The sequence below is a fragment of the Streptomyces smyrnaeus genome (genome assembly GCF_017676345.1).
Classification (GTDB): Bacteria; Actinomycetota; Actinomycetes; order Streptomycetales; family Streptomycetaceae; genus Streptomyces; species Streptomyces smyrnaeus.
On record NZ_JAFFZM010000010.1, the window covers coordinates 114,632 to 171,603 of the forward strand.

Annotated in this window: 54 protein-coding genes (2 of these 54 running past the window's edge); 38 read left to right on the plus strand and 16 right to left on the minus strand. The window is 71.6% G+C overall.

What is annotated here, in order from left to right; genetic code table 11:
- Positions 1–50, plus strand: the 3' portion of a protein-coding gene (locus JW613_RS18005) for an XdhC family protein (RefSeq protein ID WP_209211842.1). Its footprint begins 1,114 nt before the window's first position; only the last 50 of its 1,164 coding nucleotides appear in the window; the start codon falls outside the window, past its left edge; the stop codon is at positions 48–50.
- Here JW613_RS18005 and JW613_RS18010 read toward each other — a convergent pair.
- Positions 2–1,036 (minus strand): ArsR/SmtB family transcription factor, encoded by a 1,035-nt coding sequence (locus JW613_RS18010; RefSeq protein WP_209211843.1) that lies wholly within the window; start codon positions 1,034–1,036, stop codon positions 2–4. The genes JW613_RS18005 and JW613_RS18010 overlap by 49 nt on opposite strands.
- 181 nt (positions 1,037–1,217) lie before the next feature.
- Between JW613_RS18010 and JW613_RS18015 the strand changes: the two genes are divergently transcribed.
- Together JW613_RS18015 and JW613_RS18020 are read left to right on the plus strand one after the other, a co-directional pair.
- The gene (locus JW613_RS18015) at positions 1,218–2,963 is read left to right on the plus strand and encodes a helix-turn-helix domain-containing protein (protein WP_209211844.1); all 1,746 of its coding nucleotides are present in this window, start codon (positions 1,218–1,220) and stop codon (positions 2,961–2,963) included.
- An 88-nt stretch (positions 2,964–3,051) separates the two neighbouring features.
- Positions 3,052–3,612, plus strand: coding sequence for a hypothetical protein (locus JW613_RS18020; protein ID WP_209211845.1), 561 nt, complete (start codon positions 3,052–3,054; stop codon positions 3,610–3,612).
- A gap of 90 nt (positions 3,613–3,702) precedes the next feature.
- Here JW613_RS18020 and JW613_RS18025 read toward each other — a convergent pair whose 3' ends face one another.
- Positions 3,703–4,728, minus strand: a complete 1,026-nt coding sequence (locus JW613_RS18025; RefSeq protein ID WP_209211846.1) for an endonuclease/exonuclease/phosphatase family protein — start codon at positions 4,726–4,728, stop codon at positions 3,703–3,705.
- A gap of 124 nt (positions 4,729–4,852) precedes the next feature.
- Between JW613_RS18025 and JW613_RS18030 the strand changes: the two genes are divergently transcribed.
- Positions 4,853–6,553, plus strand: coding sequence for an AMP-binding protein (locus JW613_RS18030; protein WP_209211847.1), 1,701 nt, complete (start codon positions 4,853–4,855; stop codon positions 6,551–6,553).
- A gap of 85 nt (positions 6,554–6,638) precedes the next feature.
- Here JW613_RS18030 and JW613_RS18035 read toward each other — a convergent pair whose 3' ends face one another.
- From JW613_RS18035 to JW613_RS18055, 5 genes are all read right to left on the minus strand, one after another.
- Positions 6,639–7,370, minus strand: coding sequence for a hypothetical protein (locus tag JW613_RS18035; RefSeq protein WP_209211848.1), 732 nt, complete (start codon positions 7,368–7,370; stop codon positions 6,639–6,641).
- Between the two features lie 278 nt (positions 7,371–7,648).
- Entirely contained in the window at positions 7,649–9,115 is a 1,467-nt protein-coding gene (locus JW613_RS18040; protein WP_209211849.1) for a catalase, read from the minus strand.
- Positions 9,116–9,383: 268 nt separating this feature from the next.
- Positions 9,384–11,162: a glyoxylate carboligase gene (gcl, locus tag JW613_RS18045; protein WP_185018396.1), complete on the minus strand. Its 1,779-nt coding sequence runs from the start codon at positions 11,160–11,162 to the stop codon at positions 9,384–9,386.
- Positions 11,163–11,265: 103 nt separating this feature from the next.
- Positions 11,266–12,174, minus strand: coding sequence for a 2-hydroxy-3-oxopropionate reductase (locus tag JW613_RS18050; protein ID WP_209211850.1), 909 nt, complete (start codon positions 12,172–12,174; stop codon positions 11,266–11,268).
- A 23-nt stretch (positions 12,175–12,197) separates the two neighbouring features.
- Entirely contained in the window at positions 12,198–13,013 is an 816-nt protein-coding gene (locus tag JW613_RS18055) for a TIM barrel protein (protein WP_209211851.1), read from the minus strand.
- Between the two features lie 623 nt (positions 13,014–13,636).
- Between JW613_RS18055 and JW613_RS18060 the strand changes: the two genes are divergently transcribed.
- The 8 genes from JW613_RS18060 (at position 13,637) to JW613_RS18095 (ending at position 20,508) form a co-directional block, all read left to right on the plus strand.
- Complete coding sequence (locus tag JW613_RS18060) at positions 13,637–14,542, plus strand: Sco1979 family transcriptional regulator (RefSeq protein ID WP_209211852.1); 906 nt, start codon at positions 13,637–13,639, stop codon at positions 14,540–14,542.
- A gap of 38 nt (positions 14,543–14,580) precedes the next feature.
- On the plus strand, positions 14,581–14,835 hold the full coding sequence (locus JW613_RS18065; RefSeq protein WP_099884999.1) for a YkoF family thiamine-binding protein: 255 nt from the start codon (positions 14,581–14,583) through the stop codon (positions 14,833–14,835).
- Positions 14,835–15,218, plus strand: coding sequence for a helix-turn-helix domain-containing protein (locus JW613_RS18070; RefSeq protein WP_209211853.1), 384 nt, complete (start codon positions 14,835–14,837; stop codon positions 15,216–15,218). Before JW613_RS18065 ends, JW613_RS18070 begins: the two co-directional genes overlap by 1 nt.
- Before the next feature lie 156 nt (positions 15,219–15,374).
- Positions 15,375–15,893, plus strand: coding sequence for a 2-oxo-4-hydroxy-4-carboxy-5-ureidoimidazoline decarboxylase (uraD, locus tag JW613_RS18075; protein WP_209211854.1), 519 nt, complete (start codon positions 15,375–15,377; stop codon positions 15,891–15,893).
- Positions 15,890–16,360: a hydroxyisourate hydrolase gene (locus JW613_RS18080; RefSeq protein ID WP_209211855.1), complete on the plus strand. Its 471-nt coding sequence runs from the start codon at positions 15,890–15,892 to the stop codon at positions 16,358–16,360. The genes uraD and JW613_RS18080 overlap by 4 nt, the downstream gene beginning before the upstream one ends.
- Positions 16,361–16,364: 4 nt before the next feature.
- Positions 16,365–17,300 (plus strand): factor-independent urate hydroxylase, encoded by a 936-nt coding sequence (gene pucL, locus JW613_RS18085; RefSeq protein ID WP_185018398.1) that lies wholly within the window; start codon positions 16,365–16,367, stop codon positions 17,298–17,300.
- An 86-nt stretch (positions 17,301–17,386) separates the two neighbouring features.
- The gene (locus tag JW613_RS18090; protein ID WP_209211856.1) at positions 17,387–18,790 is read left to right on the plus strand and encodes an 8-oxoguanine deaminase; all 1,404 of its coding nucleotides are present in this window, start codon (positions 17,387–17,389) and stop codon (positions 18,788–18,790) included.
- A 230-nt stretch (positions 18,791–19,020) separates the two neighbouring features.
- Entirely contained in the window at positions 19,021–20,508 is a 1,488-nt protein-coding gene (locus JW613_RS18095; RefSeq protein ID WP_185018400.1) for a nucleobase:cation symporter-2 family protein, read from the plus strand.
- 224 nt (positions 20,509–20,732) lie between these two features.
- Here the strand turns inward: JW613_RS18095 and JW613_RS18100 are convergent, their stop codons facing one another.
- The 3 genes from JW613_RS18100 to JW613_RS18110 all read right to left on the minus strand — a co-directional run bounded on the left by JW613_RS18100 (position 20,733) and on the right by JW613_RS18110 (position 23,097).
- Complete coding sequence (locus JW613_RS18100; RefSeq protein ID WP_209211857.1) at positions 20,733–21,428, minus strand: helix-turn-helix domain-containing protein; 696 nt, start codon at positions 21,426–21,428, stop codon at positions 20,733–20,735.
- 96 nt (positions 21,429–21,524) lie between these two features.
- Complete coding sequence (gene pepE, locus JW613_RS18105) at positions 21,525–22,259, minus strand: dipeptidase PepE (RefSeq protein WP_209211858.1); 735 nt, start codon at positions 22,257–22,259, stop codon at positions 21,525–21,527.
- Positions 22,260–22,293: 34 nt separating this feature from the next.
- Positions 22,294–23,097 (minus strand): IclR family transcriptional regulator, encoded by an 804-nt coding sequence (locus JW613_RS18110; RefSeq protein ID WP_209211859.1) that lies wholly within the window; start codon positions 23,095–23,097, stop codon positions 22,294–22,296.
- A 170-nt stretch (positions 23,098–23,267) separates the two neighbouring features.
- On the opposite strand from JW613_RS18110, the gene JW613_RS18115 reads away from it, so the two are divergent.
- The 3 genes from JW613_RS18115 (at position 23,268) to JW613_RS18125 (ending at position 26,896) form a co-directional block, all read left to right on the plus strand.
- Positions 23,268–24,260 (plus strand): DUF1177 domain-containing protein, encoded by a 993-nt coding sequence (locus JW613_RS18115; RefSeq protein WP_209211860.1) that lies wholly within the window; start codon positions 23,268–23,270, stop codon positions 24,258–24,260.
- Between the two features lie 93 nt (positions 24,261–24,353).
- Positions 24,354–26,075, plus strand: a complete 1,722-nt coding sequence (locus JW613_RS18120; RefSeq protein ID WP_209211861.1) for an OPT/YSL family transporter — start codon at positions 24,354–24,356, stop codon at positions 26,073–26,075.
- Between the two features lie 62 nt (positions 26,076–26,137).
- Complete coding sequence (locus tag JW613_RS18125) at positions 26,138–26,896, plus strand: AroM family protein (RefSeq protein ID WP_209211862.1); 759 nt, start codon at positions 26,138–26,140, stop codon at positions 26,894–26,896.
- Here JW613_RS18125 and JW613_RS18130 read toward each other — a convergent pair.
- Positions 26,893–27,363, minus strand: a complete 471-nt coding sequence (locus JW613_RS18130; protein ID WP_209211863.1) for a GNAT family N-acetyltransferase — start codon at positions 27,361–27,363, stop codon at positions 26,893–26,895. The genes JW613_RS18125 and JW613_RS18130 overlap by 4 nt on opposite strands.
- A 118-nt stretch (positions 27,364–27,481) precedes the next feature.
- Here JW613_RS18130 and JW613_RS18135 point away from each other — a divergent pair, with 118 nt between their 5' ends.
- Complete coding sequence (locus JW613_RS18135) at positions 27,482–29,095, plus strand: YfcC family protein (RefSeq protein ID WP_209211864.1); 1,614 nt, start codon at positions 27,482–27,484, stop codon at positions 29,093–29,095.
- Positions 29,096–29,173: 78 nt separating this feature from the next.
- Positions 29,174–29,845, plus strand: coding sequence for a GOLPH3/VPS74 family protein (locus JW613_RS18140; RefSeq protein WP_209211865.1), 672 nt, complete (start codon positions 29,174–29,176; stop codon positions 29,843–29,845).
- 141 nt (positions 29,846–29,986) lie between these two features.
- On the opposite strand, the gene aceB is transcribed toward JW613_RS18140, so the two are convergent.
- Both aceB and JW613_RS18150 read right to left on the minus strand, forming a co-directional pair.
- Positions 29,987–31,615: a malate synthase A gene (gene aceB / locus JW613_RS18145; protein WP_209211866.1), complete on the minus strand. Its 1,629-nt coding sequence runs from the start codon at positions 31,613–31,615 to the stop codon at positions 29,987–29,989.
- Positions 31,616–31,973: 358 nt separating this feature from the next.
- Positions 31,974–32,618, minus strand: a complete 645-nt coding sequence (locus tag JW613_RS18150) for a nucleotidyltransferase family protein (protein ID WP_209211867.1) — start codon at positions 32,616–32,618, stop codon at positions 31,974–31,976.
- 215 nt (positions 32,619–32,833) lie between these two features.
- On the opposite strand from JW613_RS18150, the gene JW613_RS18155 reads away from it, so the two are divergent.
- Both JW613_RS18155 and JW613_RS18160 read left to right on the plus strand, forming a co-directional pair.
- Entirely contained in the window at positions 32,834–33,169 is a 336-nt protein-coding gene (locus tag JW613_RS18155) for a DUF5955 family protein (RefSeq protein ID WP_372447957.1), read from the plus strand.
- A 63-nt stretch (positions 33,170–33,232) separates the two neighbouring features.
- Complete coding sequence (locus tag JW613_RS18160) at positions 33,233–35,071, plus strand: serine/threonine-protein kinase (protein WP_209211868.1); 1,839 nt, start codon at positions 33,233–33,235, stop codon at positions 35,069–35,071.
- A gap of 47 nt (positions 35,072–35,118) precedes the next feature.
- Here JW613_RS18160 and JW613_RS18165 read toward each other — a convergent pair whose 3' ends face one another.
- Positions 35,119–35,928 (minus strand): IclR family transcriptional regulator, encoded by an 810-nt coding sequence (locus JW613_RS18165; RefSeq protein ID WP_209211869.1) that lies wholly within the window; start codon positions 35,926–35,928, stop codon positions 35,119–35,121.
- Between the two features lie 325 nt (positions 35,929–36,253).
- On the opposite strand from JW613_RS18165, the gene allB reads away from it, so the two are divergent.
- The 10 genes from allB to JW613_RS18210 all read left to right on the plus strand — a co-directional run bounded on the left by allB (position 36,254) and on the right by JW613_RS18210 (position 45,425).
- On the plus strand, positions 36,254–37,597 hold the full coding sequence (gene allB, locus JW613_RS18170) for an allantoinase AllB (protein WP_209211870.1): 1,344 nt from the start codon (positions 36,254–36,256) through the stop codon (positions 37,595–37,597).
- Positions 37,594–38,736 carry an allantoicase gene (gene alc / locus JW613_RS18175; protein WP_209211871.1) on the plus strand — a complete coding sequence of 381 codons (1,143 nt, stop codon included), beginning with the start codon at positions 37,594–37,596 and terminating at the stop codon, positions 38,734–38,736. Before allB ends, alc begins: the two co-directional genes overlap by 4 nt.
- Before the next feature lie 144 nt (positions 38,737–38,880).
- Positions 38,881–39,312, plus strand: coding sequence for a guanyl-specific ribonuclease (locus JW613_RS18180; RefSeq protein WP_209211872.1), 432 nt, complete (start codon positions 38,881–38,883; stop codon positions 39,310–39,312).
- Positions 39,313–39,494: 182 nt separating this feature from the next.
- Entirely contained in the window at positions 39,495–40,052 is a 558-nt protein-coding gene (locus JW613_RS18185; protein ID WP_209211873.1) for a GNAT family N-acetyltransferase, read from the plus strand.
- Positions 40,053–40,179: 127 nt separating this feature from the next.
- Positions 40,180–40,314, plus strand: coding sequence for a hypothetical protein (locus JW613_RS36410; RefSeq protein ID WP_280635191.1), 135 nt, complete (start codon positions 40,180–40,182; stop codon positions 40,312–40,314).
- 89 nt (positions 40,315–40,403) lie between these two features.
- A complete protein-coding gene (locus tag JW613_RS18190; RefSeq protein ID WP_209211874.1) occupies positions 40,404–41,699 on the plus strand; it encodes a cytochrome P450 in 1,296 nt (431 codons plus the stop codon).
- A gap of 207 nt (positions 41,700–41,906) precedes the next feature.
- Positions 41,907–42,836: a sugar kinase gene (locus tag JW613_RS18195; protein ID WP_209211953.1), complete on the plus strand. Its 930-nt coding sequence runs from the start codon at positions 41,907–41,909 to the stop codon at positions 42,834–42,836.
- Positions 42,837–42,916: 80 nt separating this feature from the next.
- Positions 42,917–43,570, plus strand: coding sequence for a bifunctional 4-hydroxy-2-oxoglutarate aldolase/2-dehydro-3-deoxy-phosphogluconate aldolase (locus JW613_RS18200; protein ID WP_209211875.1), 654 nt, complete (start codon positions 42,917–42,919; stop codon positions 43,568–43,570).
- 63 nt (positions 43,571–43,633) lie between these two features.
- Positions 43,634–44,863: a cytochrome P450 family protein gene (locus JW613_RS18205; RefSeq protein WP_209211876.1), complete on the plus strand. Its 1,230-nt coding sequence runs from the start codon at positions 43,634–43,636 to the stop codon at positions 44,861–44,863.
- A 67-nt stretch (positions 44,864–44,930) separates the two neighbouring features.
- On the plus strand, positions 44,931–45,425 hold the full coding sequence (locus JW613_RS18210; protein WP_209211877.1) for a GNAT family N-acetyltransferase: 495 nt from the start codon (positions 44,931–44,933) through the stop codon (positions 45,423–45,425).
- A 72-nt stretch (positions 45,426–45,497) separates the two neighbouring features.
- Here the strand turns inward: JW613_RS18210 and JW613_RS18215 are convergent, their stop codons facing one another.
- Positions 45,498–46,523, minus strand: coding sequence for a Gfo/Idh/MocA family protein (locus JW613_RS18215; RefSeq protein ID WP_209211878.1), 1,026 nt, complete (start codon positions 46,521–46,523; stop codon positions 45,498–45,500).
- 144 nt (positions 46,524–46,667) lie between these two features.
- On the opposite strand from JW613_RS18215, the gene JW613_RS18220 reads away from it, so the two are divergent.
- The 9 genes from JW613_RS18220 (at position 46,668) to JW613_RS18260 (ending at position 55,584) form a co-directional block, all read left to right on the plus strand.
- Positions 46,668–47,387 (plus strand): GntR family transcriptional regulator, encoded by a 720-nt coding sequence (locus JW613_RS18220; protein WP_307865942.1) that lies wholly within the window; start codon positions 46,668–46,670, stop codon positions 47,385–47,387.
- A 259-nt stretch (positions 47,388–47,646) separates the two neighbouring features.
- Positions 47,647–48,642 (plus strand): sugar ABC transporter substrate-binding protein, encoded by a 996-nt coding sequence (locus tag JW613_RS18225; protein WP_209211955.1) that lies wholly within the window; start codon positions 47,647–47,649, stop codon positions 48,640–48,642.
- The gene (locus JW613_RS18230; protein ID WP_245225888.1) at positions 48,639–49,730 is read left to right on the plus strand and encodes an ABC transporter permease; all 1,092 of its coding nucleotides are present in this window, start codon (positions 48,639–48,641) and stop codon (positions 49,728–49,730) included. The genes JW613_RS18225 and JW613_RS18230 overlap by 4 nt, the downstream gene beginning before the upstream one ends.
- Before the next feature lie 14 nt (positions 49,731–49,744).
- Positions 49,745–50,548 carry an ATP-binding cassette domain-containing protein gene (locus tag JW613_RS18235; protein ID WP_209211957.1) on the plus strand — a complete coding sequence of 268 codons (804 nt, stop codon included), beginning with the start codon at positions 49,745–49,747 and terminating at the stop codon, positions 50,546–50,548.
- 272 nt (positions 50,549–50,820) lie between these two features.
- Entirely contained in the window at positions 50,821–51,915 is a 1,095-nt protein-coding gene (locus JW613_RS18240) for an ROK family glucokinase (protein WP_099885026.1), read from the plus strand.
- Positions 51,916–51,975: 60 nt separating this feature from the next.
- The gene (locus JW613_RS18245) at positions 51,976–52,617 is read left to right on the plus strand and encodes a hypothetical protein (RefSeq protein WP_245225889.1); all 642 of its coding nucleotides are present in this window, start codon (positions 51,976–51,978) and stop codon (positions 52,615–52,617) included.
- Between the two features lie 173 nt (positions 52,618–52,790).
- The gene (gene pcaDC, locus JW613_RS18250) at positions 52,791–54,089 is read left to right on the plus strand and encodes a bifunctional 3-oxoadipate enol-lactonase/4-carboxymuconolactone decarboxylase PcaDC (RefSeq protein ID WP_209211879.1); all 1,299 of its coding nucleotides are present in this window, start codon (positions 52,791–52,793) and stop codon (positions 54,087–54,089) included.
- Positions 54,079–54,756, plus strand: a complete 678-nt coding sequence (locus JW613_RS18255) for an MBL fold metallo-hydrolase (protein ID WP_099885027.1) — start codon at positions 54,079–54,081, stop codon at positions 54,754–54,756. Before pcaDC ends, JW613_RS18255 begins: the two co-directional genes overlap by 11 nt.
- A 48-nt stretch (positions 54,757–54,804) precedes the next feature.
- Complete coding sequence (locus JW613_RS18260) at positions 54,805–55,584, plus strand: exodeoxyribonuclease III (RefSeq protein WP_209211880.1); 780 nt, start codon at positions 54,805–54,807, stop codon at positions 55,582–55,584.
- A gap of 117 nt (positions 55,585–55,701) precedes the next feature.
- Here JW613_RS18260 and JW613_RS18265 read toward each other — a convergent pair whose 3' ends face one another.
- Positions 55,702–56,972, minus strand: partial view of an SGNH/GDSL hydrolase family protein gene (locus tag JW613_RS18265; RefSeq protein ID WP_209211881.1) — the 3' portion only. Its footprint extends 577 nt past the window's final position; 1,271 of the gene's 1,848 nt are visible here — the last part of the coding sequence; the start codon falls outside the window, past its right edge; its stop codon occupies positions 55,702–55,704.

A 56,972-nucleotide genomic window follows, 5' to 3' on the forward strand; every position in this document is an offset into this window, starting at 1 on the left:
CTCAGCCGGCCGCGTCCAGCACCCGCGCCGTACGCAGGGCCGCCGGCTGACCCGACCCACCGGACCGGCGCCCACCCCCGCCCGTACGCTGCTCCTCCAGCAACGCCATCCCCATGGAAGTCAGCGCGTGCCGCACCGAGTTGCGGTGCCTGCTGGTGGAGATCAGCCCGGCGTCCCGCAGCACCGCCGCGTGCTCGCTGGCGGAGGAGACGGACACCCCCGCGCGGTGTGCCAGTTCGCTGGTGCTGCAGCCGCCGCGCAGGGACTGCAGCACAGCCGCTCTGGTGTGCCCCAGCAGCCGTGCGAGATGCTCCGGTGAGACCGGCCGGCTGTCGGGCAGCCGTGCCGGATACACCAGGACCGGCGGCAGCTTCGGGTCGGCGAGCGCGACCGGTGCCCGGCGGCAGAAGTAGGAGGGGACCAGCAGCAGCCCGCGCCCTTCGAGGTGCACCTCGACCTGGACCGGATAGTCGGCCTCCAGCACCGGAGGCCGCCACCGGACGGCCGGGCGCAGCGTGCGGAGCATCTCCTCGGTGCCGTGCAGCAACTGCGTCCGGCACCGCCACCTGCGGTCGGCGTCCACCCGGGCGACGATCCGCGGCCACCAGGGGTCCAGCGCGAGGCGCCGGTAATCCCGTAGCGCCGTCCCGAGCCTGCCCATCGTCTGTGCGCCGCCCTCGCCGACGGCACCCGCCCAGTCGGTGAGCGGCCGGGACCGTGCCAGTACACCGATCTCCTCGCGCAACCGGGCCCGGGGCGTCGTCAGCACGGCTTCCAGCCCCTCCTCGAAACCCGCCGTACCGGCGGCCGGAGTGAGGAAGTCCGGAAAGTAGCCCCGCGCGGGCACCAGCGGCAGCAGCCGACGCAGCGGCTCGGCGCCGTCGCACCGTACGCGCTCGCCCCACCGCGCCAGGACGGGGTCCGTCCGCGCGTCCCTCAGCCGGTGCAGGCTCAGTACCGACTCCCACAGCGGGTCAGGCCCGTCGGCGAGCCGGGTGCGGGCCAGGTCTCCCGCGGTGAAGTGCAGGCGCAGCATGTGTCCCCCCGATGACCAGCACGTGTGTCCGTGGCGACCTTGGCGGGTCGTTGACACGGGGAGCAAGAGCTGGCGGAAAAGTGGGACAACGGGACAGGAATGCCGCCTTCACCTGCAAGGATTCGGCATGGTGGGACGGCTTGTCCCACGCGGAGCGGCCGGGGGGTCGGGAGGGGGAGCGATGACGGTGGGGCGGGACGGGACCGAACTCGCGGAGTTGCTGGAGGAGCTGAAACAGCGCAGTGGTCGCAGTTACGCGGCCCTCGCACACCGCACCGGGCTGGGCCGCTCGACGCTGCACCGCTACTGCCTCGGCACGACCGTGCCCCCGGCCTTCGGTGCCGTCGAGAAGGTGGCCCGCGTCTGCGGCGCCGACCGCGCGGAACTGGACCGCCTCTACCGCGCCTGGTGCCGGGCCGCCGACGCGGAACGCGGGGCAGGCGCGGTGGAGGAGGGGGAGGAGCAGTCGGCGACCGCGGGAGCGGGCGGGCGTTCCGATCGGACTCAGGCTCCGGAGCCGTCGGACCTCTCGCTGCCGATGGACGGCCCGGCTCCGGACGACGCGGCCGGAGCCGCTGCGCCGGGCACGTACTTCTGGCTGCGCGTGCTGGCCGTGCTGCTCGGACTGGTGATGCCCACGGCAGCCCTGACCGTCCCCTACCGCGACGGAGCGGGCGGCGGCAGCCCGCACGGTGCCCCGGGCCGGAGCCGGAGCGGCCAGGACCGGCAGAAGGTCGAGGGGCCGGCGTGGACCAACGCGCCCCGACCCGTACCCGGCGCCTTCTACGGTATGAACCTCGCCTCCGACACCGGTGAGATGCCCGGCTTCCGCGTAGGGTCCGTGCGGCTGTGGCACTCCGGCACCCGGTGGTCCCAACTGGAGCCGCAGCGCGGCAAGTACCGGTGGAAGACCCTGGACCGGCTGGTGAAGGCCGCCGGGCGCGAGCGGCTGCCCGTACTGCTGACCCTGGGCGGCACTCCGCTCTGGGCCGCACCGAACGGCCACCGGTCGCTGTTCGACGATGCGAGTGCCTCGCCCCCGGACGATCTCGCCGACTGGGACCGATTCGTCCGTGCGCTCGTCACCCGCTACCGGGGCAGGATCGAGGCGTACGAACTGTGGGACTACCCCAGCAGCCGGGGCGTATGGACCGGCTCGACGAAGAGGCTCGCCGAGATGGTCGAGCGTGCCTCGCGGATCATCCGCGAGGTGGACCCGGAGGCCGAGCGCGTCTGCCCCTCGTTCGGATCCCTGTGGCAGAAGCGGGGCCGCGACCTGCTGCGGAAGTTCGTCCGTACGGGTGCCTACCGGCACTGCGACGTCGCCGCCCTCAAACTGCCCCCGCGCAGGGCCGACGGTCCGCCGGAGGAGACGATCACCCTCGTCAAACGGGTGCAGCGGCTCTTCTACAGCGAGGGCCTGGGCCGCGTCGCGCTGTGGAACACCGGCCCCGATCAGGACGTGGCCCTCAGAGAGCACCTGGACGCGCGGCGGGCCGACAACTACGCGGTGCGCTTCTACCTGGTCGGTCTCTACCTCAAGGACCAGGAGCTGCGCCGGATGTACTTCTACAGCTGGGGCAGCTCCGAGGTGCCCCTCGTGGTGGAGCTCGCGGGCGGCCCGCCCACCCGCGCGGGCCGCCGCATCGGCCGGTTGCAGCAGTGGCTGGAGGACGCCCGCATCACCTCGTGCGGGAGCGGCCCCGGAGTGGGTCTGGCGCCGGGCGCCTACACCTGCCGCTTCGTGCGGAAGGGCACCGTACTGCGGGTGTACTGGACCACGCGGGGCACGGACCGGGTCCGGCTGGGTGCGGACGCCCGGCTGCTGCGCCGGCTGGACGGCTCCGAGTCCGCCCTGCGCCCCGGCCACCGGCTGCTGATCGGCGAGGAACCCGTCCTGGTCGAACACCGCCCCACGGACGGCTGATTCGGGCAGCCCCGAAAGCCATGTTCTCCGCCTGCAGTGCCGCGCAGCATCGAGAGCACCGCAGACGGCGGAGACCACTGGAGGACGGATGAACCGACGTATTCCCCTCGCGGTATCGGCGCTCACCGCGACGGCCATGCTGATGGGCACGGGGGCCTCGGGCGCGTCCTCCGCACAGAGCGAGCGGTCCGTGTCCGCCGCGGCTCCCGCACCGCGGGGCGGCAAGTGCATCTACAAGGGCTACGGCGGCTGGGGTTTCCCGGAGCTCGTCACCCGCAAGGGAGCGGGCACGCCCAAGTACAAGTACGGCTACACCAAGCGTTACCGCAGGAGCCTGCAGCTCAACACCGGCAAGCTCCACGACCGGTCGGCCGCCACGCTGAAGTACACCAGGAAGGGGGACAAGGTCTGGGTCACCATCAGCCACTCCAAGGGCAAGAACTGGGCGAGCTGCGGCCACAAGACGGCCAAGAGGACTGGTGACGTGATCACTTCAACGAAGTACCTGCACAGTGGCAGCGACGTCAAGAACCGCTACATGCGGGCCTGCGCCAAGACGGACGGCAAGGTGTGGTGCGCCGACATCGGCAACAAGAAGAACACCAACCACTCGGACAACAAGAAGCGCTACTGGTGGACCGACAGCTGACCCGGCGCCGCAGGGGGAACGTGCACCGGCCCTCGCCGCCCGACCGGCGGTGAGGGCCGGTGCGCCGTCGCCGGGAACGGTCCGCGCGTCTCAGATCAGTTTGACGTTCACCAGCAAGGCGCGGTGGTCGGTGCCGCGCAGGTCCAGGAACTGGCCGTCCACCGGCAGCAGCGACCCGCTCAGCAGCACGTGGTCGATCTGCGCGCCGAGCACCGGGGTGGTGCGCGTGGGCCAGGTGGGGGTGCGGGAGTTGCCCAGCATACGGGCGGCGTCGTGCATCCCGGTCCTGAGGATGGCGCGGAAGGCGGCGTGGTCCTGCGAGGAGTTGAAGTCCCCGGCGATCAGCGTGGGCAGCTTGCCGCGTGCTGCCGCCATGGCCCGCAACCGGTCCAGCTCCACCCGCCAGGCCGCCGTCTCGCCCGGCTCCGGTGGCATGGGGTGCGCCACCTGGAGGGCGATGCGCTCACCGCGCACGTCCGCGATGGCCCCGGGCATCGACAGCCGGCCGCGCACCTCGCTGCGCCGGTGCAGCGGATAGATGCTCAGCAGCGCCGAGCCCCGGGCGCCCCCGTCGCCGGTGATGATGCGGTACGGGTACTCCTCGCGCAGGGCCGGGGCGCGCAGCGCCGCCGCGCAGCGCGCGTCGCACTCCTGCAACGAGACGATCTGCGGCCGCTCCCGGCGCACGGTCCTCACCAGGTCGGGAGTGGCGTTGCCGTACTTGAGATTGGCCGTCAGCACCCGGAACTGGGCCTTCGCCGGTCTGGCCGCCGTATCGCTCGGCGCGGGCGGTCCGTACGGGCGCAGGAACCATCCGGTGCCCGCCAGCACCGCCAGCGCCCACAGCAGCACCAGCCATCTGCGGGAGAGCGCGGCGCCCAGCGCCGCCAGCCAGGCCGGGGCGAGGAACCAGGGCAGGAAAGCCAGCAGCTGCGGCACGGGTGTCGGACCGTCCTCGTCGCCGGCCCGGAACGCCAGCGGCACCGTGAGGACGAGCAGGGTCAGCACGGACAGTGCGGCGATGACGGGATGGCGCGGTCCGCGCCGCCGCCCGCCCGCGGACCCACCGCTGTCTGCCGCGCCCCGGTCCTGGCGCGTGCCGGCCCCCGTATACACCTCTCCGATGATGCCGTACCTCCCGTCACATGCGCGTAAGCCCCCGGCCGGGGGTGGTGCGCACGCGGGTGGACGTACACGATGGCTCCCAGCGCCCGCAGCACCCCGCTGAGCAGGAGGAAACATGGTCCCGTCCACGCCCACAGATCAGTTCCGAGCCGCCCGCGACACGCTGCTGCGGCACCGGACGGACTACGAGGCCGCACGCGCCGCCTTCAGCTGGCCGCGTCCCGAGCACTTCAACTGGGCCCTGGACTGGTTCGACCACATCGCCGAGGACGCCGGGAACAAGGACCGGCTCGCGCTGCACATCGTCGAGGAGGACGGTGACGAGCGGCGCGTCACCTTCGACCAGATGCGCACCCGCTCCAACCAGGTCGCCAACTGGCTGCGCGGCCGTGGCGTCGCACCGGGGGACCGGGTCATCGTCATGCTCGGCAACCAGGTCGAGCTGTGGGAGACCTTGCTGGCCCTGATGAAGCTGCGTGCCGTGGTCATCCCCGCCACCCCGCAGCTGGGCCCGAGCGATCTGACCGACCGCGTGACCCGGGGCGAGGCCCGGCACGTGGTGGTCCGCTCGGCGGACACCGACAAGTTCGCCGGCTCCCAGGTGCCGGGCGACTACACGCGGATCGCCGTCGGCAGCGGCGGTGATCCCGCGCCCGGCTGGCTGGCGTACGAGGACGCCTACGAGGCCGAGCTCGCCTTCGACCCCCGGGGTGTCACCCGGGCCGACGACACCCTGCTGCTGTACTTCACCTCCGGTACGACGGCGCTGCCCAAGCTGGTCGAGCACACCCACGTCTCGTATCCGGTCGGGCACCTGGCGACCATGTACTGGATCGGGCTGCGGCCCGGCGACGTGCACCTCAACATCTCCTCGCCCGGCTGGGCCAAGCACGCCTGGTCCAACTTCTTCGCGCCCTGGAACGCCGAGGCGACCATCTTCATCCACAACTACACCCGCTTCGACGCGGGCCGCCTCATGGCGGAGATGGAGCGGGGCGGCGTCACCAGCTTCTGCGCGCCGCCCACCGTCTGGCGCATGCTCATCCAGGCCGACCTCAGCCGGCTGTCCGCCGTCCCCCGCGAGGTGGTCGCCGCCGGGGAGCCGCTCAACCCGGAGGTCATCGAGCATGTGCGCCGAGTGTGGGGAGTGACCATCCGGGACGGCTTCGGCCAGACCGAGACCGCCGTCCAGGTCGCCAACACCCCCGGCCAGCCCCTCAAGCCCGGTTCCATGGGCCGCCCCACGCCCGGCTTCGACGTCACCCTCGTCGATCCCGTCACCGGCGAGGCGGATGTGGCGGAGGGCGAGATCTGCCTCGATCTGGCCACCCGGCCCGTCGGCCTGATGGTCGGCTACCGGGGCGACGCCGAGCGCACCGCCGAGGCGATGGCCGACGGCTACTACCGGACCGGCGACATAGGAGCGCGGGACAAGGAGGGATATCTGACGTACGTGGGCCGCGCCGACGACGTCTTCAAGGCCAGCGACTACAAGATCTCGCCGTTCGAGGTGGAGAGCGTCCTGCTGGAGCACGAGGCCGTCGCGGAGGCCGCCGTCGTGCCGTCTCCGGACCCGGTACGGCTCGCCGTTCCCAAGGCGTATGTCGTCCTGGCGGACGGCTTCCGCGCTGACGCGGAGACCGCCGCGTTGTTGTTCGCGCACTCGCGAGAGCGGCTCGCGCCCTACAAGCGGGTGCGGGTCGTCGAGTTCGCGGAGCTGCCGAAGACCATCTCGGGGAAGATCCGCCGTGTGGAGCTCCGCGCCCATGCGGCCGGCGAGTCCGGCACCCCCGGTACGGAGTACCGGGACCGGTAGGGGTGCCCCTGGGTGCGCGTCGCGGACCGCGGGTGTGTTGCTGGTTGCTCGCGCAGTTCCCCGCGCCCCTGAAAGGGGGCCCGCATCAACGTGGTGTACGGATCAAGTGCTCCGCGGCGTCGTTGACGGCACGCGGCGTCCCCGTCAGGTCGAGGACGAAGAGGGGGACCCGCAACTCGTCGGCGCGGGCCCGCGCCTCGCGCAGATAGCCGGCGAGGGCGAAGCACACGGCGGCGACCGAGTCGTTCAGCCCGTTGAGCCACAGCGTCTCCACGTCCCGCACCCCGGCCGGGGAGGTGGACGGGTCGACGTGCGCGACGACGGACGGGCCCCGCACATCGACACCCGAGGCGGGCGTCCGCTCGGCGACGCGGATGCCCTCGAACCCGAGCCACCGCAGGTACTGCGCCGCGGCCAGCTTCGCGTCGTAGGCCGTGCGGATGGTGACGGGCCGGAAGGGCGGCCGCGGCACGGGGGCACGCGTGGCGGAGGCGGGCTCCGGGCCGGTGGGCGCCGGGGCCGGCTCCTCGGCGGGCGGCGCGGCCACTCCGGTGCGGCCCCGGGCGACGGGCACCCGCAGTGTCGTACCGCAGCCGCAGCCCAGTTCGGGCTGCGGCCACTCGTCCACCCGGCCGCATGTCGGGCACCGCACGGAGATCCAGGAGCCCGCCCAGGTGCGGTGCCGTACCTGGATGGCGGCGGCGGAGGACAGCAGCGGCAGAGCGACCGGTGCACCGCAGCCGCAGGGGTAGACGGGCGCTGTGTAGCTGTGCTCGCGCCGGCACACGGGGCAGCGCACAAGCACTCTCTCAGCCATCGTTCGGCTCCTGGCACGGGTGGTCCGGTGGGCACGGCTGCACACGCGTGCCCGATCGCCTCCCAATCGTCGCCGATGCGGCGGCTTTTACGAAGGGGCGGGGCGCCAGGTCGACCAAGAGGCGGGGGAGGATGGTATGGGTATGCCCCCGCGCGGGACGGCCACCCCTCATCTGTCGGACCGTCCCGCACGGGGGCGCGCGCCGGGTCGACCTCCCAATCAGCCCGGTACGCCGCTCACCGCGCGCCCGGAACGGGCGCGCTCGCGGAAGGAGGGGTTCAGCCCTCCTGCAGTTCGCGCACCGCAGCCTCCACCCGGCGCCCGTAGTCGGGGTCGGCGGCGCTGAAGTGGGCGATGTTCTTCTCGATGACGTCCTCGCGGGTGACCTGCGAGAGCCCGCCTGCGATGTTGGCGACCAGGCGCCCCTTCTCCTCCTCGGACATCAGCCGGAACAGCTCGCCGGCCTGGAAGAAGTCGTCGTCCTTGGTGTGCTGCGGGGCCTCGTGGGTGCCCCAGTACCCGGTCACCGGGCGCGGCGCGGACAGCGGGACACCGGTCTCGGTGGGGCCGCCGTAGGAGTTGGGCTCGTAGTTCTTGGCGTGCCGGTCGTAGGCGTTGGTGGCCATCAGGCCGTCCCGGCCGTAGTTGTTCGCGGCGGTGGCCTTGGGCGCGTTGACCGGGAGCTGGGTGTGGTTGACACCGAGCCGGTAGCGGTGCGCGTCGGCATAGGCGAACAGCCGGCCCTGCAGCATCTTGTCGGGCGAGGGGCCGATGCCGGGCACGAAGTTGTTGGGCGAGAACGCGGACTGCTCGACCTCGGCGAAGACGTTGTCCGGGTTGCGGTTCAGCACCAGCCGGCCCACGCGCTGCAGCGGGTAGTCCTTGTGCGGCCACACCTTGGTGAGGTCGAACGGGTTGAAGCGGTAGTCGGCCGCCTCGTCGGCGGGCATGATCTGCACATACAGCGTCCAGGAGGGGAAGACCCCGCGCTCGATGGACTGCAGCAGGTCGGTCTGGTGGCTGTTGGGATCGGTGCCGGACAGCTCGGCGCCCTGCTCGCTGGACAGGCAGCGGATGCCCTGGTTGGTCTTGAAGTGGTACTTGACGTAGCAGACCTCGCCCTCGGCGTTCGTCCACTGGTAGGTGTGCGAGCCGTAGCCGTTCATGTGCCGGTACGAGGCGGGGATGCCGCGGTCCCCCATCAGCCAGGTGACCTGGTGGGTGGCCTCGGGGGAGTGGGCCCAGAAGTCCCACACGTTGTCCGGCTCCTGCTTGCCGGTGAACGGGTCGCGCTTCTGCGAGTGGATGAAGTCGGGGAACTTCAGCGGGTCCTTGATGAAGAAGACCGGGGTGTTGTTGCCGACGAGGTCGTAGTTGCCCTCTTCCGTGTAGAACTTGAGGGCGAAGCCGCGCGGGTCGCGCGCCGCGTCGGGGCCGCCGAGGTTGTCGGCGACGGTGGAGAAGCGGATGAACGTCTCGGTGCGGCGGCCGACCTCGCCGAGGAAGTGGGCGCGGGTGTGGTCGGTGACGTCGTCGGTCACCTCGAAGTAGCCGTAGGCGCCGGAGCCGCGGGCGTGCACCACGCGCTCCGGGATGCGCTCCCGGTTGAACCGCGCCAGCTTCTCCAGCAGATGCTGGTCCTGGAGGAGGAGCGGGCCACCGATGCCGGCGGAGGTGGAGTTCTGATTGTCGGCGACGGGCGCGCCCGCCTCGGTGGTCAGCGTGGGCTTCGACGACTGCGACATGGACGACCTTCCTGGGGCGTGATTCACGGAAAGCAGTTTCCGCATGTTGGAGCGTAAGGACGCCCCCGTGGGGCGTCAACAGTTTGTTGAAACTTCGGTTCCCCCGACTCCGGCGCAGTTCCCGGCGCCCCGTAAGGGGCGCGGGGAACTGCGCGACCAGCCACAACGGCGCCGCACACAGTGCACGACGGGCAGGGGCACCCCCGTCACTCGCAGGCGCCGGGCACACATAGGACACCGGGCAACCCTTGGCAGCGGCGCCGAGGCGTCAGCCGAGCGGCACCGTGGCCGTCGGCGCATGCGCCGCCTCCGTGGCCAGCTCCTCGAACTCGTTGACCGAGGCGATGTCGGAGCCGCTCATCGAGATGTTGGTGACCCGCTCCAGGATCGCCTCCACCACGACGGGCACCCGGTACTCCGCGGCGAGCTTCTTGGCCTCCTCGAACGCCGGCAGCAGCTGATCCGGCTCGGTGACCCGCAGCGCCTTGCAGCCCAACCCCTCGACGACCTTGACGTGATCGACGCCGTAGCCGCCCAGCTCGGGTGCGTTGATGTTCTCGAACTCCAGATTGACCTGGAAGTCCATCTCGAAGTTGCGCTGCGCCTGCCGGATCAGACCCAGATAGGAGTTGTTGACCAGCACATGCACATACGGGATGCGGTGCTGTGCGCCGACGGCCAGCTCCTCGATCATGAACTGGAAGTCGTAATCCCCCGACAGCGCCACGACGCTCGCCTCCGGGTCCGCCTTGGCGACACCCAGCGCGGCCGGCACGGTCCAGCCCAGCGGACCCGCCTGGCCGCAGTTGATCCAGTGCCGCGGCCGGTAGACGTGCAGGAACTGCGCGCCCGCGATCTGCGAGAGGCCGATGGTCGACACATACCGGGTCTCCGGACCGAAGGCCCGGTTCATCTCCTCGTACACCCGCTGCGGCTTGAGCGGCACGTTGTCGAAGTGCGTACGGCGCTGCAGCTCGCCCTTGCGCAGCCGGGCGGCGTCCGCCCACTTCGACAGGTCCTTCAGCTTCCCGGCCCGTGCCCGCTCCCTGGCGACCTCCACGAAGAGGCTCAGCGCCGCGTGCGCGTCCGAGACGATGCCGTAGTCGGGCGCGAAGATCTTGCCGATCTGCGTCGGCTCGATGTCCACGTGCACGAAGGTGCGGCCCTCGGTGTAGGTGGACAGCGCGCCGGTGTGCCGGTTGGCCCAGCGGTTGCCGATCCCCAGGACGAAGTCGGACTCCAGGAACGTGGCGTTGCCGTAGCGGTGCGAGGTCTGCAGACCGACCATGCCCGCGTGCAGCGGATGGTCGTCACCGATCGTCCCCCAGCCCATCAGGGTGGGCACGACGGGGATACCGGTCAGCTCGGCGAACTCCACCAGCAGCTCGGAGGCGTCCGCGTTGACGATGCCGCCGCCCGCCACGAGCAGCGGACGCTCGGCGGCAGCCAGCATGTCCATGGCCTTCTCGACCTGCCTGCGGCTCGCGGCCGGCTTGTGCGGCACCAGCGGCTCGTAGGTGTCCGGGTCGAACTCGATCTCCGTCATCTGGACATCGATGGGCAGGTCGATCAGTACCGGGCCCGGCCGGCCCGAGCGCATCAGATGGAAGGCCTCCTGGAAGACGCCTGGGACCTGCGCGGCCTCCTTGACGGTGGTGGCCTTCTTGGTGACCGGCTTGGCGATGGAGGCGATGTCGACGGCCTGGAAGTCCTCCTTCTCGATCACGGCGACCGGTGCCTGTCCCGTGATGCACAGGATCGGGGTCGAGTCGCCGATCGCCGAGTAGAGGCCGGTGATCATGTCGGTGCCCGCGGGCCCCGACGTGCCGATGCACACCCCGATGTTGCCGGGCGCCGCACGGGTGTAGCCCTCGGCCATGTGCGAGGCACCCTCGACGTGGCGGGCGAGCGTGTGCTCGACGCCGCCCGCGGCGCGCAGCGCCGCGTAGAAGGGGTTGATCGCCGCACCCGGCACGCCGAAAGCGGTGTCCACACCCTCGCGCTTGAGGATCTCAACTGCCGCGCGGGCAGCGGTCATACGAGCCATCGAACTCTCCTGGTTCGGTGCGGGTGGTGTCCGGGCGGCGGCGCCTGGGCGCGACAGGACAGTGTCGACGCCACCGCCCGGAGTCTTCGGGGAGGGCGGACCCTCAGCCGGCGTCGGGGTTCTCGCCCGACAGCCGCTTGACGCCGCGCACCAGCGCGGAGTGGTCGAGCCCGCCGTCGCCCTGCGCACGCAGCGCCGCGACGAGCTGGGCGACCAGCGCACCGGCCGGGACGGCGGCGCCGACCGAGCGGGCCGCGTCGGTCACGATGCCCATGTCCTTGTGGTGCAGATCGATCTTGAAGCCGGGCTTGTAGTCGCCCGCCAGGATGCTGTCCTTCTTACGGGTCAGCACCGTGGAGCCGGCCAGACCGCCGTTGAGCACCTCCAGGCCGGCCTTCAGGTCGACGCCGGACTTCTGGAGGAAGACCACGGCCTCGGCCACGGCCTGGATGTTGACCGCGACGATGAGCTGGTTGGCGGCCTTCACCGTCTGGCCGGAGCCGGCCGGGCCGCACAGCACGATCGTCTTGCCGAGCGCCTCGAAGATCGGCTTGGCCGCTTCGAAGGTCTCCTGCTCGCCGCCGACCATGATGGACAGCACGGCCTCGATCGCACCGGCCTCGCCGCCCGAGACGGGGGCGTCCAGCGTCTTGATCCCCTTGGCCTCGGCGGCCCGGGCGACCTCGATGGAGGTCTGCGGGGTGATCGAGGACATGTCGATGAGGGTGCCGCCCTCGCGGAGGTTGTCCAGGACGCCGCCCTCCTGCAGGACGACCGCCTCCACCTGGGGGGAGGCCGGGACCATCGTGATGACGACGTCCGCGCCCTGTGCGGCCTGTGCGACGGAGGTCGCGCCCTTGCCGCCGTCCTTGACGAACTCCTCGACCTTCTCGGTCTCGAGGGTGTACGCCGTGACGTCGTAGCCCGCCTTCAGCAGGTTGCGGGCCATGGGGGCGCCCATGATGCCCAGACCGATGAAGCCGATCTTCGTGTTGCCGGGCGTGTGAGCCATTCTCTTGCCTTTCGCAGATCCAGTTACTTCAGCCAGCCGAAGGAGGCGGCGCTGCCGTTGTCGCCGGGCTTGTACTCGAGGCCGACGAGCCCGTCGTAACCGGCCTTGTCCAAGCGCTCGAAGAGGTCCTTGAAGTCCAGGGAGCCGGTCCCGGGCGCCCCCCGCCCGGGGTTGTCCGCGATCTGTACGTGCGCGGTCCTGCCGGAGTACGCCTCGATGGCCGCGGCCAGGTCCTCACCGTTCATGGACAGGTGGTAGAGGTCCATCAGGAAGCGCGCGTTGTCCAGCCCGGTGGCCGCGTTCACCGCGTCCACCACCTCGACGGCCCGAGGGGCGCTCACCAGCGGGCACTTGGGCGACTCGGGAGCGTTGAGCGCCTCGACCAGGAGCACGGCTCCCACCCGGTCGGCCGCCCGCGCCGCCAGCGCGAGGTTCTCCAGGGCGAGGGCGTCCTGCTCGGCCTCCGAGGCACCGTCGACGCGGTTGCCGTACAGGGCGTTGAGCGCCTTGCAGCCCACGGACCGGGCGAACTCGGCGGTGACCTCGATGTTGGCGCGGAACTTCTCCGACTCCTCGCCGGGAACGGACAGGGCGCCGCGGTCGGGCCCCGGCAACTGCCCGGCGTAGAAGTTCAACCCGGTGAGCTGGACCTGTGCGTCCTCCAGCGCGCTGCGCAGCGCGTCCAGTTCGGAGCGCTCGGGCACGGGGGCGTCGACCCAGGGCCACCACAGCTCGATCTTGTCGAAGCCCGCGGCGGCGGCTGCTGCCGGGCGCTCCAGCAAGGGCAGCTCGGTGAAGAGGATCGAGGCGTTGACGGTGAACCGGTCCGAGGAGACCACTGTGACCGCCCTCCCTTCCTTCGGAGATCGGCTGTGAATTTCGTATTGTGAAAGTTGTATTCTGCTCACTGGAAGATTGCTCTGCGGGCCACGTTCCTGTCAAGGGCCACCCGCAAAAGCCGGCCGTCGGGCGCCGGGCACCGGCCTGGCGCGCGGCGCCTCGCGCGCGGGAGGGCACTGTGCGGGCATGCGAAAACCCCGGACTCCATCTCGCTGACGGAGCCGGGGCTCGGGTGCGGCGGATGCGGCAGATGCTCCGGGCGCGGCGGATGTGGCGGCAGCGGCGAGGAAGGGGCGCCGGAGGCGCGGGAGGCGCTCCTTAATGCTTCAATCCGACCCCTGCCCACGCACTCACTGCCGCGCGGCGCCGGCCCCTCGAAGGCCCCTCGCGCTCCCGCAGCTGGTGCGCGGAGCGGACGGTTGCCCTCCGTGGGCGGGGCCTTTACATTCTGCGTCTTCAACTTCCGTGCCCGGAAGGCTGGTTACCGGGTTGTCCCTGGGGGAGTATGGAGGGCTCCGGGCGGGACCACCGCCCGGTCGCCGCGTATTCTCTCGGTGCCTGTACCGGACCGGTGCACCGGTGCCACACTGTTGTGACCCCCCAATCACCCTTGGGAGTCGGAATGCCCGCCATGATGCAGCCATCTGGTGAACCGTCCCTTCGGGCTGCCCAGGAGCAGTCCAACGGGCCCACCGCGCTGCGGATCATTCTGGGCGTCAAGCTGCGCAGGCTGCGCCAGTCGCTCGACATCTCGCGGGAGGACGCGGGCCGGGCCATCCGCGGCTCGCACGCGAAGATCACGCGGCTGGAGCGCGGACAGGTCGGTGCCAAGGAGCGCGATCTGCGGGACCTGCTGACGCTCTACGGGGTCCACGATTCGCAGGAGCGCGAGGAGTTCTTCGACCTGGCCCGGCAGGCCAACTCGCCCGGCTGGTGGTGCCAGTACTCCGACGTGCTGGAGGACTGGTTCGAGCTGCACCTCGGACTGGAGGACGCGGCGTCACTGATCAGGACGTACGAGGTCCAGTTCCTGCCCGGCCTGCTCCAGACCGAGGACTACGCGTTCGCCGTCAGCAAGCTCGGCTACCCGACCACCGAGCCGCGCAAGGTCGCCCGGATCGTGGATCTGCGGATGGCCAGGCAGAAGCTGCTGCACAGGGCGGATCCGCCGCGGCTGTGGGCCGTCGTGGACGAGGCGGTGCTCCGGCGCCCCTTCGGCGGCGTCGAGGTGATGCGCGAGCAGATCGAACATCTGCTGAAGATGATCGAACTGCCGCATGTGACGCTCCAGGTGGCGCCGTTCGAGGTGACGGCCGCCGCGGCCGGCACGCCCGTGACCCTGCTGCGGTTCGCCGCCCCGGACCTGGGCGACAAGGTGTATCTGGAGCATCTGACCAACGCGGTCTACCTCGACAAGCCCTCGGAGGTCGACCAGTACACGCTGATCATGGACCGGCTGTGTACGGAGGCGCGGCAGCCGGCGGAGACGGCCGACTTCCTCCGGCGCATGCTCGACGAGCTCCGCTGACCTGGGGCGCCTTGCGGCGTTCTCGGTACTGTGGCCCCATGAGGCGATTGCGAGTGGAGTTCACCACGGAGCCGTTCGATCTGGACGAGGCCCCTCAGCACGCGGTCGTGGCCCGGGAGGTCGTCCAGTCGGCGGCACTGGATGCCGTGGACGTCGGCCCGTTCGGCAACACCGCCGAGGGCTCGGCCGACCAGGTGCTGGACGCCGTCGCCGCGCTGCTGCGCAGCTCGCTGGAGGCCGGGGCGACCCGGGTCTCCCTCCAGGTGAACGTGCTCGGGGAGGGCGAGGGCTGATGGGGCAGGACGCGCACGCCCCGGGCCACCCGTTCGTCGTCGCGATCAAGCCGCTGGTGGACGCGATGGGCGGGGCGATGGTGGCCCCGGACCAGGCGCAGGGGGACGATGTGGTGCTCGCCTGGGAGGGCGAGGACGTGGTGGCGGTGCGGCTGCCGCATCTGTCCGACTCCCTCGACCACATCCTGGCGGAGCTGGAGCGACGGCACGGGGTGCCGCTCGCGGAGCTCGACCGCAAGACCAAGCAGTCGGTGGTGCGGATCCTGGAGACGCGGGGGGCGTTCTCCGTGCGGCACGGGGTCGAGACGGTGGCCGGTGCCCTGGGCGTCAGTCGATTCACGGTTTACAACTACTTGAACCGTGAGAACGGGCGCAGCGGCTGACCGGTTCCGCCCCTGCTCCGCGGGTCCGTGCGGGGCTTCCGCATGGCGGGCTTCGTTTTCCGGGATGTCGAAAAGGCTTCAACAAACTGTTGACGTGGTGTGGCACGGGGACTTAGCTATTCCCAGCCCGAACAGCACCACGGCCACGGAGGTCCCGTGACTTCGCGCTCGACGCCAGGTCTGACCTGGTTCAACTCCGCAGCGGACGCCGATGTGCGTACCGCGCTCCACGAGGTGTGCGCCGCCGGGAGCTGGGGGAGCGCCCTGCTCGCCCGGCGCCCGTACGACAGCGTCGAGGCCCTCTTCGCCGCGAGTGACGAGGCCACAGCGGCCCTGACCGACGAGGGGCTGGCCGAGGCCATGGCCGGGCACCCACCCATCGGCCGCCCGAAGCCCGGCGACCCGACCTCCGCCCGCGAACAGCGGGGCATGGCGGGCGCCGACGAGGAGCTGAAGGCCGAAATGCTCGCACTGAACCTGGCCTACCAGGACAAGTTCGGGCATGTCTTTCTCATCTGTGCCACCGGCAGAAGTGCCGCGGAGATGAGGGACGCCGTTCGTCACCGGATCGACAACACTCCGCAACAGGAGCGGGAGATCGTGCGGCAGGAGCTGGCGAAGATCAACCGGCTCCGGCTCACCCGCCTCGCGGAGGAAGGGGCCCCTACACCATGAGCGACGCGACGAGCACATCGGTGTCCACGCACATCCTGGACACCAGCCGCGGCCGCCCGGCCGCCGGGGTCGGTGTACGGCTGTCCGTGCGCCAGGGTGACGAGCAGGCCGCATGGGTCGCGCACGGGGCGTCGAAGACCGACGCCGACGGGCGCTGCAAGGACTTTCCGGCCCTGCCGGAAGGCACCACCCACGTTCAGCTGTGGTTCGAGACGGAGCCGTACTTCCTCGACGGGCACGGCTCCACCGAGCACGGCTCGGACCAGCACGACGTGGCAGAGCACAGTTCGAATCCGCGCAGCCAGCGCGAAGCCGCGGAACAGCAGGACGCCCCCCGCGTAAGGGACAGCGCACCAGGCAGCTTCTTTCCCGAGGTGACCATCGTCTTCGCGGTGCACCCGGGCGAGCACTACCACGTGCCGCTGCTGCTCAACCCGTTCGGCTACTCCGTGTACCGAGGGAGCTGACACCATGCCCACGATTCTCGGCCAGAACCAGTACGGCAAGGCGGAGAACCGCGTCGTCAAGATCACGCGGGACGGCGACACCCACCACATCAAGGACCTCAATGTCTCGGTCGCCCTCAGCGGCGACCTGGACGACGTCCACTACTCCGGCTCCAACGCCCACGTGCTGCCGACCGACACCACCAAGAACACCGTCTTCGCCTTTGCCAAGGAGCACGGCATCGAGTCGGCCGAGGCGTTCGGCGTGCTGCTCGCCCGGCACTTCGTGGAGAACACCGAGCCGATCGGCAAGGCCCGTATCCGCATCGAGGAGTACGACTGGGAGCGCATCGAGACCTCCGACGCCAACTCCAAGTTCATCGGGGCCGACGAGGTCAAGCACTCCTTCGTACGCAAGGGCCAGGAGATACGCACCGCGCAGATCACCTTCGACGGTGAGAGCGTCGAGGTGCTGTCCGGGCTGAAGGGGCTGACGGTCCTCAACTCCACCAACTCGGAGTTCTGGGGCTACATCAAGGACCGCTACACCACCCTGAAGGAAGACTACGACCGCATCCTGGCCACCGAGGTGGCCGCCGTGTGGCGGCACAACTGGACCGGCGCGCAGGAGGAGCGGACGCCCGCCTGGGACAAGTCCTACGCCCAGACGAAGAAGCACATGCTGCACGCCTTCGCGGAGACGTACTCGCTCTCGCTCCAGCAGACGCTGTACCAGATGGGCTCGCGCGTCATCAACAGCCGGCCGGAGATCGACGAGATCCGGTTCTCCATGCCGAACAAGCACCACTTCAAGGTGGATCTGTCGCCGTTCGACATCAAGAACGAGGCGGCCGACGGTGCCGTCTACTACGCCGCGGACAGGCCGTACGGCCTGATCGAGGCCACTGTCCTGCGCGACGGGGCCACCCCTCGCATACCCGTCGACATGACGAACCTCTAGTTCCATCCCCCAGCTCCGCCCCCTGCCGGCAACGCAGGGGCCGCGCCCGGGGCGGGGCGGGGGCCGATATCCCGAGCGAGGACCCCATGGCCGACACCGAACACCAGCAGCCACCGACAGGCCGCGTCGTCATCGAGAAGTGCGCCATCGCGACCGTCGATCCGGAGGACACCGAGTACGCGACCGGCCATCTGGTCATCAACGGCAACCGGATCGAGTCCGTCGGTCCGGGCGACGCACCCGAGGGCCTGGGGAACGTCACCCGCCGGATCGACGGCAGCGGCCATCTCCTCACCCCGGGGCTGATCAACACCCACCACCACTTCTACCAGTGGATCACCCGGGGTCTGGCCACGGACTCCAACCTCTTCGACTGGCTCGTCGCCCTCTACCCCACCTGGGCGCGGATCGACGAGGAGATGGTCCACGCGGCGGCCCGCGGCTCCCTCGGGATGATGGTGCGCGGCGGTGTCACCACCGCGATGGACCACCACTACGTCTTCCCGCGCGGCGCCGGCGACCTCCTGGGCGCCGAGATCCGCGCCGCCGCCGAGATCGGCGTCCGCTTCACCGCGGCCCGCGGCTCCATGGACCGCGGCGTCTCGGACGGCGGCCTTCCGCCGGACTTCGCGGTGGAGACGCTGGAGGGCGCCCTCGCGGAGACCGAACGCGCCGTCGACACCCACCACGACGCCTCGTTCGGCTCGATGCTGCACATCGCGGTCGCGCCCTGCTCCCCGTTCTCCGTCTCCACCGAACTGATGCGCCAAGGCGCCGAGCTGGCCCGCCGCAAGGGCGTACGGCTGCACACCCATGGCTCGGAGACGGCGGAGGAGGAGAAGTTCTGCCACGAGCTGTTCGGCATGGGCCCCACCGACTACTTCGAGTCGGTCGGCTGGCTCGGCGAGGACGTGTGGATGGCGCACTGCGTCCATATGACCGACGCGGACATCGCCGCCTTCGCCCGCACCAGGACCGGAGCGGCACACTGCCCCTCGTCCAACGCGCGGCTGGGCGCCGGGATCGCCCGCGTGCCGGACATGCTGGAGGCGGGCGTGCCGGTCGGCCTCGGCGTCGACGGAACCGCGTCCAACGAGTCGGGCGAGCTGCACACCGAACTGCGCAACGCGCTGCTCGTCAACCGCCTCGGCCCGCACAAGGAGAGCGCGCTGACCGTGCGCAAGGCCCTGCGGCTGGGGACCTACGGCGGCGCCGAGGTGCTGGGCCGCGCCCAGGAGACGGGCTCCTTGGAGGCCGGCAAGCTCGCCGACGTCGTGCTGTGGAAGTTGGACGGGATCGGGCACTCCTCCATCGCCGACCCGGTCGCCGCGCTCGTCCTGGGCGCCCCGGCTCCGGTCACCCTCTCCCTGGTCAACGGCCGGCCGGTCGTCGAGGACGGACATCTGGTCCGGGCCGACGAGGAGGAGATCGCACGCGACGCCCGGGACGAGGCGCGCCGCCTCGCCCGGATCGCGGCCGACGCGGACTGACGGTCCGACCCCGCGGGCCGGAGTGGTGCTTCGGCCGGCCCCTCAGACACCGGCCGGGAGGGACGGCTCCCGGCCGGTTCGACCCCCACCCGTATCCGGACTCCTGTCATGTTCCGGACACTCCGCATGGGCGCACACCGCACACCACCGCACCAACAGCACCACCTTGCACACCGCAACACCTCCGGAAACCGCGTGCCACAAGGCGCCGATAACGACAGGAGGACCCCGTGGCCAAGACGCCCAGGTTCACCAGGCAAGGAAAGACGGCGGACGGCAGTGGGGACGAGTCGGGCGACGGCTCGCGCGGCTCCGTCCAGCAGCAGCCCCCGGAGCACGGCAAGCACCCGGTCGATCAGGGCATGCCGCCGCTGAAGTTGTTCACCAGCGGCCTCCAGCACGTGGCCGCGATGTACGCGGGAGTGGTCGCGCCGCCGCTCGTCATCGGCGCGGCCGTGGGCCTCTCTCCGACCGAACTGACGTTCCTGACCGGCGCCAGCCTCTTCATGGCCGGCATCGCCACCCTGCTGCAGACCCTCGGCATCTGGAAGATCGGCGCCCGGCTGCCGTTCGTCAACGGGGTCACCTTCGCCACCGTCGCGCCCATGCTGGCCATCAACAAGTCCGAGGGGCCCGCCGACGCGCTGCCCGTCATCTTCGGCGCGACGATGGTCGCCGCCGCGCTCGGCTTCCTCATCGCCCCGTTCTTCAGCAAGCTGGTCCGCTTCTTCCCCCCGGTCGTCACCGGCAGCGTCATCACCCTCATCGGCGTCTCCCTGATGCCCGTCGCCTTCAACTGGGCGCAGGGCGGCAACGCCGAGGACCCGCACTACGGCGACTTCAGCAACATCGGCATGGCCGGGCTCACCCTGTTGATCGTGCTGCTGCTGCGCCGGTTCACCACCGGCTTCCTCAAGCAGATAGCCGTGCTGATCGGCCTCGTCGTGGGCACGCTGATAGCGATACCCGTCGGCATCACGGACTTCACCGCGGTGCGGGAAGCCGACATCGTCGGCTTCCCCACCCCCTTCCACTTCGGCGCCCCGCAGTTCGCCATAGCCGCGATCATCTCGATGTGTGTGGTGATGCTGGTCTCGATGACCGAGTCCACCGCCGACATGCTGGCGCTGGGCGAGGTCGTCGACCGCCCCTCCGACGAGCCGACCATCGCGGCCGGCCTGCGCGCCGACACGCTCGGCTCCTTCGTCAGCCCCTTCTTCAACGGCTTCCTGTGCAGCGCCTTCGCCCAGAACATCGGGCTCGTGGCGATGACCCGCATCCGCAGCCGGTTCGTCGTCGCCACCGGAGGCGGCATCCTCATCGTCATGGGCCTGTGTCCGCTCGCCGCCAGCCTGATCGCGGCCGTACCGCAGCCGGTGCTGGGCGGGGCCGGAGTCGTACTGTTCGGCTCCGTGGCCGCCAGCGGCATCCAGACGCTGCTCAAGGCGGACCTCGGCAAGGACAACAACGTGCTGATCGTCGGCACCGCGCTGGCCGTCGGCATGATCCCGATCGCCGCGCCGGACTTCTACCACGCGTTCCCCGAGAGCGCGAAGATCCTGCTCGACTCCGGCATCTCGACCGGGTGCGTCACGGCCGTCGTCCTCAACCTGGTCTTCAACCACCTCGGTCGCTCCCGCCGCGACGAGGAAGTGGTGGCCCACCCCATGGAACCGGGCGAAGGCATCCCGCACCCCAGGGAGAGCACCCCCGCGTAGCGCGGGGCACCGCTCCCTCAGCGGCTCCCTCTCCGCCGCTTCCGCCCTCCCCGCCGCAGTGGCGCTCCGCCACGACGCAGGAGTCCGGCGGTGTCGAACCCACCCGCTGGTCCGGGTCCGGCACCGCCGGTTGCTGTCGTGTCGGGTCCTCGCCGTCGCGGCGCGGAGCGGGAGCGTGGCACTCAGCGGGCGCGCGGTGGAAGGGGAGCGCCGCGGGGAGGACGTCAGCCCTCCACGGCCTGCCAGAAATGGGCGAGGATCTCCGCGAGGAACTCCCGCCCCGCGTCACGGGAGGACGCCGACGCCGGCTGGCCCCAGCCCAGCGACGCCGCAGTCGTCGAGTGGTACGCCGCATGCAGACCACGCAGCCCCTCGGCGACGTACTCGCGCGGCAGCGGCACCAGTTCGCAGACGGCCGCCACATGCGCCTGCCACCGGGTGGTGGCGGCCTTCCGCAACAGGCGCGCCAACTCCTCGTCGCGACCTGTGAACTCGATCAGCGCGGGCACCGGTAGCCGCAGCACTCCGGCCAGGGCGTCGGCCTGCCGCGCGTCCCCCGCCCAGACACCGGTCTCCTCGACCTCGGCGTACTCCTCGGGCGCCATCCCGATCTCCCGTGCCACATCGGTCGGGGAGACCCCCAGCGCCAGCCGGTACTCGCGCAGCGTGCCGGGGCTGCCCATCAGATCGGCCGCCGAGCACCACAGCGCGCCCGCGAGCGCGGACAGCTGCTGTTCGTCGGGGGCGGCCACCCCGGCCTCCCATGCGGCGACCGTGCGCGCGTCGATCTCCATGCCGTACGCGGCGCGCATCCCGTACGCGACATCCTCCGGCGACAGCCGCAGCCCTTCGCGCAGCCGTCGCGCGGCCGCGCTGTCGAACGACCTTCCTGCCTGCCCCCGTGACGTGCCGTAGTGCATCGGCTCACCGTAGGGAGCCGGGTGTCCGGCTGCCTACCGTGTGTTCGCCCGAAGACCGAGCTCGTAGAAAGCTCCACGAATCGGCTGCCGGCCCCCTCAGTCCGGGCGGCAGTCGAACCGGGCCTCGGCGGCGAGCAGCGGGCTCAGATCGGCGCCCGGCGCGTGCTCGACCGGCTCCGCGCCCGAGGTGAACAGCCGCGCGCCCGCCGCCAGACCGCCGAGCTCCAGGGCGTCGTGACTGCGCCGCAGCCAGGTGCCCTCCCGCAGCCCGAGCACGGGAACGTCGTTCTCCTCCAGCAACTGCCGCAGCCGCTCCTCGCGGGTCTCTCCCATATGGGCGCTGCCGGGCACCGGGTCGAGATAGTGCGGATTGATCTGGAAGGGGACCAGGCCCAGCGTGTCGAAGGACACCGGCTGCACGATGGGCATGTCATTGGTCGTCCGCAGGGTGGGGCAGGCCATGTTGGTGCCCGCGCTCGACCCCATGTAGGGCACCCCGTCCGCGCGGATCCGCCGTGCGACGGCATCCACCAGGCCGTGCCGCTGGAGCGACTTGAGCAGCCGGAAGCTGTTGCCCCCGCCGATGAAGACCGCCTGCGCCGAGGCGACAAGTTCGCGGGGCTCGCGGGCCGTGTGCGCGCCGCGCACCCGGATACCGAGCGTGTCCATGAACGCGGCGACCTTCGCGGTGTAGCCGTCGTGGTCGGCCAGCGCGTACGGGACGAACAGCAACTCGGTCACCCCGTCGAGATGCTCGGCGATCACCTCCCGGGCATGGTCGAGGTAACTGCGGCCGGGGGCGGCCGAGTTGGACAGCAGCAACAGCTTCATGGGCAGTCCTTCCGTTGCGGGGCGGGTGGTCGAATCAGGTGCGGGATGTGCCGGGGCGGCGGTCCCGTGCCCGGCGCGGGGTGAGCAGCTCGCCCAGGCTCTCGGCCGCGGCGCGCAGCGGGACCAGCAACTCCTGCTGCTTCCCGTCCAGATGCTCGTGCGGCCCGACCAGGGTGAGCGAGCCGACCGGTTGCGAGCGCACCAGCACGGGCACGGCCAGACCGGCCGTGGCCGGGTCGTACTCGCCCTTCGAGTAGGCGAAACCGTCCGCCGGCACCCGGCACATCAGCTCCTCCAGCTCCGCCGGATCGGTGACGGTCAGTTCGCTGAAGCGGGCCATGGGGCGCCCGTAGAGCAGCGCGGCGCGCGCTCCCGGGGTGAGCATGCCGAAGTAGGCGCGGGAGGTGGCGCCCGCGTGGCCCGGGTACAGCTCGTCCGCCAGCCGGTAGGCGCGCAGCGGGCCGAGCGTGCCGTCCGCCGAGTCGACGCAGCGCAGATGGGCGCCGTCGGGCACGGCGAACAGCGCGGTCACCCCGCTGACGGCGGCCAGCTCACGCAGCGCGGGCCGGACGAGCCCGGCCATCCCGCCGTGCCGCTCCCAGGCCGTGGCCATGTGCCAGACGGCGGGACCCAGCCGGTAGCGCCTGGTGACGGCGTCGGACACCAGGAAGCCCCGGTGTGCGAGGGAGGCCAGGAGCCGCTGGGTGACCGACTTGTCCCAGCCGAACTCCGCCGCCAGGTCCGTCACGCCCCACTCGTCCCGGTCGTGGGTGAAGGCGAGCAGGACCTGCAGGGCGCGGTCCGCGGTCTGGAGCGGTGCTCCTCGATCGGTAGTCACAGCTCGACCCTATCGCTAGTCGGGGCGCTGTCCCGCATATAGGGAAAAGGTTGCTCTCAGGGAGTCGTAGGAGCAATGTTTCGGCCACAACCGCTCCGCCCGGCGCCGTCGACCTGCTCGGTACCGGGCACCGACGGCACAGTCGCACCACCCCGTACCAAGGAGCCCCCGTGCTCAAGCACGTACTCGACGTCATCGAACTTCTCGACCGGCCGCAGGCCGACGGGCACTCGCTCGCGGCCCATCTGCGCGGAGTGCTCGACCGGGCGACGGAGGAGGCGGGCGCACCGCCGCGCGGCGCCGCCCCCGCCCGGCCCGACATCACCGTGACCCGCGTCGAGGGCGCCAAGGGCGGCACCGACTTCGTGAAGGTCGTCGTCCCGGGCAGCGCGGGGGCCCGCTCCGGCGGCAGCGCACCCACCCTCGGCATCCTCGGCAGGCTCGGCGGTGTGGGCGCCCGTCCCGAGCGCATCGGCATCGTCTCGGACGCCGACGGCGCGGTGGCGGCCCTCTCCGCCGCGGCCAAACTGCTCGACATGCACGCCAGGGGCGACGTGCTCCCCGGCGATGTGATCCTCAGCACCCATGTGTGCCCCGACGCGCCGACCCGGCCGCACGATCCGGTCCCCTTCATGGACTCGCCGGTCTCCATCCTCGACTGCAACCGCGAGGAGATCGACGAGGCCATGGACGCGGTCGTCTCCATCGACACCACCAAGGGCAACCGCCTGCTCAACCACCGGGGCCTCGCCCTCTCGCCGACGGTCAAGGAGGGCTGGATCCTCCGGGTCAGCGACGATCTGCTGGGCCTGCTGGAGACGGTCACCGGTGAGGACGCCAGGGTGCTGCCGATCACCACGCAGGACATCACGCCGTACGGCAACGGCGTCCACCACATCAACTCGATCATGCAGCCCTGCGTGGCGACCTCCGCTCCGGTGGTGGGCCTGGCGCTGACCACCCGGCCCGCCGTCGCCGGCTGCGCGACGGGCGCCAGCCACGAGCGCGACATCGCGGCGGCGGGGCGCTTCGCCGTCGAGACCGCGAAGGAGTACGGACGCGGAGCGGTCCGCTTCCACGACCCCGCCGAGTTCGCCCGCCTGGTGGACCGCTACGGCCCGATGACCCATCTGCAGTCCACCGCCGGAGCCACCGACGAGTGACCGGCGCCCGGGACCGCCCCGCACCGGTCCCGGGCCCTCCCGCCCGACGACGCTCCCGGGCCGCCCCGCCCCCAGCACCTGCACGGAGCCACCATGAGTAACCCGTCCTCCCCGCCCCCGACGGCACAGCCCGGCCGGGCGCGTGCCCACCCCGGAGCGCTGGAACCCGTCACCCTCGTCGTGACGGTGCTCCTCAGCGTGCTCGGTGCCGTCATCGGGCTCGTACTGATCACCACCTTGGGCATCGCCCCCAACACCTCGGTGATCGGCGCACTCATCGCCATGCTCATCGGCCGCGTCTCCTTCGCCGCGCTGTCGCGGATGCGCGACCCGCAGCGGCAGAACCTGGTGCAGTCGGCGATCTCCGGATCCACCTTCGCCGCGGCGAACTCGCTGGTCACCCCGATCGCCGTGCCCTTTCTGCTCGGCAAGCCGAACCTGGTGTGGCCGATGCTCGGCGGCGCCGTGATCGGGCTGGCCGTCGACAGCTGGGTGCTCTACCGGGTCTTCGACTCGCGGCTGCTGCCCGCCACCGGGGCATGGCCGGCGGGTATCGCGGCGGCCGAGACGATCAAGGCGGGGGACGAGGGCGGCCGCAAGGCCAAGCTGCTGGGTCTCAGCGCGGTCGTCGGCTTCCTCGGCTCCCTCTTCAAGCTCCCGATGAGCGCCGCGGGTGTCGCCTTCCTGGGCAACATCTGGGCACTGCTGATGTTCGGTGTCGGCCTGCTGGTCGCGCAGTACGCGCCGACGGTGCTGCACGTCGACCTCGCGGCGAACTACGTACCGCACGGAGTGATGATCGGCGCGGGACTGGTCGCACTCGTCCAGGCCGTACTGCTGATGCGGGACCGCAAGGGCAGGGCGGGCGGTGCCGCGGACGGCTCCACGGTGCCGGAGCGGGCAGCGGAAGGCGGCCGGGCCGCACAGCACGAGCAGGGCGCCTTCACCCCCGATGTCCGTACGGTCGACGCGCCGCGGCTGCGGCGCGGGCTGCTGGAAGGGCTGGCGCTCTTCCTCACGGGGGCCGTGCTGATCGCCCTGACGGGCGGGATCGCCGCCGACATGGGCGGTGCCGGGCTCGTCGGCTGGGTGCTGCTGGCCGGTGTCGCGGCGCTGGTGCACCAGCTGATCGTCGGACTGGCCGCCATGCACTCGGGCTGGTTCCCGGCCTTCGCCGTCACCCTCATCTTCCTGATCCTGGGCCTCGTCCTGGGGATACCGATGGTGCCCCTGGCCCTGCTGGTCGGCTACGCCGCCTCGACGGGGCCCGCCTTCGCCGACGTGGGCTTCGACTTCAAGGCCGGGTGGCTGCTGCGCAAGGGGGCGGTGCCCTGGCACCCGTACGAGATGGCGGGACGACGGCAGCAGTACATCGCACAACTCGTCGGTTTCGCGGTCGCCATCCTCGTCGTGGTGATCGCCTGGAAGCCGTTCTTCGAGGACGGCCGGGTGCCGCCGGTGGCGCAGGTGTACGTCGACACCATCAAGGCGGGCCTGTCCGACTCGCACGCCCTGACGCTGATGGTGCTGTGGGCGATCCCCGGGGCGCTGGTCCAGTTCTTCGGCGGTTCCTCGCGCCAGATGGGCGTACTGCTGGCGACCGGGCTGCTCGTCGCCACCCCGCAGGCGGGCTGGCTGGTGCTCGCCGCGCTCGCCGTCCGGTTCGGCTACTCCCGCTGGACGGCGCGGCGTGCCAGGGCTGCGGCGGCCACGGACCCGCGGATCGACGCGGACAACGACCTGGCGCTGGTGGGCGCGGGACTGGTGGCGGGCAGCTCGCTGCACGACGTCAGCCAGATCTACAAGGCGCTGTGAACGTTCCACCAGGCGCTGCGCCCGTCGGGCGCCGCGCGCGACGGCAACCTACCGAGAGGAGCATGGAGTTGAGCGGTGGCACAGCGACCGGATCCGGCCCGGCACTGGGACTGGTCACCATCGGGCAGGCGCCCCGGACGGACCTGACCGGGGACATCGAGCCGCTGCTGGGCGGCCTGGGCGTGTCCGAGCACGGCGCCCTGGACGACGAGGTGTTCGACGGCGCGGAGGGGGTCCGCACCCGCACCGCCCTGGCCTCCGCGCCGGGCGAGGCCCCACTGGTCTCGCGGCTGCGCGACGGCACCTCCGTCGTGCTGGGCCACGACGCGCTGGCACCGCGGATGCGGGAGGCCGTCGCACGCTGCGAGGCGGACGGCGTCGCGGTGACGCTGCTGCTGTGCACCGGCAACTTCCCGCCGGTGCCGGCCGACCGTCCGGTGCTGCGGGCCGAACCCCTCGTCCAGCAGGGCGTCCGCGCGCTCGTCGGCGACGAACCGGTGGGCATCGTGTGCCCACTGCCCGCGCAGGCCGCCGATGTGGCGCGGCGTTGGTCCGCGCTGCTGCCCGGCCCGGTGCGGGCCGAGCCGGCCGACCCGTACGCGGCGGACGCCCACGAGGCGGTCGCCTCGGCTGCCGAGCGGCTCGTCGCGGGCGGCAGCAGCCGGCTGGTCCTCGACTGCATCGGCTACACGGAGTCGATGCGGGGTGCTGCCGCCCGGGCGGGCGGCCGCCCGGTCCTGCTGGCCCGCAGCCTCGCGGTGCGGTTGGCCGTGGAGGCTGCTGCGGCACACCCTGCTGCGCCGCCACGGGGTGCGGCCTAGGCCCCCAGGGACTTCAGGGCGTCGTCCGTGAGGCGGTAGACCGTCCACTCGTCCTGCGGGCGGGCGCCCAGCGACTCGTAGAAGGCGATCGAGGGGGCGTTCCAATTGAGCACCGACCACTCCAGGCGCTCGTAGCCCCGCTCGACGCACAGCCGGGCGAGCTGGGTGAGCAGCGCCTTGCCGTACCCGCCCCCGCGTGCCGCGGGCCGTACGTACAGGTCCTCCAGATAGATGCCGTGCACCCCGCGCCAGGTGGAGAAGTTCAAGAACCACAGCGCGAAGCCCACCGGGTCGCCGGCGGCGTCCTCGGCCAGATGCGCGTAGGCCGCCGGGCGCTCGCCGAACAGCGCCTCGTGCAACTGCTCCTCGGTGGCCCGTGCCTCCTCGGGCGCCCGCTCGTACTCGGCGAGCTCACGGATCATGGTGTGGATGACGGGGATGTCGGCGGGAACGGCGTCGCGGATCATTCCCACAGCGTATGCGGAGCCTTCTGTGGGGACGCGGGGGCTCCGGTGCCCGGTCTCTGCGTCATCTGCCCGTTATGCTGCGGTTTGCCCTACAGCTGACGAGGAAGGGGCGGGCGGCATGCCGACCGAGGCCGAGTCCCCCGAGACCGGGTCCCAACCGGCCGAGCCGCGGCGGGGCTTCACCTTCCCCAGCGCCCTGACGGTGCTGGCGCTGGTCACGCTGCTCGTCTGGGCGCTGGCGTTCTTCGTGCCGTCCGGCAGCTATGAGCGCGGTGCCGACGGGGCGCCCCGGCAGGGCACCTACCACCGCGAGTCCGCGGGGCTCGGGCTGCTCGACCGGTTCAACGAGCTGTTCCTCGCCCCGGTCAACGGTCTCTACGGGGTGCAGGACCTGCGCACGGGGCGGGTCGGCCCCGACCTCACCGGCGAACTCTACGGCGCCGCCGGGGTCTTCTTCTTCGTATTGGCCATCGGCGCCTTCATCACCGTCGTCTTCGCCACCGGCGCCATGGACCGCGGCATCGGCCGCCTCGCGCACCGGCTGCGCGACCGGGGCGGCCTGCTGATCGTGGGCGTGATGCTGGTCTTCTCCCTGCTGGGCACCGTGGAGGGCTTCGCGGAGGAGACCCTGGGCTTCTACGGGCTCATCGTCCCGCTGATGCTCGCCCTGGGCTACGACCGGATGGTGGCGACCGGCACCATCATCCTGGGCGCCGGGATCGGGGTGCTGTGCTCCACCGTCAACCCCTTCTCGACGGGCGTGGCCTCCTCGGCGGCCGACATCTCGCTCGGCGACGGCATCGCGCTGCGCGCCCTGATGTGGCTGGTGCTCACGGCGGTCACCATCGGCTATGTGGTGCGATACGCGCGCCGGGTGCGGGAGGACCCCGCGCGCTCGCTGTCCGGCCACCGGCCCGGCGACCTGACCGTCGGACCTCCGGCAGCACAGTCCCAGCTTCGGCCGACCGGGGGCACCCCCATCGGCCGAGGGGGTAGCCGCCCGCAGGCCGCCGGGCGCGGCGACGCGGACGAGCCGCCCCCGCTCACCGGCCTGCACAAACTCGTCCTGGTGACGGTCACCCTGGTCTTCGCCTTCATGATCTTCTCGGTGATCCCCTGGGCGAGCGCGCTCAGCGGGGAGGCGGACGCGGCGCCCTACGACTGGGAACTGGGCTGGTCCTTCCCGCGGTTGGCGGCCCTGTTCCTGTGCGCGGCGATCCTGGTGGGGCTGCTGACGCGGATGGGGGAGCAGCGGTTCACCACCACCTTCGTGCAGGGGGTCGGGGAGTTCGTCGCGCCCGCACTGGTGATCGTGCTGGCCCGCGGGGTGACGGTCATCATGAACAACGCGAAGATCACCGACACCGTCCTGCACTCCATCGAGGGGGCGGTCACCGGCGTCCCCGCGACGCTGTTCGCCGTGATGGTCTTCATCGTCAACCTCCCCCTCGCCTTCCTCATCCCCTCCACCTCCGGCCACGCCACCTTGGCCATGCCGATCCTGGCGCCACTCGCCGACTTCGCCGGCGTCTCCCGCGCCGTCGTCGTCACCGCCTGGCAGGCGGCCAGCGGCTGGATGAACCTGTGGGTCCCCACCACCGCCGTCGTCATGGGCGGTATCTCCCTCGCCAAGGTCCGCTACGACCGGTATCTGCGCTTCGTCGTCCCGCTCCTGGGTCTTCTCGCCCTGCTGATCACGGGTTTTGTCGCCCTGGGCGCGGTGCTGACGTAGCCGGACGGGCCAGGTTTGCCCCGCTCGAAGCTGGGCAGCGGAATCCGAATGAGTACGGGGACGGGTGAAGGGGGACTCATGGCGGTCACACTGGGCGAGGAAGTCACGCTGCTGGCGCTGGACGACGAATCCGGCGCCGCCAAGGGCCGCTCCGCCGCGGGATGGGCCGCCGCCGGCGGCATCCTGCTGGAGCTGACGCTGGCCGGGCGCCTGGCCGTCACCGACGGGCGGCTCACCGTGCCCGACTCCACACCGACGGGCGACGCGCTGCTGGACGGGCGCCTCGGGAAGATCGTCGAGTGGCTCGGCCGCGACGCCAAGGGCAAGATCGGCGACTGGCTCGCCAAGGACCAGCCCAAGGCGTTCGACGCCGCCGTGGAACGCCTCTGCGAGCGGGGCGTGGTCACCGAGCACAAGCGGCGCACGCTCGGTATCTTCACCACCCGCCGCTACCCCGAGGTGGACGGCTCGGCCGAACGCGAGCTGCGGCACCGGCTGGAGGACGTCGTCCGCTACGGCGCCGAACCGGACGAGCGCACCACCGGGCTGATCGCCCTGCTGCACGCCGCCGGCCTCCACGAGGTGGCCTTCCCCGGCGTCCCCCGCAAACAGGTGGCACCGCGCATGGAGGCCATCGCCGAGGGCCAGTGGGTCGCCGAGGACGTCCGCCAGGCCATCGAGAACATGCAGGCGGTGCTGGTCGCCGTCACGGTCGCGACCACGACCGCCACCACGGTCGCCACCATGTGACATCCGCCGCGCCTCGGCCTGCCCGGGACCCGGGCCAGGCCGGGGTCCCGGCCGGACCGGGGGGCGGTGGAACGTGGCCGGCGGTACGGGCGGTGGCAGGGCGCCGGGCCCGGCCACCGCCCGCCGTCGGGGTGGCTCGGCTCAGCCGCGCAGGATCTCGTAGGCCGGAGTGGTCAGGAAGTCCTCGTACTCCTCGTCGAGCGCCACCCGCAGCAGCAGGTCGTGGGCCTGCTGCCAGCAGCCCGCCGCAAAGGCCTCCTCGCCGATCTGCGCGCGGATCGCGGCGAGTTCCTCCGCCGCGACCTGCCGCGCCAGCTCCGCGGTGACCTGCTGACCGGTGTCCAGCACGACGCCCGCGTTGATCCACTGCCAGATCTGCGAACGGGAGATCTCCGCCGTCGCCGCGTCCTCCATCAGGTTGAAGATGGCCACCGCGCCCAGCCCGCGCAGCCAGGCCTCGATGTAGCGGATGCCCACCTGCACGGCGTTGCGCAGCCCCTCGAACGTCGGGCGGGCCTCCAGCGAGTCGACGGCGATCAGGTCGGAGGCCTTGACGTCGACGTCCTCGCGCAGCCGCTCCTTCTGGTTCGGACGCTCGCCCAGCACGGCGTCGAACGACGCCTTGGCGACGGGCACCAGATCGGGGTGGGCCACCCAGGAGCCGTCGAAGCCGTCCTCGGCCTCACGGTCCTTGTCGGCCCGTACCTTCTCGAAGGCGACCTCGTTGACCTTCGCGTCCTTGCGGGAGGGGATGAACGCGGCCATGCCGCCGATGGCGTGGGCCCCGCGCTTGTGGCAGGTGCGCACCAGCAGCTCGGTGTAGGCGCGCATGAACGGCGCGGTCATCGTCACCGCGTTGCGGTCCGGCAGCACGAAACGCGAGCCCGCGTCGCGGAAGTTCTTGACGATGGAGAAGAGGTAGTCCCAGCGGCCCGCGTTCAGCCCGGCGGCGTGGTCGCGCAGCTCGTAGAGGATCTCCTCCATCTCGTAGGCCGCGGTGATCGTCTCGATCAGGACGGTGGCGCGGACGGTGCCCTGCGGGATGCCGCAGTAGTCCTGCGCGAAGACGAACACCTCGTTCCACAGCCGCGCTTCCAGATGCGACTCGGTCTTGGGCAGGTAGAAGTAGGGGCCCTTGCCCAGGTCGAGCAACCGCTGCGCGTTGTGGAAGAAGTAGAGCCCGAAGTCGACCAGTGCGCCGGGCACCGGCTGCCCGTCGCAGACCAGGTGCCGCTCGTCCATGTGCCAGCCGCGCGGCCGCACCACGACCGTGGCCAACTCCTCGGCGGGCCGCAGTGCGTAGCTCTTGCCGGTGCGCTCGTCGGTGAAGTCGATGCGCCGCTCGTACGCGTCGGTCAGATTGAGCTGGCCGCCGATCACGTTCTCCCAGGTGGGCGCCGAGGCGTCCTCGAAGTCGGCGAGCCAGACCTTCGCACCGGAGTTGAGGGCGTTGATCGTCATCTTGCGGTCGGTGGGACCGGTGATCTCGACCCTGCGGTCCAGCAGCGCGGGCGGGCAGTCGGCCACCCGCCAGTCGCCCTCGCGCACATGAGCGGTCTCCGGGAGGAAGTCCAGCGTGCTCGTTCGCGCGATCTCGGCGCGCTTCTCGGCGCGGCGCGCGAGCAGCTCGTCGCGGCGCGGGGTGAACCTGCGGTGCAGGGCGGCGATGAACTCCAGCGCGGCACCGGTCAGAACCTCGTCCTGCCTCTCAGGCCGCTGCCCGGGGTCGACGCCGACGATTTCCAGCGGGGAGGGCGCTGGTGCGGACATGGTGGGTCACTCCTTCGACGAGCGGTGATCTGCGGCCGCCGGGCGATGTGCGGTGCGGGGCGGCACGGGGTGCCGCGCCCCGCGCGGGAGGCGCGGAACGCGGGCGTGGGCAGCCTTCGGGACAGGAAGGTGCTTCTGATCAGTGGAGATTAGTTTCCTCATAGTGGAACTTCAAGAGTTTGTTGACGTCGAGATATCCCTCACGCCGATCCACCGCCGGAACCGGCCCTTCCACTGACCCCGGGTGCCACCCCGCGCCACCGCCATGCGGCCGAGCACGCCGGGCGCCGCCCACAGCGGCAGGGGCGGCGCCTCCCGGCCGGAGGGCGGGAAGTGCGCGGCGGGACGCGGGTGGGGGCTAGCCCAGCCGGTGCAGATCGTCCGGGGTGTCGATGTCGGCAGGGTCGGCGATGTCCGCGCACTCGATCAGCGCCAACTCGTCCTGCCGCTCCCGCAGATAGTCGCGCGCCCCCGCATCGGCCCGAGCGCTGCGGACGACGCCCTCCCAGTGCGCGGCGCCCAGCAGCACGGGGTGGCCTCGGCGGCCGTCGTACGCCGCAGAGGCGAGAGAGCCCACGGAGCGGCACGCCGCCCGGACGCGGGCCACGGCTGCCGCGCCGATGCCCGGCTGGTCCACCAGGCACACCACCGCCGCCTCCACTCCGCGGGCGGCCTGCGCCCCGGACAGCGCCTGCAACCCGGCCCGCAGCGAACCCCCCATGCCCTCGGACCAGTCCGGGTTGTCCACCAGTACACACCCGGGCAGCAGCGCTGTCCGGCGCACCTGCTCACCGGCCGCGCCCAGGACCACGTACACCGGATCGCAGCCGCCCTCGCGCAGGACGCGCGCCGCGTGCTCCACCAGCGGCCGGCCGCCGTGCCGCAGCAGGGCCTTGGGGCGGCCGCCCAGCCGCCGCCCGCCGCCGGCGGCCAGCAGCAGCCCGGCCACGCGCGGCGCCCCACCGGTCGTGGGGTCGTCCGATGTCTGTTCCTTGTGCGCCATACGTTCATGGATATCGCACGTAAGGGGGACCCTCTCCCTCATCCTTGGGGACGATCATCGGAAAAGGCCCCCTGAAATCTCGCGTTCCGTGTGGCGCCACACGCGTAGAGTGGCGTTTACTGTCGGAATCTCCGACGGGAGCGACCAACTCCTTGGAGGAAAGCGGTACTCCCGCGCTCCATGGCGGTGCGGGACATCCCATGTGGGGGGAGAACGTGCGAAGCGAGACTGTGGGGAAACGGCGGGTGGTGACCGCCGGACACGACACCGGCGCCGACCCGCGTATCGAGGCGCTGGGCCGGGCCGTGCACCGGATGCGGCGTGCGCTGGACGCGCACCCGGCCGAACTGCGCGACCGCCGCGAGGCCGAGCGGGAGCTGGACGCGCTCGCGGCCTCCGTCCGCTCCCAAGCGCCGGTCGCCGAGGAGCTGAGGCACTCGCTCCTGCTGCTCGCGGCCGCCGTCGGCTCGGTCAGCGCCCTCGCGCTGCCGCTGGCCGCCGTCCGCGAGGCCGTCGAACTCTTCGGAACCGGCCCGCGCCCGACGCACTGATCGCTGACCGGTACTGTCTGGTCGTCTTTGGACCGGCAACGACGATCTCGGGGGCAGCGATCCATGACTGACGGAGCGGCAGCGGAGGTCTTCACTCCACTCGCTCAGGACGATCCGGCCTCGGTCGCCGGGTACCGGCTGGCGGCCCGGCTCGGTTCGGGAGGAATGGGGAAGGTCTACCTCTCGTACACCCCTGGCGGGCGCCCTGTCGCCATCAAGGTGATCCGTCCCGACTTCAGTGAGGACCCGGAGTTCCGGCGCCGTTTTCAGCAGGAGGTGCGGGCGGCGGAGCGCGTCCAGGGCCTGTACACGGCGCCGGTGATCGACAGCGACACCGAGGGGCCGAGGCCCTGGCTGGCCACCGCCTACGTTCCCGGCCCTTCGGTGGCCGAGGCGGTGGCCGCGCACGGACGGCTGCCGGTGCCCACCGTGCTGTTCCTGGTCGCCGGGATCGCGGAGGCGCTCCAGGTCATCCACAAGGCGGGCATCGTCCACCGGGATCTGAAGCCCTCCAATGTGCTGCTGGCGGACGACGGGCCGCGCGTCATCGACTTCGGTATCGCCCGCGCGGCCGACGCCACCTCGCTCACCAGCAGCGGCGCCACGATCGGCACGCCCTCGTTCATGGCGCCGGAACAGGCGGCGGGGGAGCGGGTCACCGAGGCCACCGACATCTTCGCGCTGGGCCAGATCGCGGCGTACGCGGCGGCGGGCACCCCCGCCTTCGGCGAGGGCACCTCGCACGGCGTGCTCTACCGCATCGTCCACGCCGAACCGGCGCTGGACGGGGTCCCCGACGAGCTGCGCGAGCTGGTCACCCGCTGTCTGGCCAAGGACCCCGCGGACCGGCCCGGACTGCCGGAGGTCCTCGGTATGTGCCGGACGGCGTCGGGCGACACCGAGCTGAGGCGGGCGGGGGACTGGCTGCCGGCCGCCGTGGCGTCGGACATCACCCACCGCGCGGCGGCGCCCGCGCCGTCCCAGAGCCCGCCGCCCACCCAGGCCGCCGCCCCGGCCGCTTCCGCGCAGAGCCCGACCCGTACGGCGGGCCCGGCCCCCGGCGCCGACCCCTCCGCCGGTGCCGCCGGCACGGCCCCGCTGACGGCCCAGGTGCCGCCCCCGCCCCGGTCGGCCGGGCCGCAGACCCCGCCCCCGGCGCCGCCGCTCGCCGCCGCACCCACCATGGCGGCCCGGCCGGTGGGCCCGCAGCACCCCGCGCCGCCGCCCGGCGGCCCGCACCCTCCGGCCGGTTACCTCCAGCCCCGCCCGCCGGGCCCGGTCGGCCCCTACCCACCGGTCCATCCCCGGCCGCTGCCGCCGCGCCGCAGATGGGACCGGGGCAAGACGATCGCGGCTGTGGTCGTCGGCGGGATGGTGCTCTTCTGGGGCGGCCTCTACGCGCTCGGGTCGGGCGGGGAAGACGGTTCCGACGCGTCGTCCGGCGGCTCCTCGGCAGCGGGCAAGGGAGCGAAGGATCCGAACCCCGAGCCGGTGGCGTACAAGGGCATCAACCTGAGCGAGGGCTACTTCCTGGCCATGGCCGACGACCCCCTCAAGCCCCGCGACCTGGACGACTCCGACACCGCGACGCCCTCGGAACTGACGTACCTGGACACCACCATCGACGGCGCGGAGCTGTCCATCGACGAGCCCAACGGCAAGCTCGTCCTGCTGAACAACTCCCAGAAGGGCTCGCTCAAGACGTGCCGGGCCGAGACCCGGTTCACCGACTCGGTGAAGCTGAACCAGCTCTCGCCCGGCTCGCGGCTGTGCGTCCGGACGAGCTCCGGTCACCTCGCCCTCGTCACCTACCGGGGCCACGCCCCCGAGTCCGACCCGAGCAACTACGTCAAGCTGGACGTCACGGTCTGGCGCAACGCGATCGAGGCGACCGACGACTGAGCCGAGCCGAACGCGCCCGCCGGGGCGGTCACGGGAGCGCCGGGAGCCTACTGGCCCCCGGCGGAGCTGGCCAGCGCGGCCGAGAGGTCGGCGGCGACCTCGTGCAGGAGGGGGACGAACTTGTCCGTGGCCGCGTCGGTGACGCGGCCGGCCGGGCCCGAGATGGAGATCGCCGCGGAGGTGGGGGAGTCCGGGACGGAGACGGCGATACAGCGCACACCGATCTCCTGCTCGTTGTCGTCGGTGGCGTACCCGGCCTCGCGCACCTGCGCGAGCGCGTCCAGGAAGCCTTCCGGGGTGGTGATCGTCTTCTCGGTGGCGGCCGGCATGCCGGTGCGGCCGAGCAGCGCGCGGACCTGGTCGTCCGGGGTGTGGGCGAGCAGTACCTTGCCGACGCCCGTGGAGTGGGGCAGCACACGGCGGCCGACCTCGGTGAACATCCGCATCGAGTGGCGGGAGGGCACCTGGGCGACGTAGACGACCTCGTCGCCGTCGAGCAGCGCCATGTTCGCCGTCTCACCGGTCTCCTCGACCAGCCGGGCCAGATAGGGGCGGGCCCAGGTGCCCAGCAGCCGGGCGGCGCTCTCGCCGAGCCGGATCAGACGGGGGCCGAGCGCGTAGCGCCGGTTGGGCTGCTGGCGGACGTAACCGCAGGAGACGAGGGTGCGCATCAGCCGGTGGATGGTGGGCAGTGGCAGCCCGCTGGCGGCCGAGAGCTCGCTGAGCCCGACCTCGCCCCCGGCGTCGGCCATCCGCTCCAGCAGGTCGAAGGCCCGCTCGAGGGACTGGACCCCGCCGGACGCGGCAGGGGCCGTGGCAGCCTGGGGGGTGGTTGTGTGCTCTGCGGACGGCGGCACGTCGCGTTCCTTTCCTGGCCTGCGGTCAGGCGCATGGTATCGAGGGCCGCGGGCCGGGGGACCGGATCCCGCGAGTTCGCCCTACTCGTACACGCCTCAGCGCGGACGCCGGGTTCCTGCTGCGGCGCGCGCCTTGTGAGGCGCCGGTGTCGCGCCGATTTTCTTCTGTATGGCGAAAGCTTAGTTCCATTTTGTGGAGTTCTCCAGCGTCGAACCCTTGACTGGCTCTCCCGGGCGCACGAAGATTCGTTGCAGCCGAACCTTTCAACAGAAAGTTGAAAGGCCTGATGGAGCTGGAAAGCTCGCAGTGCTGAAGGAGGCCGGTTTGTCCGACGTGCGGCTCGTCCTGCGCTCACGGCGCGTCCTCACCCCGGAGGGAGAGCGTCCGGCAACCGTCACGGTCGACGGCGAAGGCCGGATCGCGGCGGTACTGGCGTACGACGCCGAGGTGCCATCCGGGGCGGCGCTGGAGGATGTCGGCGAGGACGCGCTGCTGCCCGGCCTGGTCGACACCCACGTCCACGTCAACGATCCGGGCCGCGCCGAGTGGGAGGGCTTCTGGACGGCCACCCGCGCCGCGGCGGCGGGCGGTATCACCACGATCGTCGACATGCCGCTCAACTCCCTCCCGCCGACCACCACCGCCGACAACCTGCGGATCAAGCGCGAGGTCGCCGAGCCCAAGGCACACGTCGACGTCGGTTTCTGGGGCGGTGCCGTACCCGGCAACGTCGCACAGCTGCGACCGCTGCACGAGGCGGGCGTCTTCGGTTTCAAGTGCTTCCTCTCGCCCTCCGGGGTGGACGAGTTCCCCGAACTCGACCGCGCACAACTGGCCGAGGCCATGGCCGAGATCGCCTCCTTCGACGGGCTGCTCATCGTGCACGCCGAGGACCCGGGCCGACTGGCCGCGGCGCCGCAGAAGCACGGCCCCGCCTACGCCGACTTCCTCGCCTCCCGCCCCCGTTCGGCCGAGAACGACGCCATAGCCCTGCTGGTGGAACTCGCCGCCCGCTACGGCACCCGCGTGCACGTGCTGCACCTCTCCTCCAGCGACGCGCTGCCCCAGCTGGCCAAGGCCCGCGCCGAGGGGCTCCGCGTCACCGCCGAGACCTGCCCGCACTTCCTCACCCTCACCGCCGAGGAAGTCCCCGACGGTGCCACCGAGTTCAAGTGCTGCCCGCCCATCCGGGAGAAGGAGAACCAGGACGCGCTGTGGCAGGGCCTGGCGGACGGCACGCTCGACTGCGTCGTCTCCGACCACTCGCCCTGCACCACCGACCTCAAGACCCCGGACTTCGGCACCGCATGGGGCGGCATCTCCTCCCTGCAACTCGGCCTGCCCGCCGTGTGGACCGAGGCCCGCCGCCGCGGGCTCGCCCTCACGGACGTCGCCCGCTGGATGTCCGAGGCGCCGGCGCGGCTGGCCGGCCTGCAGGGCAAGGGCGCCATCGCACCGGGCCGCGACGCGGACTTCGCGGTGCTCGCGCCCGAGGAGACCTTCACCGTGGACCCGGCCCGCCTCCATCACCGCAACCAGGTGACCGCCTACGCGGGCAAGACCCTGCACGGCGTCGTCCGCTCCGCGTGGCTGCGCGGCGAACGTGTCGCCGACCACGGGACCCCCACCGGAAAGACCGGACGACTCGTCGAAAGGAAGACCGCATGACAGCGGCGCAGCCCGCAGGCATACCCGGCCACACCGGCTACACCGGAGACGCCGCGCCCTACCGGGGCGGCGACACCTACGCCGACTACCGTGCACCGGAGGCCGGGTTCCCCTTCGCCCACCTCCCCGATCTGGCCGACCGCAGGCTGGGCGCCACTGTCATCGCCGCCAACGACGAGTTCTTCGCCGAGCGGGAGAACCTGCTCAACCCGGAGCGCGCCGAGTTCGACCCGCACGCCTTCCAGCACAAGGGCAAGGTCATGGACGGCTGGGAGACCCGTCGCCGCCGCGGGATCTCGGACCAGGAGCCGCATCCGGGCGACGACGAGCACGACTGGGCGCTGGTCAAGCTCGGCGCCCCCGGTGTCGTCCGCGGTCTGGTCGTGGACACCGCGCACTTCCGCGGCAACTACCCGCCGGCCGTCTCCGTCGAGGCCACCTGCGTACCCGGCGCGCCGTCCCCCGAGGAACTGCTCGCCGACGACGTGAAGTGGACGACCCTGGTGCCCCGCACCCCCGTCGGCGGGCACGCGGCCAACGGCTTCACCGTCACCGAGGAGCGCCGCTTCACCCACCTGCGGCTGCGCCAGTACCCCGACGGCGGCATCGCCCGGCTGCGGGTGCACGGAGAGGTGGTGGCCGACCCCGAGTGGCTGACGGCGCTGGGCACCTTCGACCTGGTGGCGCTGGAGAACGGCGGACTGGCCGAGGACGCCTCCGACCGCTTCTTCTCGCCCCCGATCAACAGCATCCTGCCCGGGCGTTCGCAGAAGATGGACGAGGGCTGGGAGACCCGCCGCCGCCGCGACAAGGGCCATGACTGGGTCGGTTACGTCCTGGCCGGCCAGGGCCGCATCCGCGCCGTCGAGGTCGACACCGCCTGCTTCCGGGGCAACGCGGCGGGCTGGGTGGGTCTGGTCGGCAAGGACGGCGAGACGGGCGAGTGGACCGAACTGCTGCCGCGCACCCGGCTCCAGCCCGACACGATCCACCGCTTCCTGCTGGACGACGCCCCGCCGGTCACCCACGTACGGATGAACATCTACCCGGACGGCGCGATCTCCCGCCTCCGCCTCCACGGCTGTCTGACGGAGGAGGGCAGCCGTCGACTGCGGGCCCGGCACGCGGAGTTGAGCTGACGTCACCGGCACCGAAGGGGCGGCGCGCACGGTCCGCCGCCCCTCCGGAGTCATCGGCCGTCCTGTCGACCGGGGTGTGAACGCCCGGCAAAATTCGGCGAGTTGGCATTGACACGCCATCTACGCGCGTCACCATGGGGTGGCATGAGATTCCCCCCACGTCTTGGCCGTATCGGTGCCGTCGGAGCCCTCGCCGCCGCGATGTTCGTCGGCGCACCCGCCCTCACCACCGCCCCCGCGTCCGCCGCCCCCATGGCGCAGTCCGTGGCCGCGGCACCGCAGATCACCGCCGTCGGCGACATCTGCGAGTCGAAGCTCCCACCCGAGGCCCACGACACCCTCGACCTGATCGAGCAGGGCGGCCCCTACCCCTATCCCCAGGACGGCACCGTCTTCGAGAACCGCGAAGGCATCCTGCCCGACCAGAGCCAGGGCTACTACCACGAGTACACCGTCGAGACCCCGGGCTCCGACGATCGCGGAGCGCGCCGCATCGTCACCGGGGAGAAGGAGCAGGAGGACTACTACACCGCCGACCACTACGAGTCCTTCGACCTGGTCGACCACACCTGCTGACCCCCACAGCGCGACATACGGGATGTGCTCCGCGGCTCGGCTGCGGAGCACACTCGTGTCTCCGGCGCCCACCCGCCCGCAGTTACCTCCTTCGTGGGGTTTTCGCCCGAGGAGAGGTTCTCGTGCCCCGCTCACGGAGAGACAACGTGCGCCGCCTACCGGCCATGTGAAGGAGCACCTCCGTGCTGACGCCCCGGCGGATGACCACCGAGCGACTGCTTCTCCGACTCCCCGAAGACTCCGACCTCGACCCCCTCGCAGCCTTGTACAACGACCCCGGCGCGCTGAAGAACATCGGAACCGAGGCGCACTGGAGCCGCGAACAGACTCTCCGCATACTCCGGGAGTCGGCTGCCGAGTACGAACAGCGGGGCTACGCCATGTACACGGTGGTGCGCCGCAGCGACGGTGCGGTCCTCGGCCTGTGCGGGCTGTGTCCCGACGAGGACGACCTCCCCGAGATCGCCGGTGTACTCATCCGCCGCCACTGGGGCCGGGGCTACTGCCGCGAGGCGGCCGCGGCCGTGCTGACCCGGGCGCAGGCCGGTCCCGGACCTGTGACCCTCACCGGACATGTGGAAGCCGACCATCCCGCTCTCGACTACGTGGAGAGGACGGTCATGTACGCGCATGGGTTCGTCTTCGAGAAGGAAGCTCCGTTCCCCTACAGCGGCAAGCTCATGCGCTACTACCGCTGGTCGTCGCCGGCCGCCGGTGCGGAGACGGAACAGCGACGGTGAAGTCACCCACCCGGGCGGCGTACGCGGCCGGTACTCCGCTCTTCTCCTGATCTCCGACGCCGCCGCGGTGCTCCCGAGCGCCGCCCTGAAGCCGTGTCTCCGGATGTGAACTCGGGGAGGAGGGTTTGTGACGTCTCGGTTCGAGGAGACGAAAGGGAGCCGGAAACGGCACGAGGACAGGAGCATCACCATGATCAAGAAGCTGATGGGCAAACTGCACGTATCCCGCCAGTACGGTGCCTACCGTCTCTACTGGCGCTGAGGACCGTCCACGCCGTCAGGCCCCGGGGCGGCCCGGGGCGACGGCGTGGGCCTGCGACGCCGGAGCGGAAAGGGCCGAAGATGAGCCGGATGCGGAAGCCTCCGCAACCGCCCAGGAGCCAGGCCGGTCCCGCGGCGTGGCGGCGGGACCGGCTGGGCGTGGCGGTGCGGGCCGCCCAGCAGTGCGGGGACGTATGGCAGTTGGCACCTGGCGTATACGTGGCCGCCACGGCCGGTCCGTGCGAGACGGTGCTTCGGCGGACGACGTACGAGTACGAGACCACTCCGGGGACCTTTCTCCCCGCGAAGCGCCCGGACGGGTCCGTGCCGGGGCCCACCGAGCGGGCACACGGCCATGCCGCACGGATGCGCGCGCTGCGGCCGAAGGCGGTGGCCGCCCGGATCGGCGACATCGCCCCGGGCGCCGCGCAGTTCGCCGCCGACTGGCCGCTCGGTCAGGACCTCTCCGTACTGCCCCGGGCCCAGCGGGTGCTGGCCGGCATCGGCAGCCGCTATCTGTTCTCCGGGGACGCGGAGCGTCTCCAGGCTGCGGGCGCCCGACTCGCCGAGGCCCGTGAGCAGATCATCCACTCCTGGCCCCTGCCGCCGTGGGTGCCCACGCCCGCGCGCCGCTTCCTGGCCCGGCAACAGGCCGTCTTCGACGCGGAGTTGCGTGCCGTGATCGACCGGCGCCGGACAACGGGCCGACTCGGGGACGATCTGCTGGGCCAGATGCTCCGCCCGTCGTCGCAGTACGGGCTGCTGCCGGACGCCGCGATCATCGACAGCCTCACCGGGCTGATCGTCGCCACCGCGGAGACGCCGACCCGGGCCGTCGGCTGGATCCTGCTCACCTTCGCCCGGCACCCTCGGGTGGCAGACCGCGTTGCCGCCGAGGCCGGCGCCCTGCCCGCCGACCCGCACGCGGTGACCGGCGCCCACCTGGACCGACTCCGCTACACCCAGGCAGTCGTCCGCGAGGTGCTGCGGCTGTATCCGCCGAACTGGCTGCTGGCCCGCAGGGCCACCGCCCCGGCCGAGCTGGGCGGCTACCCCGTCGAGCCCGACACCACGGTGCTGGTCTGTCCGTACACCGCCCACCGCGATCCGGCACAGCACCCGGACCCTCTCCAACTGCGCCCCGAACGCTGGCTGGGCGAGTCCGGCTCCCTCGTCGTCCCCGGCGTCTTTCTGCCCTTCAGCACCGGGCCGCGCGCCTGCGAGGGCACCGCGATGGCACTCGCCGAGCTGACGCTCATCGCCGCCGAGACCGCCCGCCGCTACCACTTGAGCGAGCCGCCCGGGCCCGTTCCCAGCCACCGGATCGCCACTTTCGGTGCCCTCACCCCCGTCGGTCTGCGGCTACGGGCGACCCCGCGGAGCTGAGAAGATCAAGCGGCCGTTGTCCTGTAATGGGACGACGGTCGCCGCTTTGCGGGTAACGTTCGGTCCTTGCCCAAGGTGTCCCGCCACCCGGGGGTGGCTTACCCGGCGTAAACGGGTAACGTTCCCCACAGAGAGTGATGCATGGGCGGTAGATATGGGGAGTTACCGGTGAGAAACGGCCCGGAGGCGGTTACCTGCGGTGAGGCCATGCTGTTGATGCTCGCCGAACCCGGCCTCCCACTGGAACGAGCGACGCACTTCCGGCGTTCCGTGGCAGGTGCCGAGTCCAACGTCGCGGCAGGGCTCGCCAGGCTGGGGCACTGGGCCCGCTGGATCGGCCGCGTCGGGGACGACCCGGCCGGCGAGGCCGTACTGCGGGAGCTGCGCGCCGACGGAGTCGACGTCTCCTGCGCCGAGATGGACCCCGAATCGCCGACCGGTCTGCTGCTGCGCGACAGCCACCCCGGGCGCGCCATCGATGTGCAGTACTACCGTGCCGGTTCGGCCGCCTCCCTGCTCAGCCCCGCCCAGATCACCCCAGAAGCCCTCGCCGGAGTACGGCTCGTCCACGTCACCGGCATCACACCGATGCTCTCCGAGGACGCCGAGCAGGCCACCTACGCCCTCATCGAAGGCGCCCGGCAGACCGGCGCCACCGTCTCCTTCGACCCCAACGTCCGCCGCAAGCTGGGCACCGACCACGAGTGGATACGCCGCGTCGGACCGCTGCTGCGCGAGGCCGATCTCGTCCTCGCCGGGGAGGACGAGATCGAACTGCTGCTGGGCGCGGGCCCCGACGAAGGCGCCAAGGCACTGCTGACGCTCGGCCGCGCAGGCACCGTCGTCATCAAGCACCGGGACCACACCGCGGTCGCCCACACCGCCGAAGGCCAGTGGCGACAGCCGCCCTTCGAGGTGCCGGTCGTCGACCCGGTGGGCGCGGGAGACGCGTTCGCGGCCGGCTGGCTCTCGGCCCGGCTGCGCGGCCTCGATCACCAGCGGGCGCTGGCCGAGGCCGCCTGTGTGGCGGCGCTTGTCGTCCAGGCGCCCGGCGACACCGACGGGCTGCCCACGGCCGCCTCGCGCGACCGGGCGCTGGAGGCGTTCCTGAGCGGCGCCGACCCGGTGCACCGCTGAGAGCACCACCCGCCCCGTACGGCCTGGTACGGCGAGGGCCCGGCTGACATCCGACTGATCAAGAGAGGCGGCGAACTGCCGTGTACCGCTGGGAGATCACCAGAGCCGCGCTGGAACAGCGCGTCATCGCCATCGTCCGCGCGGACAGCTACGAAAAGGCCACCGCGACGGCCGACATCCTGCTCGGCGCGGGTATCACCAGCCTGGAGATCTCGCTGACCACCCCCTACGCGCTGGATGCGATCAGCACCCTGCGCCGGGAGACCGGCGACGACTCGGTGATCGGCGCGGGCACCGTGCTGGACAGCGCCTCGGCCCGCCTGGCCGTCGACGCCGGCGCCCGCTACCTGGTCTCACCCAGCCTCGACGAGGAGGTCATACGCACCGGGCACCGCTACGGCGTGCCCGTCTTCCCCGGGGTCGCCACCCCCACCGAGATGGTGCGGGCGCTGGAGCTGGGCGCCGACGGGCTCAAACTCTTCCCCGCGTCCCTGCACGGCCCCGGCTGGCTGCGGGACGTCACCGCCGCGCTGCCGCAGGCTCCCGTGCTGCCCACCGGCGGCGTCACCGTCGACACGGCACCCGAGTGGATCGCGGCCGGTGCCGTGGCCTGCGGTATGGGCTCCGCGCTCACCGAGGGCGACGACCGGGAGACGGTGGCCAAGCGGGTCACCGAACTGCTCCAGCGCCTGGAGGACGCGGCGCCCGGCAAGAGCAAGGGCACCTCCGACTGAGCCGGGAGCACTGGCCGAAAACGCACCGATGAAGTTCCCAAGAGCGGCTTCTACGCTCGCCGTATGGCTGACCAGAGCGTGCTGGAACCGGTGCCGGACACCGACGGCGTCGTCGATCTCGCGGCGCTGGGGGACGATTTCGTCCGCGATCCCTACCCCTTCTACGCCGCACTGCGCAGACGCGGCCCCGTCCACCGCGTCCGCACCCCCGAGGGGGCGCTGGCCTGGCTGGTGGTCGGCCACGACGTGGCGCGGGCGGCCCTCAACGACGAACGCCTCTCCAAGAGCTGGGCCAACGCGGGGCCGGACGCCGGAACCCTGGCGATCGCGCCCGGCACCCATATGCTCACCAGCGACCCGCCCGACCACACCCGGCTGCGCAAGCTCCTCGCCAAGGAGTTCACCCCGCGCCATGTCGCCGCGCTGGAACCGCGCATCCGCGAGCTGACCGGAGAACTGCTGGACGCCATGCTGGCCCGCCCCGACGGGCGGGCCGACCTGGTCGCCTCGCTCGCCTTCCCGCTCCCGATCGCGGTCATCTGCGAGCTGCTGGGCGTGCCCGACCTGGACCGGGAACGCTTCAAGGAGTGGTCCGACCATGTGCTGGGCGCGGCGCCCGAGGAGGAGAAGCTCGCCTCGGTACAGGCGCTGGGCGACTATCTGAGCCGGCTGCTGGAGCGGCAGCGCGCCCGGCCCGGAAACGAGCTGCTGAGCACGCTCATCCGCACGAGCGACGAGGACGGCGACCGGCTGTCCACCGACGAACTGCTCGGCACGGCCTGGCTGCTGCTGATCGCCGGGTACGAGACGACGGTCGGGCTCATCGCCAACGGCACCCTCGCGCTGCTGCGCCACCCCGACCAGCTCGCCGCGCTGCGCGCCGACCCGGCGCTGATCCCGGGAGCCGTGGAGGAGATGCTGCGCTACGACGGCCCCGTCGAGGTGTCGACCTACCGCTTCACCCTCGAACCCGTCGAGATCGGCGGCACGCTGATACCCGGGGACGGCCAGCTCGTGCTGCCCGTACTGGCCGACGCCGACCGCGACCCGGCCCGCTTCCCGGACAGCGACCGCTTCGACATCCGCCGCGAGGCACGCGGGCACCTCGCCTTCGGCCACGGTATCCACTTCTGCCTGGGCGCCCCACTGGCCCGCCTGGAGGCCCGGGTCGCCTTCGAGCAACTGCTGGAGCGTACGGCCCGGCTGGAGCTGGACGCCCACCCCGCCGCCCTGGAATGGCGGAAGGGCACGGTGCTGCGCGGGGTGACGAGCCTGCCGGTGCGCTTCGGGTGACCGGGCCGGTCGGGGACGAGTTGTGAAGCGCGGACGGCGGTCCCGGCCGGGCTCGTAGGCTACCGGCATGCGGATCAGTCAGTGCCGGGAAGAAGACCTAGAGCTGCTCGACCAGCACATGCCGTTCCGCGGGGCGGCCTCGCACCACGGGGCCCGCTACGCGCGGCAGCAGGAGGGCCGCGCCACCTTCCTCGTCGCCTGGCGGGAACGGCGTCCGGTCGGCAGCTGCGAGGTCCGCTGGGAGGGGTGCGAGGCACCCGAAGTGCGGGCAGCGCACCCCGGCTGTCCGGAGGTCAACGGGCTCGGCGGGTGGCCGGAGACGCTGCGCTCGCTGGGCGTCGGCACCGCCCTCATCCACGAGGCCGAGCGCCTCGCCACGGGGCGGGGCTGCCAGGCCATCGGTCTCGGCGTGGAAAAGAACAATCCGCGCGCCAGCGCGCTCTACAGCCGCCTCGGCTACCACGCCTCCCTGCCGTACCTGGACTGCTGGAGTTACCAGGACGGGGCCGGGGTGGCCCACCGGGTGGCCGACGCCTGCGTCTTCATGGTCAAGCCGCTCTAGGGCACTACCTCCAGGCCACCCGCGCCTGCCCGCCGCGCCCGCGCCCGGTGGCCCGAGTCGGCCCCGGGCGGCTCAGTCGGCGGGGACGGGGGCGGCCGCGGTGTCCAGGGTGGCCACCTCCACAGGGGTGCCCGTCGCGCGTGACAACTCGCAGGCCTCCGCCGTCAGCAGGGCCGCGAGGGCCTCCCGGCCGTCGCAGGGGTTGGGGATCTCACCGCGCAGGGCGCGCACGAAGGCGGCGACCTCCGCCTCGTAGGCGGGGCCGAAGCGGTCGAGGAAGCCGGGCCAGGGCTTGTCCGGCGCCCAGGTGGCGGTCGGCTCCAGCGAGGTGAGGGGGGTGCGCGCGTCCAGCCCGACGGCGAACTGGTCCAGCTCGCCCGCGAGTTCCATCCGCACGTCGTAGCCGGCTCCGTTCATCCGGGTGGCGGTGGCCGTGCACAGGGTGCCGTCGTCCAGGGTGAGGAGTGCGGCGGCGGTGTCGACGTCGCCCGCGTCGCGGAACATCGCCCCTCCCGCGTCGGAGCCGGTCGCGTAGACGGAGACGACCTCGCGTCCCGTCACCCACCGGATGGCGTCGAAGTCGTGGACGAGGCAGTCCCGGTAGAGCCCGCCCGAGTGCGGCAGGTACTCGGCGGGCGGCGGCGCCGGGTCCGAGGTCAGCGCCCGTACGGTGTGCAGCCGTCCCAGCCGGCCGGCGCGCACCGCTTCCCGCGCCGCCGTGTATCCGGCGTCGAAGCGCCGCATGAAGCCGATCTGCAGCAGGGTGCCGGCGGCCTCGACCTCCGCGAGCGCCTCCCGGGTGCCCGCCAGATCGAGTGCGATCGGCTTCTCGCAGAAGGTGGGCAGCCCCCGCCGGGCCGCCGCCCGGATCAGCTCGGCGTGCGAGGCGGTGGCCGAGGCGATGACGACGGCGTGGATGTCCAGCGAGAACAGCTCGGCGACGCTGGGTACCGAGGTGGCGTCGAGGGCGGCGGCGACCTCGACGGCGCGCATCGCGTCCGCGTCCGTGACCACCAGTTCGGTCACCTCCGGGTGCGCGCTGAGCGTGCGGGCGTGCAGGGTTCCGATCCGGCCGGTGCCGATGAGTCCGATGCGCATGGCCCTACGCTGGCGCGTCCCACTCGGCGCTGTCAACGTTTTGTCTTTTCGTCCTGACAATCGAATGTACGGTTCCCGGTGGAACGGAAGAGCACTACGCTCCCCTCCGTGGCCAAGAATGATCCGGTGGACCTGCAGCTCAGTGTGGACCGTGCCAGTCCCGTACCGCTCTACTTCCAGCTCTCCCAGCAGTTGGAGAGCGCCATCGAGCGCGGAAAGCTGGCACCGGGGAGCCTGCTGGGCAACGAGATCGAACTGGCGGGCCGCCTCGGGCTGTCCCGCCCCACCGTCCGGCAGGCCATCCAGTCCCTGGTCGACAAGGGGCTGCTGGTGCGCCGCCGGGGCATCGGCACGCAGGTCGTGCACAGCCAGGTCAAGCGGCCCATGGAGCTGAGCAGCCTCTACGACGATCTGGAGGCGGCCGGTCAGCGTCCGGCCACCCAGGTGCTGCGGCACACCGTGCAGGAGGCGACGGCGCAGGTCGCCGCCGCGCTGGCGGTGCCCGAGGGCACCGAGGTGCGGCTGGTGGAGCGGTTGCGGCTGGCGCACGGCGAGCCCATGGCCCATATGCGCAACCATCTGCCGGTGGACCTGCTCGCTCCCGGCGAGGCCGAGCTGGAGACGACGGGGCTCTACCGGCTGATGCGCGGAGCGGGTGTGACGCTGCACTCCGCCCGGCAGACCGTGGGCGCCCGGGTCGCCGACGCGGCCGAGGCCCGGCTGCTGGGGGAGGACGAGGGGGCGCCGCTGCTGACGATGCAGCGCACGACGTACGACGACACCGGGCGGGCCGTCGAGTACGGCTCCCACCTCTACCGTGCGTCCCGCTACTCCTTCGACTTCCAGTTGCTGGTACGTCCCTGAAGCGCTGCCGAGAGTTGCCGAGAGGTGTGCTGTGAGTGTGAGAGAGCCTGGCGCCGACCCCGTTGACGGTCACCCTCCCCGGCGCTACAAATCCGGGGCAGGCCGGGCGGGGGCGGACCCGTCGGATGGTTTCCGGCCACCGTGGCGGATACTTGTGCGAAGATCCAGGGCGGTTCCCGACCGTATCCGTACCGAGAGAGCAGAAGTGGTGGCCAGCGTGCAGAGGTCCCGGCGAAGGTCCCGTACGTCCCGCAGATCCATACGCGCGACGGGGGCCGCGGTGGCGGCGACGATCATCGCGGTGGGCGCGCTCGCCGGGTGCAGCAGCACTGGCGGCAAGCGGGCGGAGGAGGCGCGCGAGCAGGCGGCCTCCGGCAAGGCCAATGTCACCACCCCGCGCTGGAAGTTCGCCATGGTCACCCACTCCGGTGACGGCGACACCTACTGGGACATCGTGCAGAGCGGCGCCAAGCAGGCCGCCGCCAAGGACAACATCGAGTTCCTCTACTCGCACGACAAGGAAGCCGGCAAGCAGGCGCAGCTCGTCCAGACGGCGATCGACAAGAAGGTGGACGGCCTGATCGTCACCCTGGCCAAGCCGGACGCCATGAAGCGGGTGGTGAAGAAAGCCGTCAAGGCGGGCATTCCGGTCATCACCATCAACTCCGGCCAGGACGTCTCGCAGGACTTCGGCGCCCTGGCCCACATCGGTCAGGACGAAGGGCTGGCGGGCGAGGCCGTCGGTCGCGAGCTGAACGAGCGCGGCAAGAAGAAGGCCATCTGCCTCATCCACGAGCAGGGCAACGTCGGCCACGAGCAGCGCTGCGACGGCATCGAGAAGACCTTCGACGGCAAGGTCAAGAACCTGTACGTGGACGGCACCAACATGCCGGGCGTGCAGTCGTCGGTGGAGGCCAAGCTCCAGTCCGACAAGAAGGTCGACGCCGTCGTCACGCTGGGCGCACCCTTCGCGGCCACCGCGGCGCAGGCCAAGAAGAACGCCGGGAGCAAGGCCGAGATCGACACCTTCGACCTCAACGACAAGGTCGCCGCCGGGCTCAAGGACGGCACGATCGGCTTCGCCGTCGACCAGCAGCCCTATATGCAGGGGTACGAGGCGGTCGACCTGCTGTGGCTCTACCGCTACAACGCCGACATGCTCGGCGGCGGCAAGCCGGTGCTCACCGGGCCGCAGATCCTCACCAAGAAGGACGCGGGCAAGCTGGAGAAGCTCACCAAGCGGGGCACCCGATGACGGTCACGACCCAGCCGGGCGGCCCGGACGGATCCACGGAGCCCGCGAACTCCTCCCCTCGGCCGCCCACGTCCGACGAACGCCTGGTGCACCGCTCGCTGCCGGTGCGACTGCTGCGGCGCCCTGAGCTGGGCGCCGTGGTGGGCGCCGTCGCGCTGTTCATCTTCTTCGCACTGGTCGCCGACAGCTTCCTGCGCCCCTCCAGCCTCTCCACCGTCCTCTACTTCTCCTCCACCCTGGGGATCATGGCGGTGCCGGTGGCGCTGCTGATGATCGGCGGAGAGTTCGACCTGTCGACCGGTGTGATGGTGACGTCCTCCGCACTGGCCTCGTCGATGTTCAGCTATCAGATGACGGCCAACACCTGGGTGGGTGTCGGGGTCTCGCTGCTGGTCACGCTGGCCATCGGGTTCTTCAACGGCTTCATGCTCACCCGCACGAAACTGCCCAGTTTCATCATCACGCTGGGTACCTTCCTGATGCTGACGGGCCTCAACCTCGGGCTGACCAAGCTGATCAGCGGCACCGTCACCACCAAGAGCATCAGCGACATGGAGGGCTTCGACTCGGCCAAGGCCGTCTTCGCCTCCACCCTCACCATCGGCAGCGTGAACCTGCAGATCACCATCGTGTGGTGGCTGGCGCTGGTGGCCGTGGCCACCTGGATCCTGCTGCGCACCAATGTCGGCAACTGGATCTTCGCCGTCGGCGGCGGCGTCGAAGCGGCCCGCGCGGTCGGCGTCCCGGTCGCCCGCACCAAGATCGGCCTGTATCTGGGTGTCGCCTTCGCCGCCTGGGTCTCCGGCCAGCACCTGCTGTTCAACTACGACACCGTCCAGTCCGGCGAGGGCGTCGGCAACGAGCTGATCTACATCGCCGCGGCCGTGATCGGCGGCTGTCTGCTGACCGGCGGCTACGGCTCCGCCGTGGGCGCCGCCGTCGGCGCCCTGATCTTCGGCATGGCCAACAAGGGCATCATCTACGCGCAGTGGGACCCGGACTGGTTCAAGTTCTTCCTCGGCGCGATGCTGCTGCTCGCCACGCTGCTGAACGCGTGGATCCGGAAGCGGGCGGAGGCGACCCGATGAACGCGACCGAAGACATGAACGCGACCCAGGACCCGCAGCCGCACGACGACGCCCCGCTCGTCGAGCTGGCCGGCGTCAGCAAGTTCTACGGCAACATCCGCGCGCTGGAGGACATCTCGCTGCGGGTGCACCCCGGGGAGATCACCTGTGTGCTCGGTGACAACGGTGCGGGCAAGTCCACTCTGATCAAGATCATTTCAGGGCTGCACCAGCACGACGGCGGGACCTTCAGCATCCAGGGCGAGGAGACCCGGCTGGCCTCCCCGCGCGAGGCGCTGGACCGCGGCATCGCCACCGTCTACCAGGACCTGGCCGTCGTCCCGCTCATGCCCGTGTGGCGCAACTTCTTCCTCGGCTCCGAGCCGACCGTCGGCCGGGGGCCGCTGCGCCGTCTCGATGTCCAGCGGATGCGGCGCACCACACACAGCGAGCTGCTGCGCATGGGGATCGATCTGCGCGACGTCGACCAGCCGATCGGCACCCTCTCGGGCGGTGAGCGGCAGTCGGTGGCCATCGCGCGCGCCGTGCACTTCGGGGCGAAGGTCCTGGTGCTGGACGAGCCGACCGCCGCGCTCGGCGTCAAGCAGAGCGGCGTCGTGCTCAAGTACGTCGCCGCGGCCCGGGACGCCGGGCTGGGCGTGGTGCTGATCACCCACAACCCGCACCACGCCTACCTGGTCGGGGACCGCTTCGTCCTGCTCAAGCGGGGTGCCATGGCCGGCGCCTACGAGAAGGACGAGCTGGAGCTCGAAGAGCTCGTGCGGCAGATGGCCGGAGGCAGCGAGCTGGAGGAGCTCAGCCACGAGCTGCGGCGCTGAACCGGGCCCACCGGACGGGAGGGGGCCGGGCAGCTCCGCTCGGCTCCCGCGTCGGGCCCCCGGCTCCCGTCGGGCCCCTCGGCGCCGCCGTGCGCAGGGGCCCGATCTCCAGGGTGGAGCCCCCGGGCGCACGGTGGACGGCGTACGGTTGATCCCTGGCAGAATCGGGCGCGCCCCTAGGACCCCTCCCAGAGAGACGACCACTCTTGAACGCGGACAGCTTCCAGCGAGCAGACAGGGTCTACCGACGGCGGACGGGCCCCAGCCCCAGCGTGCTGAGGACCGTCAGCACCCGTGAGCGGCGCTCACACCTGTCGGCACCCCGCGTTCCCACCGTCGGCATCGACATCGGCGGCACCAAGGTCATGGCGGGTGTCGTCGACGCGGACGGGACGATCCTGGAGAAGGTCCGCGCCGAGACGCCCGAGAAGTCCAAGAGCCCCAAGGTCGTCGAGGACACCATCGCCGAGCTGGTGCTCGACCTGTCCGACCGGCACGATGTGCACGCCGTCGGCATCGGCGCCGCGGGCTGGATCGACGCGGACCGCTCGCGGGTGCTCTTCGCCCCGCACCTGGCCTGGCGGGACGAGCCCCTCAAGGACGCGCTCACCGCCCGGCTGGCCGTCCCGGTGATGGTCGACAACGACGCCAACACCGCGGCCTGGGGGGAGTGGCGGTTCGGCGCGGGACGTGGCGAGGACCATCTGGTGATGATCACGCTGGGTACGGGCATCGGCGGCGCCATCCTGGAGGACGGCCGGGTCAAGCGCGGCAAGTACGGGGTGGCCGGGGAGTTCGGCCATATGCAGGTGGTGCCCGGTGGCCACCGCTGCCCGTGCGGCAACAGAGGGTGCTGGGAGCAGTACAGCTCGGGGAACGCGCTGGTACGGGAGGCCCGCGAGCTGGCGGCCGCCGAGTCGCCCGTCGCCTACGGCATCATCGACCGGGTGGGCGGCCAGGTCGGTGACATCACCGGGCCGCTCATCACGGAGCTCGCCCGCTCCGGTGACGCCATGTGCACGGAGCTGTTCCACGAGGTCGGCTCCTGGCTCGGGGTGGGGCTCGCCAACCTCGCCGCGGCGCTGGACCCCTCCTGCTTCGTCGTCGGCGGCGGGGTCAGCGCGGCCGACGAACTGCTGATCGACCCCGCCAGAGAAGCGTTCCGGCGCCAGCTGACGGGGCGCGGCTACCGCCCCGAGGCCCGTATCGTGAAGGCACAACTGGGGCCCGAGGCCGGTATGGTCGGTGCCGCGGACCTCGCCCGGCTGGTGGCCCGCCGCTTCCGGCGCGCCAACCGCCGCCGGCTGGAGCGCTACGAGCGCTACGAGCGGGCGGCGGACAATCTGCGCCGGGCCGTCGGCCAGTGAGCAGGGCCCGGACGGCCGCCCCGACCACAATCCACCACACCCTCTGAGACGCCCAGCGCCATGCCGCACACGGATAACAGCTCCCCTTCCCACGAGCCCGACGAGCCCGACGGGCCCGAGGGCGCTTCACCGGCCACCGCCGGGCACCCGGCCGCCCGCCCGCAGGCCCGGGGAGAGCGCCCCCCGCACCGGCCCCGGCACCGCGTCGTCGTACTGGCGATCGTGGTGCTGCTCATCGCGCTGCCGAGCGGTTACCTGGTGCAGTCCGCGTTCCAGAGCCGCGCCAGCGGCAAGGACAAGGAGCGCGCCGCAGCCGCCACGAACCTCACCTACGCGCGGCCTCCCAGGGTCAGCCAGCGCATCTACGACATCCCGGTCCCGCCCGCGGCGACCCGGGTGGCCTTCTACGAGGCGAACGCATGGCAGAAGAGCACGATGTGGGTGCAGTTCCGCACCAGCCCCAAGCGGCTCAAGGAGTTCTTCGCCGACATCGGCAGCAGCGGGTCACAGCTGACGAAGGGCGAGGTCGCCATCAGCGACAAGAAGGCCACTCGGGTCGGCTGGCGCTTCGACGAGCCCAAGAGCCACTACCGCAGCATCCGCATCGAGCAGCCCAGGAGCGAGCCCGATCTGGCGATCACTGTGGATATGACGTACAAGAGCAGGCCCCGGGTCTACGTGGTCTCCACCACGGAGTTCTGAGTCCCGCACACTTTCTCCACCCCCCGCGCACACCGCCGCCGCAAGCCCTTTCGGCCGGTCGCTGCGGGCGCCCCCGCGCGGTGCGGCCCGCGCACCGCTCGATAGCGTGAACGCGTGAGTAACGGCCGCCCATCCCCCACCCTGTCCCGAACGCCTGCCCGAGGTGAAGCACGGTGACCCCCGCCCAGACGCTCCAGCACCGGACCGACGGACCCGACAACGCGCCCGTACTCGTTCTCGGCCCCGCCCTCGGCACCACCTGGCACATGTGGGACCGGCAGATCCCCGAGCTGACCCGCAACTGGCGGGTGCTGCGGTTCGACCTGCCCGGCCACGGCGGTTCCCCCGCCTACTCCGCCGACTCGGCCGACGCCTACGCCGAGCGGCTGCTGGCCACCCTCGACCGGCTGGGCATCGAGCGGTTCGGCTACGCGGGCTGCTCCCTCGGCGGCGCCATCGGCATCCAGCTCGCTCTGCGGGCCCCGCAGCGCGTCACCTCGCTCGCGCTGATCTCCTCCTCGCCCCGCTTCGCCACCCCCGACAGCTGGCGGCAGCGCGGGGTCGTCATCCGTACCAACGGACTCGACCCGATCGCCCGCACCACCCCCGAGCGCTGGTTCACGCCCGGCTTCGCCGCCGCGCAGCCCGCCATCGTCGAATGGGCGGTGCAGATGGTGCGCACCACCGATCCCGGCTGCTACATCGCCGCCTGCGAGGCGCTGGCGTCCTTCGACGTCAAGGACTCGCTGGACCGGATAGGGGTCGGCACGCTGGTCGTCGCCGGCGCCGAGGACCAGGTCACCCCGCCCGCCGAGGCCCGCGCGCTGGTCGCCGGTATCCCGGACGCGCGGCTGGCCATCGTGCCCGGCGCCTCCCATCTGACACCGGTCGAGCAGCCGGGCGCGGTCACCGATCTGCTCATCCGGCACTTCACCACCACCTGGCAGGAGTCGGCCGCCGGGCCCCCCGCCCCGGCCCCCGTGATCAGCCCCGTGCCGCCGCAGGCGTCCGCCGTCGCCGAGCTGGAGTCCGGCGAGCGGGCCGCCCTGCGCACCGACGCCTACGACGCGGGCATGAAGGTACGCCGCGAGGTGCTCGGTGACGCCCATGTCGACCGCTCCTTGGAGGCGACCGACGACTTCACCGAGGACTTCCAGAACTTCATCACCCGGTACGCCTGGGGCGAGGTGTGGACCCGCACCGGCATCGACCGGCGCACCCGCTCGGTGATCTCCCTGACGGCGCTGGTGGCCGGGGGCCACCACGAAGAGCTGGCCTTCCATGTCCGCGCCGCACTGCGCAACGGGCTGACCCCCGCCGAGATCAAGGAAGTGCTGCTCCAGACCGCCGTCTACTGCGGGGTGCCCGCCGCCAACTCGGCCTTCGCCGTCGCCCAGCGCGTGATCCGGGAGGAGACCACTCCGGAGGACCGCAAGGAGGCCGAGGAGGAGAATGAGCCCCATGGGAACTGACGCGAACGACACCCCGCTGAAGCTCACCAAGAAGGGGCACTCCTGCGTCCGCCTGGAGAAGGGCGGCCGCACGCTCGTCATCGACCCCGGCGGCTTCAGCGAGCAGGAGTCCGCCCTGGGCGCGGACGCCCTGCTGGTCACGCACGAGCACCCCGACCACTTCGACGAGCTGCGGTTGCGCGCCGCGATGGAGGCCAACCCCGAGGCCCGGATCTGGACGCTGCGCAGCGTCGCCGAGCAGATCTCCGGCGCCTTCCCCGGCCGCGTCCACACCGTCGGCCACGGCGACACCTTCGAGGCGGCGGGCTTCGAGGTCGAGGTGCACGGCGAGCTGCACGCCGTCATCCACCCCGACATCCCCCGGATCACCAACATCGGGTTCGTCGTCGACGGCCTGGTCTTCCACCCCGGCGACGCCCTCACCGTCCCCGAGCGCCCCGTCAAGACGCTGCTGCTGCCGATGCACGCCCCGTGGAACAAGTTCTCCGAGGTCCTGGACTATGTGCGCGCCGTCAGCCCGGCGCAGGTCTACGACATCCACGACGGTCTGCTCAACGACAACGGGCTGGGCGTGCTGAACCGGATGCTGGGTGAGGGCGGTCCTGGAACGGGTGGCGCCGCTCACGACCACCTCCGGTCGGGGGAGGGTGTCCGACTGGCGCGGTAGCCTGCATGCTCCCGGGGGAAGACCCCCGTGACCCCCGACGGAGTCTGCATGCGTATTGCCACCTGGAACGTCAACTCGATAACGGCCCGGCTGCCCCGCCTGACACAGTGGCTGGAGTCCGCACAGCCCGATGTGCTCTGTCTGCAGGAGCTGAAGGTGTCCGACGACGCCTTCCCGCAGCAGGAGCTGCGCGCGCTCGGCTACGAGTCGGTCGTCAGCGCGCAAGGCCGCTGGAACGGTGTCGCCGTCCTCTCCCGCGTGGGCATCGAGGACCCGGCGCTCAGCCTGCCCGGCGCGCCCGAGTGGGAGGGCGTCGTCGAGGCCCGCGCCGCGGCCGCCACCTGCGGCGGGGTGCGGGTGTGGTCCCTGTATGTGCCCAACGGGCGCGAGGTGGGGCACCCGCACTACGAGTACAAGCTGGAGTGGCTGGCCGCCCTGCGGGACGCCGCGGAGAAGTTCGCCTCGGCCGCGACGCCGTTCGCCGTCCTCGGCGACTTCAACATCGCGCCGACCGACCGTGATGTGCACGACATCGCGGAGTTCTCGGGCTCCACCCATGTGACGGCCCGCGAGCGGGAAGCGCTGGCCGCGCTGGAGGCGGCTGGGGTCTCGGACGTCCACCCCCGCCCGCTCAAGTACGACGTGCCGTTCACCTACTGGGACTACCGGCAGCTGTGCTTCCCGAAGAACCGCGGTATGCGGATCGACCTCGTCTACGGGAACGAGGCCTTCACGACCGCCGTCTCCGACGCCTATGTGGACCGTGAGGCACGCAAGGGCAAGGGCGCCTCGGACCACGCCCCGGTCGTCGTCGACCTGGAGCTGTGAGCCGGTCGCCGTCCCGGTCACCCGCCCCTCGAAGGGCGTGCGGCCGGGACGGGCGGCGCGGGCGGCCCGAGGGCCGGCACGCGGGCCCCGGGGGCACCGCCTGCCGGCCACCGGGGCTCAGCCGGTGAGCAGCCGAAGATCGATCGACTCCCCGAGGGCCCGCAACCCGGCGTCGCCGGGGTGCAGATGATCCCCTGAGTCGTACTTCGGCAGCATCCGCGCGGGGTGCGAGGGGTCCCGTACGACCTTGTCGAAGTCCAGCACGGCGTCGAAATGGCCGCCGTTCTCCCGTACGAACGCGTTCACCTTCGTACGCTTGGCGTCGACCTGCGCCGTGCAGTCGTGATAGCCCTCGCACGGCGTGATCGTCGCCACGACGACGCGCAGCCCACGCTCCTTTGCCCGCGCGGCGATGGCCTTCATCCCGGCGATGACCTCCTCGGCCGAGGCGCCCCACCGCACGTCGTTGATGCCCTCGAAGAGCACCACCGTCCTGGCGTTGGTCTGGGCGAGGACGTCCCTCTCCAGCCGGTGCTGGGCGCTCACCCCCGCCGTGTCGGTGCTGACGCCGTCGCCCGGATAGCGGTCGGTGACGATGCGGTTGGCGGAGATCCCGTGGTTGAGGACGCCGAGCCTGGGCACGTCGCTCTGCGCCAGCAGCCGGCCGGCCAGCACGTCGGGCCAGCGGCGGTTGGCGCCCTGGGTGGAGCGGACGCCGTCGGTGATGGAGTCGCCGAGCGCGACGACCGAGCCGGGTCCGCCCCGGACGTCGACGCCGGTCAGGAACGGCCACATGGTCAGGGAGCGGGTGAAGGCGCCGCCGCCGGTCTCGCCGGTACGGTCACCGCTGCCGCCCTCGCTCAGATACGACTTCTGCAGCGCCTTGCTGTGCACGGGCGCGGCGGGCACGGGGTCGGGCAGATGGATGCTCACCAGCAGATTGGTGTCGGAGGGTACGTCGAAGCCCACCGGGTCGCTGACGGCCCTGGCGCCCGCGGGGATGCGGGTTCCGGCGTGCCCGCCGTCGAAGGTGAGGGGCGTCGGGCGCCGGTGCGCCGTGGCCCCGTCCTTCTGCACGGCGATGGAGGCGTGGCCGATGCGGACGGGCTCGGCGGCGAAGGTGTTCTCCAGCCGGATCCGGGCCCGCGGCCCGCCCGCGGAGGTGTGCACCACCAGCCGGAGCGTCTGGTCCCGCCACTGCCCGGTGCCGGTGTAGCCGCCGGTGCTGGCGGACCAGCTGCCGGTCCAGCCGGTGCTCCCGGGGCGTACGGCGATGTCGAAGACGTGCAGGTCGGCGTCGGCGCCCGGATCGCGGGGCAGCGTGACGGAGCTGACCTGGCGGCCGCGTTCGAGGGGCACGGTGACGGCGTAGAGCCGCGCCTTCTCGT

Excerpts from the sequence above, each read along its gene's own strand:
- JW613_RS18010 (WP_209211843.1), bottom strand. The coding sequence starts at position 1,036 with ATGCTGCGCCTGCACTTCACCGCGGGAGACCTGGCCCGCACCCGGCTC.
- JW613_RS18015 (WP_209211844.1), top strand. The coding sequence starts at position 1,218 with ATGACGGTGGGGCGGGACGGGACCGAACTCGCGGAGTTGCTGGAGGAG.
- JW613_RS18020 (WP_209211845.1), top strand. The coding sequence starts at position 3,052 with ATGAACCGACGTATTCCCCTCGCGGTATCGGCGCTCACCGCGACGGCC.
- JW613_RS18030 (WP_209211847.1), top strand. The coding sequence starts at position 4,853 with ATGGTCCCGTCCACGCCCACAGATCAGTTCCGAGCCGCCCGCGACACG.
- JW613_RS18035 (WP_209211848.1), bottom strand. The coding sequence starts at position 7,370 with ATGGCTGAGAGAGTGCTTGTGCGCTGCCCCGTGTGCCGGCGCGAGCAC.
- JW613_RS18040 (WP_209211849.1), bottom strand. The coding sequence starts at position 9,115 with ATGTCGCAGTCGTCGAAGCCCACGCTGACCACCGAGGCGGGCGCGCCC.
- gcl (WP_185018396.1), bottom strand. The coding sequence starts at position 11,162 with ATGGCTCGTATGACCGCTGCCCGCGCGGCAGTTGAGATCCTCAAGCGC.
- JW613_RS18050 (WP_209211850.1), bottom strand. The coding sequence starts at position 12,174 with ATGGCTCACACGCCCGGCAACACGAAGATCGGCTTCATCGGTCTGGGC.
- JW613_RS18060 (WP_209211852.1), top strand. The coding sequence starts at position 13,637 with ATGCCCGCCATGATGCAGCCATCTGGTGAACCGTCCCTTCGGGCTGCC.
- JW613_RS18065 (WP_099884999.1), top strand. The coding sequence starts at position 14,581 with ATGAGGCGATTGCGAGTGGAGTTCACCACGGAGCCGTTCGATCTGGAC.
- JW613_RS18070 (WP_209211853.1), top strand. The coding sequence starts at position 14,835 with ATGGGGCAGGACGCGCACGCCCCGGGCCACCCGTTCGTCGTCGCGATC.
- JW613_RS18080 (WP_209211855.1), top strand. The coding sequence starts at position 15,890 with ATGAGCGACGCGACGAGCACATCGGTGTCCACGCACATCCTGGACACC.
- pucL (WP_185018398.1), top strand. The coding sequence starts at position 16,365 with ATGCCCACGATTCTCGGCCAGAACCAGTACGGCAAGGCGGAGAACCGC.
- JW613_RS18090 (WP_209211856.1), top strand. The coding sequence starts at position 17,387 with ATGGCCGACACCGAACACCAGCAGCCACCGACAGGCCGCGTCGTCATC.
- JW613_RS18100 (WP_209211857.1), bottom strand. The coding sequence starts at position 21,428 with ATGCACTACGGCACGTCACGGGGGCAGGCAGGAAGGTCGTTCGACAGC.
- pepE (WP_209211858.1), bottom strand. The coding sequence starts at position 22,259 with ATGAAGCTGTTGCTGCTGTCCAACTCGGCCGCCCCCGGCCGCAGTTAC.
- JW613_RS18120 (WP_209211861.1), top strand. The coding sequence starts at position 24,354 with ATGAGTAACCCGTCCTCCCCGCCCCCGACGGCACAGCCCGGCCGGGCG.
- JW613_RS18125 (WP_209211862.1), top strand. The coding sequence starts at position 26,138 with ATGGAGTTGAGCGGTGGCACAGCGACCGGATCCGGCCCGGCACTGGGA.
- JW613_RS18130 (WP_209211863.1), bottom strand. The coding sequence starts at position 27,363 with ATGATCCGCGACGCCGTTCCCGCCGACATCCCCGTCATCCACACCATG.
- JW613_RS18135 (WP_209211864.1), top strand. The coding sequence starts at position 27,482 with ATGCCGACCGAGGCCGAGTCCCCCGAGACCGGGTCCCAACCGGCCGAG.
- JW613_RS18140 (WP_209211865.1), top strand. The coding sequence starts at position 29,174 with ATGGCGGTCACACTGGGCGAGGAAGTCACGCTGCTGGCGCTGGACGAC.
- aceB (WP_209211866.1), bottom strand. The coding sequence starts at position 31,615 with ATGTCCGCACCAGCGCCCTCCCCGCTGGAAATCGTCGGCGTCGACCCC.
- JW613_RS18150 (WP_209211867.1), bottom strand. The coding sequence starts at position 32,618 with ATGGCGCACAAGGAACAGACATCGGACGACCCCACGACCGGTGGGGCG.
- JW613_RS18160 (WP_209211868.1), top strand. The coding sequence starts at position 33,233 with ATGACTGACGGAGCGGCAGCGGAGGTCTTCACTCCACTCGCTCAGGAC.
- alc (WP_209211871.1), top strand. The coding sequence starts at position 37,594 with ATGACAGCGGCGCAGCCCGCAGGCATACCCGGCCACACCGGCTACACC.
- JW613_RS18180 (WP_209211872.1), top strand. The coding sequence starts at position 38,881 with ATGAGATTCCCCCCACGTCTTGGCCGTATCGGTGCCGTCGGAGCCCTC.
- JW613_RS18190 (WP_209211874.1), top strand. The coding sequence starts at position 40,404 with ATGCGGAAGCCTCCGCAACCGCCCAGGAGCCAGGCCGGTCCCGCGGCG.
- JW613_RS18195 (WP_209211953.1), top strand. The coding sequence starts at position 41,907 with ATGCTGTTGATGCTCGCCGAACCCGGCCTCCCACTGGAACGAGCGACG.
- JW613_RS18205 (WP_209211876.1), top strand. The coding sequence starts at position 43,634 with ATGGCTGACCAGAGCGTGCTGGAACCGGTGCCGGACACCGACGGCGTC.
- JW613_RS18210 (WP_209211877.1), top strand. The coding sequence starts at position 44,931 with ATGCGGATCAGTCAGTGCCGGGAAGAAGACCTAGAGCTGCTCGACCAG.
- JW613_RS18215 (WP_209211878.1), bottom strand. The coding sequence starts at position 46,523 with ATGCGCATCGGACTCATCGGCACCGGCCGGATCGGAACCCTGCACGCC.
- JW613_RS18230 (WP_245225888.1), top strand. The coding sequence starts at position 48,639 with ATGACGGTCACGACCCAGCCGGGCGGCCCGGACGGATCCACGGAGCCC.
- JW613_RS18235 (WP_209211957.1), top strand. The coding sequence starts at position 49,745 with ATGAACGCGACCCAGGACCCGCAGCCGCACGACGACGCCCCGCTCGTC.
- JW613_RS18245 (WP_245225889.1), top strand. The coding sequence starts at position 51,976 with ATGCCGCACACGGATAACAGCTCCCCTTCCCACGAGCCCGACGAGCCC.
- JW613_RS18255 (WP_099885027.1), top strand. The coding sequence starts at position 54,079 with ATGGGAACTGACGCGAACGACACCCCGCTGAAGCTCACCAAGAAGGGG.
- JW613_RS18260 (WP_209211880.1), top strand. The coding sequence starts at position 54,805 with ATGCGTATTGCCACCTGGAACGTCAACTCGATAACGGCCCGGCTGCCC.